The sequence below is a fragment of the Streptomyces sp. NPDC020747 genome (genome assembly GCF_044334695.1).
GTDB lineage: Bacteria > Actinomycetota > Actinomycetes > Streptomycetales > Streptomycetaceae > Streptomyces.
On the sequence record NZ_JBIRTJ010000002.1, the window covers coordinates 571,580 to 628,762 of the forward strand.

47 protein-coding genes and 2 tRNA genes (2 of these 49 only partly in view) are annotated in these 57,183 nt (G+C 70.8%); 33 read left to right on the top strand and 16 right to left on the bottom strand.

Translation table 11 applies throughout. The annotated features are described in order from the left end of the window. The 6 genes from ACH4YP_RS07640 to moeZ all read left to right on the top strand — a co-directional run. Positions 1-954: the 3' portion of a DUF3152 domain-containing protein gene (locus ACH4YP_RS07640; RefSeq protein WP_398489807.1), read on the top strand. Its footprint begins 138 nt before the window's first position; the window shows 954 of its 1,092 coding nt (coding positions 139-1,092); the start codon falls outside the window, past its left edge; the stop codon is at positions 952-954. A 224-nt stretch (positions 955-1,178) separates the two neighbouring features. Further along, positions 1,179-3,014, top strand: coding sequence for a DUF3492 domain-containing protein (locus ACH4YP_RS07645; RefSeq protein WP_398489809.1), 1,836 nt, complete (start codon positions 1,179-1,181; stop codon positions 3,012-3,014). Between the two features lie 86 nt (positions 3,015-3,100). Further along, complete coding sequence (locus ACH4YP_RS07650; RefSeq protein WP_398489810.1) at positions 3,101-4,573, top strand: hypothetical protein; 1,473 nt, start codon at positions 3,101-3,103, stop codon at positions 4,571-4,573. Positions 4,574-4,720: 147 nt separating this feature from the next. Then, positions 4,721-5,680 (top strand): NAD-dependent epimerase/dehydratase family protein, encoded by a 960-nt coding sequence (locus tag ACH4YP_RS07655; protein ID WP_398489811.1) that lies wholly within the window; start codon positions 4,721-4,723, stop codon positions 5,678-5,680. Beyond that, a complete protein-coding gene (locus tag ACH4YP_RS07660) occupies positions 5,668-6,426 on the top strand; it encodes a spherulation-specific family 4 protein (RefSeq protein WP_361057411.1) in 759 nt (252 codons plus the stop codon). The genes ACH4YP_RS07655 and ACH4YP_RS07660 overlap by 13 nt, the downstream gene beginning before the upstream one ends. A gap of 63 nt (positions 6,427-6,489) precedes the next feature. Next, positions 6,490-7,668 carry an adenylyltransferase/sulfurtransferase MoeZ gene (gene moeZ / locus ACH4YP_RS07665; RefSeq protein WP_361057414.1) on the top strand — a complete coding sequence of 393 codons (1,179 nt, stop codon included), beginning with the start codon at positions 6,490-6,492 and terminating at the stop codon, positions 7,666-7,668. 170 nt (positions 7,669-7,838) lie between these two features. On the opposite strand, the gene ACH4YP_RS07670 is transcribed toward moeZ, so the two are convergent. The 3 genes from ACH4YP_RS07670 to ACH4YP_RS07680 all read right to left on the bottom strand — a co-directional run bounded on the left by ACH4YP_RS07670 (position 7,839) and on the right by ACH4YP_RS07680 (position 14,003). Further along, positions 7,839-9,383: an alpha/beta hydrolase gene (locus ACH4YP_RS07670; protein ID WP_398489812.1), complete on the bottom strand. Its 1,545-nt coding sequence runs from the start codon at positions 9,381-9,383 to the stop codon at positions 7,839-7,841. A gap of 118 nt (positions 9,384-9,501) precedes the next feature. Beyond that, a complete protein-coding gene (locus tag ACH4YP_RS07675; protein ID WP_398489813.1) occupies positions 9,502-11,052 on the bottom strand; it encodes an alpha/beta hydrolase in 1,551 nt (516 codons plus the stop codon). Positions 11,053-11,186: 134 nt separating this feature from the next. Further along, on the bottom strand, positions 11,187-14,003 hold the full coding sequence (locus ACH4YP_RS07680) for a lysylphosphatidylglycerol synthase domain-containing protein (protein WP_398489814.1): 2,817 nt from the start codon (positions 14,001-14,003) through the stop codon (positions 11,187-11,189). A 185-nt stretch (positions 14,004-14,188) separates the two neighbouring features. On the opposite strand from ACH4YP_RS07680, the gene ACH4YP_RS07685 reads away from it, so the two are divergent. From ACH4YP_RS07685 to nudC, 5 genes are all read left to right on the top strand, one after another. Next, positions 14,189-14,554 carry an MGMT family protein gene (locus ACH4YP_RS07685; protein ID WP_361057426.1) on the top strand — a complete coding sequence of 122 codons (366 nt, stop codon included), beginning with the start codon at positions 14,189-14,191 and terminating at the stop codon, positions 14,552-14,554. 305 nt (positions 14,555-14,859) lie between these two features. Continuing rightward, positions 14,860-18,474 (top strand): UvrD-helicase domain-containing protein, encoded by a 3,615-nt coding sequence (locus ACH4YP_RS07690; protein WP_398489815.1) that lies wholly within the window; start codon positions 14,860-14,862, stop codon positions 18,472-18,474. A gap of 280 nt (positions 18,475-18,754) precedes the next feature. After that, complete coding sequence (locus ACH4YP_RS07695) at positions 18,755-22,414, top strand: UvrD-helicase domain-containing protein (protein WP_398489816.1); 3,660 nt, start codon at positions 18,755-18,757, stop codon at positions 22,412-22,414. A gap of 10 nt (positions 22,415-22,424) precedes the next feature. Further along, entirely contained in the window at positions 22,425-23,828 is a 1,404-nt protein-coding gene (locus ACH4YP_RS07700; protein ID WP_398489817.1) for a dipeptidase, read from the top strand. Positions 23,829-23,913: 85 nt separating this feature from the next. Further along, positions 23,914-24,861: an NAD(+) diphosphatase gene (gene nudC / locus ACH4YP_RS07705; RefSeq protein ID WP_328844762.1), complete on the top strand. Its 948-nt coding sequence runs from the start codon at positions 23,914-23,916 to the stop codon at positions 24,859-24,861. A 12-nt stretch (positions 24,862-24,873) separates the two neighbouring features. Here the strand turns inward: nudC and ACH4YP_RS07710 are convergent, their stop codons facing one another. Next, complete coding sequence (locus ACH4YP_RS07710; protein ID WP_361057441.1) at positions 24,874-25,116, bottom strand: mycoredoxin; 243 nt, start codon at positions 25,114-25,116, stop codon at positions 24,874-24,876. 239 nt (positions 25,117-25,355) lie between these two features. Between ACH4YP_RS07710 and ACH4YP_RS07715 the strand changes: the two genes are divergently transcribed. The 5 genes from ACH4YP_RS07715 to ACH4YP_RS07735 all read left to right on the top strand — a co-directional run bounded on the left by ACH4YP_RS07715 (position 25,356) and on the right by ACH4YP_RS07735 (position 29,228). Next, positions 25,356-27,560, top strand: a complete 2,205-nt coding sequence (locus tag ACH4YP_RS07715) for an ATP-dependent DNA helicase UvrD2 (RefSeq protein WP_398489819.1) — start codon at positions 25,356-25,358, stop codon at positions 27,558-27,560. Positions 27,561-27,722: 162 nt separating this feature from the next. Continuing rightward, a complete protein-coding gene (locus ACH4YP_RS07720; RefSeq protein ID WP_361057447.1) occupies positions 27,723-28,037 on the top strand; it encodes a hypothetical protein in 315 nt (104 codons plus the stop codon). Between the two features lie 175 nt (positions 28,038-28,212). Next, complete coding sequence (locus ACH4YP_RS07725; RefSeq protein ID WP_359719658.1) at positions 28,213-28,581, top strand: WhiB family transcriptional regulator; 369 nt, start codon at positions 28,213-28,215, stop codon at positions 28,579-28,581. Continuing rightward, on the top strand, positions 28,578-28,901 hold the full coding sequence (locus ACH4YP_RS07730) for a hypothetical protein (protein ID WP_361057450.1): 324 nt from the start codon (positions 28,578-28,580) through the stop codon (positions 28,899-28,901). The genes ACH4YP_RS07725 and ACH4YP_RS07730 overlap by 4 nt, the downstream gene beginning before the upstream one ends. 117 nt (positions 28,902-29,018) lie before the next feature. Then, positions 29,019-29,228, top strand: a complete 210-nt coding sequence (locus ACH4YP_RS07735) for a hypothetical protein (protein WP_398489820.1) — start codon at positions 29,019-29,021, stop codon at positions 29,226-29,228. Between the two features lie 62 nt (positions 29,229-29,290). Here ACH4YP_RS07735 and ACH4YP_RS07740 read toward each other — a convergent pair whose 3' ends face one another. Together ACH4YP_RS07740 and ACH4YP_RS07745 are read right to left on the bottom strand one after the other, a co-directional pair. Then, on the bottom strand, positions 29,291-30,703 hold the full coding sequence (locus tag ACH4YP_RS07740) for an AarF/ABC1/UbiB kinase family protein (RefSeq protein WP_361057455.1): 1,413 nt from the start codon (positions 30,701-30,703) through the stop codon (positions 29,291-29,293). Beyond that, positions 30,696-31,889, bottom strand: a complete 1,194-nt coding sequence (locus tag ACH4YP_RS07745) for a TOMM precursor leader peptide-binding protein (protein WP_361057486.1) — start codon at positions 31,887-31,889, stop codon at positions 30,696-30,698. Before ACH4YP_RS07745 ends, ACH4YP_RS07740 begins: the two co-directional genes overlap by 8 nt. 210 nt (positions 31,890-32,099) lie before the next feature. Between ACH4YP_RS07745 and ACH4YP_RS07750 the strand changes: the two genes are divergently transcribed. From ACH4YP_RS07750 to ACH4YP_RS07765, 4 genes are all read left to right on the top strand, one after another. Then, a complete protein-coding gene (locus tag ACH4YP_RS07750) occupies positions 32,100-32,696 on the top strand; it encodes a M48 family metallopeptidase (protein ID WP_361057457.1) in 597 nt (198 codons plus the stop codon). Between the two features lie 154 nt (positions 32,697-32,850). Next, entirely contained in the window at positions 32,851-34,569 is a 1,719-nt protein-coding gene (locus tag ACH4YP_RS07755; protein WP_398489821.1) for a TerD family protein, read from the top strand. Between the two features lie 13 nt (positions 34,570-34,582). Continuing rightward, entirely contained in the window at positions 34,583-35,263 is a 681-nt protein-coding gene (locus ACH4YP_RS07760) for an AIM24 family protein (protein ID WP_055610520.1), read from the top strand. A 17-nt stretch (positions 35,264-35,280) separates the two neighbouring features. Continuing rightward, positions 35,281-36,036: an AIM24 family protein gene (locus ACH4YP_RS07765; protein WP_361057462.1), complete on the top strand. Its 756-nt coding sequence runs from the start codon at positions 35,281-35,283 to the stop codon at positions 36,034-36,036. A gap of 77 nt (positions 36,037-36,113) precedes the next feature. Here ACH4YP_RS07765 and ACH4YP_RS07770 read toward each other — a convergent pair whose 3' ends face one another. Further along, the gene (locus ACH4YP_RS07770; RefSeq protein WP_398489822.1) at positions 36,114-36,635 is read right to left on the bottom strand and encodes an NUDIX hydrolase; all 522 of its coding nucleotides are present in this window, start codon (positions 36,633-36,635) and stop codon (positions 36,114-36,116) included. Beyond that, a complete protein-coding gene (locus ACH4YP_RS07775) occupies positions 36,632-38,071 on the bottom strand; it encodes a zinc-dependent metalloprotease (RefSeq protein ID WP_361057468.1) in 1,440 nt (479 codons plus the stop codon). Before ACH4YP_RS07775 ends, ACH4YP_RS07770 begins: the two co-directional genes overlap by 4 nt. A 190-nt stretch (positions 38,072-38,261) precedes the next feature. Here ACH4YP_RS07775 and ACH4YP_RS07780 point away from each other — a divergent pair, with 190 nt between their 5' ends. From ACH4YP_RS07780 to ACH4YP_RS07795, 4 genes are all read left to right on the top strand, one after another. After that, positions 38,262-39,374: an SDR family oxidoreductase gene (locus tag ACH4YP_RS07780; protein ID WP_361057471.1), complete on the top strand. Its 1,113-nt coding sequence runs from the start codon at positions 38,262-38,264 to the stop codon at positions 39,372-39,374. A 343-nt stretch (positions 39,375-39,717) separates the two neighbouring features. Then, entirely contained in the window at positions 39,718-40,179 is a 462-nt protein-coding gene (locus ACH4YP_RS07785; protein ID WP_361057474.1) for a molybdenum cofactor biosynthesis protein MoaE, read from the top strand. 146 nt (positions 40,180-40,325) lie between these two features. Beyond that, positions 40,326-40,517 (top strand): hypothetical protein, encoded by a 192-nt coding sequence (locus ACH4YP_RS07790; RefSeq protein WP_055618591.1) that lies wholly within the window; start codon positions 40,326-40,328, stop codon positions 40,515-40,517. A 68-nt stretch (positions 40,518-40,585) separates the two neighbouring features. Continuing rightward, a complete protein-coding gene (locus ACH4YP_RS07795) occupies positions 40,586-41,680 on the top strand; it encodes a PDZ domain-containing protein (RefSeq protein ID WP_361057478.1) in 1,095 nt (364 codons plus the stop codon). A gap of 42 nt (positions 41,681-41,722) precedes the next feature. Here ACH4YP_RS07795 and ACH4YP_RS07800 read toward each other — a convergent pair whose 3' ends face one another. Then, a complete protein-coding gene (locus ACH4YP_RS07800; protein ID WP_361057480.1) occupies positions 41,723-42,280 on the bottom strand; it encodes a PPA1309 family protein in 558 nt (185 codons plus the stop codon). 137 nt (positions 42,281-42,417) lie between these two features. Here ACH4YP_RS07800 and ACH4YP_RS07805 point away from each other — a divergent pair, with 137 nt between their 5' ends. From ACH4YP_RS07805 to ACH4YP_RS07820, 4 genes are all read left to right on the top strand, one after another. Beyond that, positions 42,418-45,345, top strand: coding sequence for a UPF0182 family protein (locus tag ACH4YP_RS07805; RefSeq protein ID WP_398490035.1), 2,928 nt, complete (start codon positions 42,418-42,420; stop codon positions 45,343-45,345). 41 nt (positions 45,346-45,386) lie between these two features. Next, positions 45,387-45,460: transfer RNA gene (locus tag ACH4YP_RS07810), tRNA-Met, on the top strand. Positions 45,461-45,700: 240 nt separating this feature from the next. Further along, entirely contained in the window at positions 45,701-47,506 is a 1,806-nt protein-coding gene (locus ACH4YP_RS07815) for a sel1 repeat family protein (protein ID WP_361073393.1), read from the top strand. A gap of 170 nt (positions 47,507-47,676) precedes the next feature. Continuing rightward, positions 47,677-47,750, top strand: a tRNA-Met gene (locus ACH4YP_RS07820). Between the two features lie 132 nt (positions 47,751-47,882). Here ACH4YP_RS07820 and ACH4YP_RS07825 read toward each other — a convergent pair. Next, positions 47,883-48,299 carry a Fur family transcriptional regulator gene (locus tag ACH4YP_RS07825; RefSeq protein ID WP_143636461.1) on the bottom strand — a complete coding sequence of 139 codons (417 nt, stop codon included), beginning with the start codon at positions 48,297-48,299 and terminating at the stop codon, positions 47,883-47,885. Positions 48,300-48,462: 163 nt separating this feature from the next. On the opposite strand from ACH4YP_RS07825, the gene ACH4YP_RS07830 reads away from it, so the two are divergent. Next, the gene (locus ACH4YP_RS07830; protein WP_361072124.1) at positions 48,463-48,600 is read left to right on the top strand and encodes a hypothetical protein; all 138 of its coding nucleotides are present in this window, start codon (positions 48,463-48,465) and stop codon (positions 48,598-48,600) included. 116 nt (positions 48,601-48,716) lie between these two features. Here ACH4YP_RS07830 and ACH4YP_RS07835 read toward each other — a convergent pair whose 3' ends face one another. Next, complete coding sequence (locus ACH4YP_RS07835; protein WP_361072128.1) at positions 48,717-49,109, bottom strand: CBS domain-containing protein; 393 nt, start codon at positions 49,107-49,109, stop codon at positions 48,717-48,719. A 164-nt stretch (positions 49,110-49,273) separates the two neighbouring features. Next, positions 49,274-50,074: a histidinol-phosphatase gene (gene hisN, locus ACH4YP_RS07840; RefSeq protein ID WP_361072131.1), complete on the bottom strand. Its 801-nt coding sequence runs from the start codon at positions 50,072-50,074 to the stop codon at positions 49,274-49,276. 253 nt (positions 50,075-50,327) lie between these two features. Here hisN and ACH4YP_RS07845 point away from each other — a divergent pair, with 253 nt between their 5' ends. Then, positions 50,328-50,939: a TetR/AcrR family transcriptional regulator gene (locus tag ACH4YP_RS07845; protein ID WP_361072134.1), complete on the top strand. Its 612-nt coding sequence runs from the start codon at positions 50,328-50,330 to the stop codon at positions 50,937-50,939. Between the two features lie 77 nt (positions 50,940-51,016). Here the strand turns inward: ACH4YP_RS07845 and ACH4YP_RS07850 are convergent, their stop codons facing one another. The 4 genes from ACH4YP_RS07850 to ACH4YP_RS07865 all read right to left on the bottom strand — a co-directional run bounded on the left by ACH4YP_RS07850 (position 51,017) and on the right by ACH4YP_RS07865 (position 54,688). Then, on the bottom strand, positions 51,017-51,340 hold the full coding sequence (locus tag ACH4YP_RS07850; protein ID WP_361072137.1) for a multidrug efflux SMR transporter: 324 nt from the start codon (positions 51,338-51,340) through the stop codon (positions 51,017-51,019). 145 nt (positions 51,341-51,485) lie between these two features. Further along, positions 51,486-52,496 (bottom strand): ribosome small subunit-dependent GTPase A, encoded by a 1,011-nt coding sequence (gene rsgA / locus ACH4YP_RS07855; protein ID WP_398489826.1) that lies wholly within the window; start codon positions 52,494-52,496, stop codon positions 51,486-51,488. Positions 52,497-52,512: 16 nt separating this feature from the next. Next, the gene (aroA, locus tag ACH4YP_RS07860; protein ID WP_361072143.1) at positions 52,513-53,829 is read right to left on the bottom strand and encodes a 3-phosphoshikimate 1-carboxyvinyltransferase; all 1,317 of its coding nucleotides are present in this window, start codon (positions 53,827-53,829) and stop codon (positions 52,513-52,515) included. Between the two features lie 136 nt (positions 53,830-53,965). Then, a complete protein-coding gene (locus ACH4YP_RS07865) occupies positions 53,966-54,688 on the bottom strand; it encodes a M50 family metallopeptidase (RefSeq protein ID WP_361072146.1) in 723 nt (240 codons plus the stop codon). Positions 54,689-54,793: 105 nt separating this feature from the next. Between ACH4YP_RS07865 and ACH4YP_RS07870 the strand changes: the two genes are divergently transcribed. The 3 genes from ACH4YP_RS07870 to sigR form a co-directional block, all read left to right on the top strand. Continuing rightward, positions 54,794-55,609, top strand: a complete 816-nt coding sequence (locus ACH4YP_RS07870) for an SOS response-associated peptidase (RefSeq protein WP_398489828.1) — start codon at positions 54,794-54,796, stop codon at positions 55,607-55,609. 31 nt (positions 55,610-55,640) lie between these two features. Next, positions 55,641-56,306 (top strand): alpha/beta family hydrolase, encoded by a 666-nt coding sequence (locus ACH4YP_RS07875; RefSeq protein WP_398490037.1) that lies wholly within the window; start codon positions 55,641-55,643, stop codon positions 56,304-56,306. Positions 56,307-56,587: 281 nt separating this feature from the next. Next, positions 56,588-57,183, top strand: the 5' portion of a protein-coding gene (gene sigR, locus ACH4YP_RS07880; protein WP_361072152.1) for an RNA polymerase sigma factor SigR. It continues 85 nt past the right edge of the window; 596 of the gene's 681 nt are visible here — the first part of the coding sequence; it begins with the start codon at positions 56,588-56,590; its stop codon lies off the right edge, out of view.

The following is a 57,183-nucleotide window of genomic DNA, read 5'->3' on the forward strand; positions in this document are numbered from 1 at the left end:
GCCGCGGCGACGCTTCGCGCGGACCCCTACGCCTCGGTCACCGACTGGGACGACGAGGTCGAGCACAAGGTGGCCCCGGGCGGGCGCAAGATGCCCCCGGGCGATCAGGAGCCCCCGGACGAGCGGCCCGAGAAGGCCAGGGGAGGCAAGGGCCGGGCCTTCACCGGCATCGCGGCCGCCGCCGTCACCACCGTCCTCGCCGTCGTCGTGGCCGGACAGGTCACCGGCGGGCGCGAGGACGACTCCGCACGGTCGCAGACCGCGAAGGGCGCCGACCGGGAGGCCAAGGACTCGGCGTCGCGCACCGACAGCCGGCCGGTCCCGTCCCCATCGGCGGGCGCGGGTGCGGTGACGCTGTCGTACGCCCAGCAGATGGCGAAGAAGTATCCCCTGGCGGCCGATCTCAAGGGCTCCGGGGAGTTCGACGCGGTCTCCGGGTTCGACAAGGCGCCCGGGACCGGGCGGAAGTACACCTACCGCGTCGACGTCGAGAAGGGCCTCGGCCTCGACGGCGGGCTCTTCGCGGAGGCCGTGCAGAAAACCCTGAACGACGACCGGAGTTGGGCCCACGACGGCGGCCGTACCTTCGAGCGGGTCTCCTCCGGGAAGTCCGACTTCGTCATCACCCTGGCAAGTCCCGGAACGACGGCGTTCTGGTGTGCCAAGTCGGGCCTCGACACCACCCAGGACAACGTCTCCTGCGACTCGGCCGCCACCGAACGCGTGATGATCAACGCGTACCGCTGGGCCCAGGGTTCCGAGACGTACGGCGACAAGATGTACGCGTACCGCCAGATGCTGATCAACCACGAGATCGGCCACCGGCTCGGCTTCGGCCATGTGAGCTGCAGTGTCGACGGCGCGCTCGCCCCCGTCATGCAGCAGCAGACCAAGTTCCTCGACCACGACGGAATCCGCTGCCGGCCCAACCCCTGGGCGTTCCCCGGGAAGTGACGGCCTTTCGCGGGGAGTAGGGGCCGTGCCATGACGAGACGTGTCCGGTTGATCTCTTAGCGCGACAGAACGCGACCCGCACGGGAAAGTTACGACCGTTCACCCCTTTTGGTGGTGCGATGGACAACCGTCCATCGCGCCACCGTCATGTCCGCATACGTTCGTCCCGCTGCGAGCCGCCGGGTCAACGGCGGCTCCCCATACGGGAGATCGGGGGTGCGCTCGTGCGCATCGGACTGCTTACGGAGGGTGGCTATCCGTATGTGAGCGGTGACGCCAGGCTCTGGTGCGACCGGCTCGTGCGCGGGCTCGGGCAGCACGAGTTCGACATCTACGCGCTCAGCCGCAGCGAGCAGCAGGAGGACGAGGGCTGGATCGAGCTCCCCTCCCAGGTCAGCCGCGTACGCACCGCACCGCTGTGGACCGCCGAGGACGACGGTGTCGGCTACGGGCGACGGGCGCGGCGCCGGTTCGCCGAGTGTTACGAGGAGTTGGCGGCGGCCGTGTGCGCGGGGGACGCGCCTGTGGGGTCCGCCGCGTTCGAGGGGTCGATCGGGGCCGCTGGAGCGGCGGGAGCTGGAGCGGCAGCCGGTTCCGCAGGAGCGGCCGGGGGTGCCTCCGCGGCTGTGGCGGACCGTTTCGGCAGCGCGCTGTACGGGCTCGCGGAACTCGCTCGGGACGAGGGCGGACTGGTCGGCGCCCTGCGCTCCGAGACCGCTGTGCGCGCCCTGGAGCGCGCCTGCCGTGCGCCCGGCGCACTTCGTGCCGCCCGCGGCGCACGCGTACCCGATCTGCTCACCGTCGCCGCCCAGGTGGAGCGCACGCTGAGACCGCTGTCCCTCGACTGGTACGAGGACGACGGCCTCGGTTCGGTCGACCTGTGCCACGCCACGTCCGGCGGCGCGGCGGCGCTGCCCGGGCTGCTGGCGCGGCACTTCACGGGCGTGCCTCTGCTGGTCACCGAGTACGGCGTGCAGCTGCGGGCGCACTATCTGGGTGCGCGGGAGGATCTGGAGGGCCGGGCGGCCTCGTCCTCGGCGCGGGCGCTGCTCGCCGCGTTCCACGGCCGGCTCGCCGCCGAGGCGTACCGGCAGGCCGAGATCATCACGCCCGGCAACACACACGCCCGCCGCTGGCAGGAACGCTGCGGCGCCGACCGCGCCAGGATCCGTACGGTCTATCCCGGCATGGAGGCGTCCCGCTTCTCGGACGTGGGCGAGAGCGAAGGGGCCGCCGACGCGGACACCCTGGTGTGGGTCGGGCGCATCGAGCCCGCCAAGGACCTGATCTCGCTGCTGCACGCCTTCGCGGAGATCCGCAAGGAGGAGCCGAAGACGCGGTTGCGCATCGTCGGCGCGCCGGCCGAGGGGCTGGAGGGCACGACCTATCTCGCGCACTGCAGGGCGCTGGCCGCGCAGCTCTTCCCCGACGAGGCGGACGGCGTGCACACCGTCGGCGACAACCCCGTCTCCTTCGAGGAGATCGGCGGACCGGAGGTGCCGACGCTCCCGGAGGCGTACGAGGCGGGCGCCGTCGTCGTCCTGTCCAGCGTCGTCGAGGGCTTCCCGATCAGCCTCGTCGAGGCGATGTTCTGCGGACGCGCCACGGTGTCCACCGATGTCGGCGCGGTCGTGGAGGTCATCGGCGGCACGGGTCTCGTGGTGCCGCCGCGCAATCCACGGGCGCTCGCCGAGGCGTGCGTCACCCTGCTGCGCACCCCGGAGCGTCGTGCGCGCCTCGGCGCGGCGGCACGCGCGCGTGCGCTCGAACTGTTCACCGTCGAGCAGAACATCACGGCATTTCACGGCATTTACCTGGAGATCGTCTCGCGCTGTCCGGTCCGGCGGGTCGTCGTCGATGCCTCGGGCGAGCCCCTGCCGTTCGCCATACCGGCCGAGGTCCATGTGCCCGGGCGGTGGGCCGACTCCGGCACCCGACTGGTCGCGGGCAGACCCGGTCCGGGATGGGCCGCGGGACCGCCGGTCCGGGGTGTCCCACTCGGAGCCGCCTCGGGGGCCGCTTCCGGCGAGCCCGTGCCTGCGGGGGAGGTGGCGCGGTGAACGGACGGCGACGGACGGGGCGTGCGGACGGAACCCGGGCGCCGGAAGGCCCCGAGGCTTGGGACCCAAGGTCCGAGGAGTGGCTGATGGGCGTCGACGAGCCGGGAACCCCGGACGCCGAGGTGGGCGAGACGAGGGTGGTCGACGTCCAGCCGGGAGAAGTCCGCGTGGTGGACGTGCAGTTGGGGGAGTCGAGGGTGGCGGATGCCCGGCGTGGGGCGTCGAGCGTGGCGGATGCCCGGCTCGGGTGGGATGCCGTTTCCCGTGCTGGTGCTGGTGCTGGTGTGGGTGGCGGTGCCGGTGCGGGCGTGGCTCCGGGCTCCGGGCGGAAGCCGTCGGCTCACGCGAGCGGGGCCGGTTCCGCCGTCCGCGGGGATTCCGCCTACGGGAGCGCACCGGCCGGCTCCGTCTGCGAGGCGTCCGCCTACGCCGCGGGAGGTGTTGCCAGGGACCGCAAATCCTCCGCGCGGCGTGGTGCCGTCGACCCCGTGAAGGCCCTGATGCACCGCCACCGCGAACTGTGCGAGCGCGCGGTGGACCCGCTGGAGATCGCCGCGGGGCTGGAGGCACACGGTGTGACCGACCGGACCGCCACGCGTTTCCGGCACCGGGACGTGTTCTCGCTCGCCGAGGAGATGTACGCGCGCGTGCCCCGCGCCGGTGACACGGCACCACGGTCCGAGGCGCCGGACAGCCCCAGGGTGCGCGCCGACTGGGCGCTGCTCACCCTGCTGCCGGGCGCCCTGTGCGCGGCGACCGTGACCGGGCTTCGGCTCACGGAGGGACGGCCGCGACTCGCGGTGGCAGTCGTGGGCGTGTTCGCCATCTCCCTGGGCGTGCGCGCGGCAGTACGCCGCGGCCCGCTGCGCGCCGCACGCGCGTGGCACCCGACCACGTCCACACGCGTGTGGACCTGCGGGCTCCTCGCCTACGCGCTGCTCGGCGACGGCCTGCTCGCCGCGGGCATCGAGGGCGGGCCCCACGGACCGCCCACCGGCGGCTCCGACAGCCCCTGGCCGGTAGCCCTCGCGTCCGTCCTCGCTCTCACCCTGGCCGTCGTCCCGGCGGCCTGGTGCGCCCACCTCTTCGCCGTACGCGCCCGGCGCCGACTCGCCACCAGCCGGGGCCTGGAGGAGTTCGCCTCCTCCGTGAGGCCCCTGCTCCTGGGCGTGTTCGGACTGTTCCTCTGCGCCCTCGGCGGACTGCTCGCCGGCAGCGGGGCATGGCTGGGAGAGCCTCCCGCGTACGCCGCGGCCGGTGCCCTCGGCGCGCTTCTGCTGCTCGCCCGGCTGCTCACCGTGCACGGCTACACGCACGCTCCGGCCGTCATCCTCGCTGCCGCGGGCACCGCCGAGGCGCTGGCACTGGTGAGCGTCTTCGCCGGCCGCCTGCCCGGCTGCCCGCTCCTGGCCCGGCCCGTCGGGACCGTGGCCGCCGCCTGGGGGCCGGGATCCGTCCCCGCCCTCGTGTGCGGGGGCGCGGCACTCGTCCTCCTGGTCCACGCGACCAGGACCCTCACCCGGGCCTCGGCCCACGCGGCACACGGCGACACGCCGTGAACCGCCCCCGGCGCCCGGCCTCCGTGCCGAGCGCCCTTCCCGCGCGGCCGACACCGCGGGCCTTCCGCACGACCCACGGCAACACCCTGAAGGAGAACGCCAGATGATCACCCTCCGCGTCGGAGAATCCGCCCCGGGAGCCGCCCGATGAGGGTGCTGCTGATCGGAGCCAACGGATACCTGGGCCGGTTCGTCGCCGACCGCCTCCTCGCCGACCCCGCCGTGCAGCTCACCGCTCTCGGCCGGGGCGACGACGCGGACGTGCGCTTCGACCTCGCCAGCGGCAGCCCGGGAGCGCTCACCCGCTTCCTGGACGCGGTGCACCCCGGCGTCGTCGTCAACTGCGCCGGAGCCACCCGCGGCGGCGCCCGCGAGCTGACCCGGCACAACACCGTCGCCGTCGCCACCGTCTGCGAAGCCCTGCGCCGCAGCGGCTGCGGAGCGCGCCTCGTGCAGATCGGCTGCAGCGCGGAGTACGGCCCCAGCCAGCCCGGCTCCTCCACGGCAGAGGACGCCGTGCCCCGCCCCGGCGGCCCGTACGGCGTCAGCAAGCTCGCCGCCACCGAGCTGGTCCTCGGGTCCGGCCTCGACGCCGTCGTCCTGCGGGTGTTCTCGCCCGCCGGACCCGGCACCCCGGCCGGCTCGCCCCTCGGCCGCCTCGCCGAGGCCATGCGCCGCGCCATGCAGTCCGGCGACGGCGAACTCAAACTCGGTGGCCTCGGTGTCCAACGCGACTTCATCGACGTACGCGACGTCGCCCGTGCCGTCCATGCCGCCTCCCTCTCCGCCGCACAGGGCGTCATCAACATCGGATCCGGTCGTGCCGTACGCCTCCGCGACGCCGCCTCCGTCCTGGCACGCGTTGCCGGCTACGGCGGTGCCCTGCACGAACTCGACGGGCCGCCCGTCCCGGTCAGGCCGTCCATCGGCCACCCCCGCTCGGAGACGGACCACACGGCCCCGGCCGCCTACCCCTACCCGGACGGCTGCGGCAGCTGGCAGCAGGCCGACGTGCGCACCGCACGCGACCGGCTCGGCTGGCGCCCCCGGATCAACCTCGAGGAGTCCCTCGCCGACATCTGGATGGAGGCGGCATGCCGCATCTGACCAGCACCGCAACGGGCACCGCGAGCACCGGCCTACGGGCCGGATTCGGCATCCCCGGCTATGCGCACCCCCTTGTCGCCCCGGTCGAGTGGGGCGAACTCACCCGCCCCGGAACCCCCTTGCACTGGGTCGTCCTGAACGTCGCCGACGGCCCGGGCACCCGCCCCGACCCCCGCTGCCTGGAGGCGGCCGGACGCCTGCGCAACGCGGGCGTCCGTGTCCTGGGCCACCTGGATGTGACGTACGGCGCACGAGCCTTCGGTGAGCTCGTCCCCGACGCGCAGCGCTATCTCGACTGGTACCAGGTCGACGGCTTCCTCCTGGACCGCTGTCCCACGGAGCGGACAGCACTGCCCGAGATCCGTCGCACGGCCACCACGCTGCGCGCGCTCTTCGGCGAGGGCCACGAGGGCCACATCGTCCTCGGCCACGGCACCCACCCGTATCCCGGATATGCCGAGGCCGCCGACCAGTTGGTGACCTTCGCCGGGCCCTGGAGCGATTACCGCTGGTCGCAGGTGGCCGAGTGGACCGCCGAGTACCCGCCCGAGCGCTTCTGCCACTTCGTGCACAGCGTGCCCCGCGGCCATCTCGACGAGGCACTGCGCATCGCGCGCTGGCAGGGTGCCTCGACGATCTACTTCACCGACCGCACGGATCGCGGGGGTTCGGCCGACCCCTGGGAGAGCATGCCCGGCTACTGGGACGAGATCGTCTCGCGGATCGGAACGGGTGTCTCGGAATGAAGAAGGGCGTGGCAGTGTTACGGGGAGAACAACTGTAGTGATTGACCGACCAACGGAGTCCCCGTGTCGCTGCCACCCCTGGTCGAGCCAGCTGCTGAGCTCACCGTAGACGAGGTCCGCAGGTACTCCCGCCACCTGATCATCCCCGACGTGGGCATGGACGGGCAGAAGCGGCTGAAGAACGCCAAGGTGCTCTGTGTCGGCGCCGGCGGCCTGGGCTCGCCGGCGCTGATGTACCTGGCCGCCGCCGGCGTGGGCACGCTCGGCATCGTGGAGTTCGACGAGGTCGACGAGTCGAACCTGCAGCGCCAGATCATCCACAGCCAGGCGGACATCGGCCGCTCCAAGGCCGCGTCGGCCCGGGACAGCGTGCTGGGCATCAACCCGTACGTGAACGTGGTCCTTCACGAAGAGCGGCTCGAGGCCGAGAACGTGATGGACATCTTCAGCCAGTACGACCTGATCGTCGACGGCACGGACAACTTCGCGACCCGCTACCTGGTCAACGACGCGTGCGTGCTGCTCAACAAGCCGTACGTCTGGGGCTCGATCTACCGCTTCGACGGCCAGGCGTCCGTCTTCTGGTCCGAGCACGGCCCCTGCTACCGCTGCCTCTACCCGGAGCCCCCGCCCCCGGGCATGGTCCCCTCCTGCGCCGAGGGCGGCGTCCTCGGCGTGCTGTGCGCGTCCATCGGCTCCATCCAGGTCAACGAGGCCATCAAGCTCCTCGCGGGCATCGGCGAGCCGCTCCTCGGCCGCCTGATGATCTACGACGCGCTGGAGATGCAGTACCGCCAGGTCAAGGTCCGCAAGGACCCCAACTGCGCGGTCTGCGGCGAGAACCCCACCGTCACCGAGCTCATCGACTACGAGGCCTTCTGCGGCGTCGTCTCCGAGGAGGCCCAGGAGGCGGCGGCCGGCTCGACGATCACTCCCAAGCAGCTCAAGGAGTGGATCGACGACGGCGAGAACATCGAGATCATCGACGTCCGCGAGATCAACGAGTACGAGATCGTCTCGATCCCCGGCGCGAAGCTGATCCCGAAGAACGAGTTCCTCATGGGCACGGCCCTGGCGACCCTCCCGCAGGACAAGAAGATCGTCCTGCACTGCAAGACGGGTGTCCGCAGCGCTGAGGTCCTCGCGGTCCTCAAGTCGGCCGGCTTCGCGGACGCCGTGCACGTGGGCGGCGGCGTGATCGGCTGGGTCAACCAGATCGAGCCGGAGAAGCCCATCTACTAGGGGCAGGCTTCGCAGGCACAGTCCTTGCGGCGAGGGGCTCGGCACCGGGTGTGCCGGGCCCCTTTCCGTTGCCCCGGTCAGGACTGCCGAGGTCAGGTCTGCTCCGGTCGCAACTGCCCTGATCAGGACTGCCTCGGTCAGGACTGCTCCCGTCGGGAGCGCCCGGGCCGCTACTCGCAGACCTTGCCGTCGTCCGGCACCTTCCCGTCCAGCAGGTAGTCGTTCACCGTGCTGTCGACACAGTCGCTCCCGCTGCCGTACGCCCCGTGGCCCTCGCCCTTCCAGGTGAGCTGTACACCGACGCCCTTGCCCAGTTCGTCGGCCATCTTGCGGGCGCCCTCGTACGGCGTCGCCGGGTCGCCGGTGTTGCCCACCACCAGGACGGGCTCCGCGCCGGGCGCGCTCACCTCCGCCGTCTCGTACTGGCCGGCCACCGGCCAGTCGTGACACCAGCCCGCCGTGTCCCAGCCCATCGAATCGCCGAAGACGGGCGAGATCTTCCGGAACTCGGGGAGCAGCGCCTTCGCCTCCGCGGGTGTCGGCCGCTCCTTGTCGTCCAAGCACGATATGACCCGTTGCGAATGCGTCGTCGTGCCGTAGCGCCCCGACGCGTCACGGTCGTTGTAGCTGTCGGCCTGCGCGAGCAGTTCCGTACCGTCGCCGTCCTCGGCCGCTTCGAGCGCGCTGGTGAGCGCGGGCCAGGACGACTTGCTGTAGAGCGGGTAGATGACGCCTGTGAGGGCCAGCTGCTGGGTGAGGTCGCGGCCGCTGGCCGTCGGCAGGGGTTCGGAGTCGATCCGCTTCAGCAGATCCACGATCTTCTGGGAGCCGTCCTGCGGGTCCTGGCCCGTCGACTTGAGGTAGTCCTCCAGGGCGCGCTGGAAGCCCCTGGCCTGGTTCTTTGCGTGGCCCACCGTGCCCGCGCTCGGGTCGACGACCGCGTCGAGGAGCAGACGCCCCACGTTCTTGGGGAACAAGTGGGCGTACACGCCGCCCAGTTCCGTGCCGTACGAGATGCCGAAGTAGTGCAGCTTCTGGTCGCCGAGGAGATGGCGCATCAGGTCCATGTCCCGGGCCGTGTCGGTCGTCGAGACGTGATCCATGAGCTTGCCCGCCGACTCCTGGCAGCCCTTGCCGAAGTCGGCCGCGTCCTTGAGGAACGTGGTCTCCTCGGCGGAGGTGTCCGGCGTGGTGTCGACCGACTCGGCCGTCTGGATCTCCTTGTTGTCGCGGCAGCGCACGCCCTCGCTGGCCGCGACGCCGCGCGGGTCCCAGCTCACCAGGTCGTACCGCTTGTGGAGCTCGGCGAACGTGGGCCCGTACGGCGGCAGATAGTCGACGCCCGAGCCGCCCGGGCCGCCGAAGTTGAACAACAGCGAGCCGATGCGCTCGTCCGAGGAGCCGCTCGACTCGCTGCGGATCAGCGCTATGCCGGTGGTCTCGCCCGTCGGCTTCGACCAGTCCAGCGGCACCTTGAGCGTCGCGCACCGCCAGTCGGCGCCCGGCGCGGGGCCGGTCTCCGTGGCCTTGCAGCCGTCCCAGTCGAGCTTCTGCGAAGTGAGGGAGGCGGGTAGCCCAGTGGTGTCGGAGGGCGCCGCGGCAGGCGGCCTTCCGTCGTCCTCGCTCTCGTCCCCGTCGCTCCCGGACGAGCCGCTGCAGCCGGCCACCAGCAACGCGGCGGCGGCCGCGGCCGTCCACCGTGCGATACGCGCCATGAACTCTTCCCCCCTCGCGGGCGTCTTCCGCCGGATGTCGCGGATGACTGTCAGGCAATAGTAGGCAGATGGCCGCGAGCGCCGTGAAGCCCTGTGGATAACCGTCTGACCTGCTATTTCACGAGCAGACCTGGCCGGTCGGCGGGACCTTTCCGTTCAGCAGATAGCCGTTCACGGCGCCGCGCACGCACTTGTTTCCGCTGTCGTACGACCCATGCCCCTGGCCCTTGTACGTCAGCTGCACCCCGACGCCCTTGCCCAGCGAGTCCACCATCTTGCGGGCGCCCTCGTAAGGCGTCGCCGGGTCGCCGGTGTTGCCGACCACGAGGATCGGCGCCGAGCCGGGCGCGCTGACGTCCGGGTGATCCGCGGCGCCCGCCACCGCCCAGTCGGTGCAGCCGACCAGGCCCCACGCCAGATAGTCGCCGAAGAGGGGCGAGGCCTCGCGGAACTCCGGAAGCTTCGCCTGCACGTCGGCGGTGGTGTAGCGGGGCTTGTCGTCGGCGCAGTTGATGGAGACGTTGGCGGCGGCGATGTTGCTGTACTCGCCGTCCTGATTACGCCCGTTCATCGAGTCGGCCAGCAGCATCAGCACCCTGCCGTCACCGTCGTACGCCTGCTGGAGTCCCTCGGTGAGGTACTCCCAGAAGTCCTTCGAGTACAGGGACTGCGCGATGCCGCTGGTGGCGGCGGTCTGGGTCAGCTGCCGGGGGAAGACGCCCGAGATGGGCTGGCTGTCGAGGTCCGTGAGCAGCTTGGCGATCCGGTCCTTGACGTCCTGGGCGCTGTCGCCGAGCGGGCAGTCCTCCGTCTTCGACGTGCAGTCCTCGGCGAAGTTGTCGAGCGCGAGCTGGAAGCCCCTGGCCTGCCCGAGCGACCCCTGCTCCGAGTTCTGTGTCGGATCCACGACCGCGTCGAAGACGGCCCGCCCCACCTTCTTGGGGAACAAGTGGGCGTACACGCCGCCCAGTTCCGTGCCGTACGAGATGCCGAAGTAGTGCAGCTTGTCGTCGCCGAGGACCTGCCGCATCAGGTCCATGTCGCGGGCCGCGTCCGTGGTGCGTACGTAGGGGAGGGTCTTGCCGGAGTTCTTCTCGCAGGCCGCGTTGAACCCTTTGGTGTTGTCCAGCAGCGTCTTCTGCTCGGCCGTGTCGTCGGGGGTGGCGTCCTGCTGGAAGTACTCGTCGAGCTGTTCGTTGTTCTCGCACTTGACGCCGGCGCTGCGGCCGACGCCCCGGGGGTCGAAGCTGACCAGGTCGTAGCGGGTGCGCAGTTGCTCGTAGTCCTGGCCGAACGCGGGGAGCGTGGTCACGCCCGAGCCGCCCGGGCCGCCGAAGTTGAAGACCAGGGAGCCGATGCGCTTGTCCTTGGCGCCGCTCGCCTCCGCGCGGATCAGCGCGAGCCCGATCGTGTCCCCTTCGGGCTTGTCCCAGTCGAGGGGCGCCTTCAGGGTCGCGCACTTCCACGTGCCACCGTCCGGCAGGGGCGACGGGGCGTCCCCGCCGCCCTCGGCCTCGGAGGGCGGCGGGCAGTCCTTCCAGCTCAGCTTCTGCGCCGACAGGTCCTCGTCCTTGGAGTCACCGTTGCCGCCGCAGCCGGCGAGGGCCGCCGACAGCAGAACGGCGGTGGCGGTCAGGGCGGCGGCCCGCAGCGGGGAAGGGTTCGGCATGCTCCCATCCTGAGGTCGCCCAGGGCGGGACGCTCGGGGCACGGGCCGTGCGGGTGAGAGCCTCTACGTCCCTCTGTGGAGCGCGCTCTCGTGTCCCAGGGGCAGCCCGGGAGCAGCCCAGGGGCACCTCAGGGTCAGAGCGCGCCCTTGCGCGTGAGGTGGTTGAAGAACAGCCATCCCGGCAGCACGGGCAGCCACAGCGTGAGCAGTCGGTACAGGAGGACGGCGGGCGCCGCGACCTCGCTGGGGAGCCCGACGGCGATCAGACCGACCGTCAGGGTCGCCTCGACCGCGCCCACGCCACCCGGGGTCGGCGCGGCGGAACCGAGCGCGTTTCCGGCGAGGAAGACCACGGCGACGCTGGCGATGCTCAGCGAGGGCATGCCCTCGGTCCCGAACGCCCGGACCGACGCGTCGAGGCACATCACGAAGCAGGCCGTCAGCAGGAGCATGCCGCCGATGCCGGTGAGGAGCTTCTGCGGCCGCTGCAGCACATCCAGCATGCGCGGCACGACACCCGCGAAAAGCGACCTCACGCGCGTGACGACGAATTTCCGCAGGAACGGCACCGAGGTCACCACGAGGACGAGGACCGCGACGGTCAGCAGACCCGCGATGACGGTCCTGGACGGCGACAAGGAAGGGGTCTTCTCAGTACCGGTCAGATAGCCGAAGGAGAGCAGCATCAGGATGTGGCAGCCCAGCCCGAACAGCTGCGACGCGCCGACACTCGCCACCGCGAGACCCGGCCGTACCCCCGCGCGCTGGAGGAACCGTGTGTTGAGGGCGACACCGCCCACCGCCGCGGGCGCCACGATCTTCACGAAGGACCCGGCGACCTGCGCGGCCACGGTCCGCATGAACGGCACCCGCTCGGGCACGAAGCCCAGCAGGCTCATGGCCGCCGCGAAGTAGCTCAGCATCGAGAAGAGCACGGCCGCGGCGACCCAGCCCCACTCGGCCTCGTCGAAGAGCGTGCCGAACTCGATGTGCGTGAGCTGCGTCAGCAGGAAGTACGCGCCGAACGCGCCCGCGATGAAACTGATCAGCGTGCGCGGCCGGATGCGCTCCAGACGGGCCGGTTCGACCGGTGCCTGCGGCCTGATCAGAAGCACCTGGTGACGGATCTGGGTGAGCAGATCCTCCTCGCGGGCCTCCTCCAGGGCGTCGTCGATGGCGCGCTTCTCGGCCCGCTGTTCCGCGCGTACGGCCTTCTTGTCGGGCTTCTCCAGGACGGGTCTGGTCGCCTCGGGAGAGTGCTCGTGCTCCTCGGCGCGGGCCAGCTTGGCCTGCCGGGACGCCTCCAGGACCGCCTCGCGCTCGCGCTCCGACCGCTCCCGGGCCAGCTTCCGCAGCGTCGCGCGGTGGGACCGTGTGAGCGCGATGGGCTGCAGCATGGGCAGACAGTCCGCGACCGCGTCCGGGCCGAGCACCCCGACGGCCGACGCCACCGCGCGCTCCGCGCCGACCCGCAGGCCGAGCGTGGTCACCAGCTGGGCGACGTCCATGCGCAGCAGCAGCTCACCGGCCGCGATCTCGCCGTTGCGCAGATCCGTGAGGATCACCGTGCCGGAACGATCCACCAGGATCGCGTCGCCGGCGAGCCTGCGGTGCGCGATGCGCCGGGACTGCAGCGCCTGCACCTGGTGCCAGGTGTCCCGCAGCAGGTCGTCGGTGATGTCCTCGTCCGGCAGCGAGTCGAGCGTGCGCCCACCGGTGTGCTCGTAGACCAGCATCACGGCGTCGGGGCCGAGCTCGGAGGTCGCGATCAGCTTGGGCGCGTTGGCTCCGGCCGCGATGGCCGCGTACGCGAGGAGGGCCTCCTGCTCCAGGGCCTGGCGCAGCGACTGGAGACTGCGGCGCGTGGTGATGCCGCGCAGCGTCAGACGGCGCCACACGCGGTAGAAGAAGCCCTGCGCCTGCTGCTCGCGGTCGACCACCGTGACGTCCAGCGGTGGACCGTCCTGGAGCGTCACGAAGTACCGGCGGCCACGGTCGCCGTCCAGGGCCTCCGGAGCCTCGTCCCTGGCCGCGCTCACCGGGTGGAAGCCGACGTGCCGCAGGCCCGCCATCAGGGTCCGCCCCGTGGGCCGCACGTTCGGCGAGCCGACCGCGTACAGCGTCCCGTACGCCACGCTCCAGCCGATCAGTACGGTCAGGATGATCGAGAACGGGGTCGTGTAGCCGGTGACCAGCATGGAGAACGCGTCGAGCATCAGCACGACCCACAGCACCGCGCGCCAGCGTGGCCGGCGCGACATGCCGACGGCCGTCATGTACGCGATGACCGGCGCGAGATAGCCGTGCACCGGGTCGGTGAGGGCGTGGATGTCGCCGGGGGAGGGCTGTGTGAGCGCCTTCTGGATCGAGCCCGGCGCGGCCTTGGCGACCCACAGGTCTGTGGCGAGTGTCACTCCGTGTGCGAGGACCGCGGCCAGCACGCCGTCGGCGATGCGCAGTCCGTCGCGTTTGATCAGCCGCTCGATGGCGAACGCGACCGGCACCAGGAGGATCGCGATGCTCGACGCGAGCCCCGCGATCTTGATCAGCAGATCGGGTGCCTCGTCGGTGCCCTTGTTGATGTCCTGTGCCAGCCCCGACGTCGTGCCGTGCGCGAACGCGGCGATCGCCAGCAACAAGGCGATCGCGAGCACGCCCACCAGGAGACGCATCAGGTCGGAAGGGCGGTGCACGCGCGCGGGGAGCAACGGTTCGTCGCCCTCGACCTCTTCGCTGTGGGCGTCGTCGGCGCAGTCCGCCGCCTCGTCGCCCCTCTCCTTGTGCGCGTCCGCTTGGCCGTCGGCTCGCCCGTCGGGGTCCGTCTTCTTGGCCGGATCGGCCTTCTCGGACACGTTCGCAGCGCGCTCGTCCGTGTCGTCGCCGGTGTCCGGGCGCGACGAAACCTCAGAGGTGCCCTCCGCGTCTTCGGGGTGCACGCCCTGCTGTTTCATCGTCTCTTCTTGATCTCGTATCACCAGTAACCGCCCGCACGATGGTGGCATGCCCCGCCGACACAGGGGGGCATCAGGGTGCAATGCGGGGTCGCACAGTCTGCCTGAACCGCTGCTCCGGGGCGAGGGATACGCACAGTCGCCGCCGCGTCACAATGTCGGTGCTCTGGGGCAGGATGGGCCGGATGAGCGAGCAGAGCCTTCCGGCGGACGCCCTGCCGGAGTACGCGGAACGGGTCCTCGACGTCGCCGAGCTGATCCCGCCCGGGCGTGTCATGACATACGGAGATGTCGCCGAGTGGCTGGAAAAGGGCGGACCCCGACAGGTCGGCCGCGTCATGGCCCTCTACGGAGGAGCCGTTCCCTGGTGGCGGGTCATACGCGCGGACGGCTTGCTGCTCCCCGGCCACGAACTGGAGGCGCTGGGCCACTACCGCGCCGAGGGCACGCCCCTGAAGGAGGCGAGCAGGGCCTCCGAGGGCCATCTCCCGCGGGTCGACATGAAACGGGCGCGGTGGGACGGCGGCGAGCGCACGGAGGGTCACACCTGACAGCTTCCGGCATGGAGCTGCCGGGAGGGGTACCGGTGGCCCGTACGGGGGAAGCGGGGCACGTCCGTGACATGCCGTACGTTCGTGGGGCGGGAGACGCGTGTGCCTGGTGGGAACAGGAGGAAGCGCTGCTTCCACCACATCCACCGGCGTAGCGTCGACGGCGCGCATCCCGTTCATCCCGCGGCCACCGCCCTCAACGCGCGAGGGGCCCTCCACCCGTCGCTCCACCACCACCCCTGAATGACGGCGTTCCGCGTCGACAGAGACAGACCCAAGCACACCCACCAGGACCGGCGAACCACGTGAGCTCCTCTTCCTCCACCAGGCGCCTGTCGTACCCCCAGGGGCGACAGGGGACCCGTGGCGCTTACCGACTGGTGCGTACCCCGCCGGCCAGGGTGGCTCCCCCTCTGCTGGACGCAGGGCAGCGTGCGGCGGTTGACCACGGGCACGGCCCGCTGCTCGTCCTCGCAGGTCCGGGTACCGGCAAGACGACCACACTCGTGGAGTCCGTAGCGGCGCGGATCGCGCGCGGCGCGGACCCCGAGCGGGTCCTGGTGCTCACGTTCAGCCGCAAGGCCGCCGTCGAACTGCGCGACCGCATGGCGCTGCGCATGGGAGCGGCCCGCGCGCCCCAGGCGACGACCTTCCACTCCTTCTGCTACGCCCTGGTCCGCGCGCACCAGGACAACGACCTGTTCGTGGAGCCGCTGCGGCTGCTCTCCGGCCCCGAACAGGACGTGGCGGTACGGGAACTGCTCGCGGGCCAGCCCGGCCTGGAGCGGCTCGGCCTCGCCCATGTGCGCTGGCCGGACGAGCTCCGCGCCTGCCTGACCACGCGCGGCTTCGCCGACGAGGTCCGCGCGGTCCTCGCCCGGAGCCGCGAACTGGGCCTCGGTCCCGACGCCCTCCAGGCCTTCGCGCGGCGCATCGGCCGCCCCGACTGGCTCGCCGCCTCCGCCTTCCTCGCCGAGTACCTCGACGTCCTCGACATGCAAGGAGTCCTCGACTACGCGGAACTGGTGCACCGCGCGGTGCTGCTCGCCCGGCGCCCCGAGGTCGCCGAGCGCCTCGCCGCGCAGTACGACGCCGTCTTCGTGGACGAGTACCAGGACACCGATCCGGCACAGGTACGGCTGCTGCACGCGCTCGCGGGCGGTGGCCGCACCCTTGTGGCGTTCGGCGACCCCGACCAGTCGATCTACACGTTCCGGGGCGCCGACGTGAACGGCATCCTCCAGTTCCCGGACGCCTTCCCGCGCGCGGACGGTACACCGGCACCGATGGAGGTCCTCAGGACCTCACGCCGGTCCGGCGCCGGCCTCCTGGCGGCCACCCGGCTGCTGACCCAGCGCATGCCCCTGACCCGCCTGCCCGCGGAGAAGGTACGCGCCCACAGGGAGCTTGCCTCCGTACGGGGCGGCGGCACCGTCGAGGTCCACACGTACCCGACGCCCGGCACGGAGCTGGACAACATCGCGGACATCCTGCGCCGCGCTCACCTGGAGGACGGCGTCCCCTGGAACGACATGGCCGTCCTGGTGCGCGCGGGCTCCCGCACGATCCCGACGATCCGCCGCACCCTCACCGCGGCCGGCGTCCCCCTCGACATCGACGGCGACGACCTGGCGCTGCGGCACGAACCGGCCGTGTCGCCCCTTCTCACGGCACTCAGGGCGGTGGCCGCGGCGGAGAGCACGGGGCCCGTGGGTACGGCCGAGACCTCGGCAGCCGTGGGCGCGGCGGCAGACGCACAGCCGGACGAGGGCGTACGGGCCCACGACGGTGCGCGTCTCGACGAGGGCGTACGAGCCGACGACGGTGCGCGGCCCGACGAGGGCGTACGAGCCGAGGCAGATGAACCCGCGGAGGCGGATCACCAGGACGCAGCCCCCGAAGGCGTCGGCGCACCGGCCGAAGAAGCAGGCGAGCCCGACGAGGAGCCCCACGGCGCTGCCGACCCTTCCGAGGAACCCGATGGCGCCGCCGGCCCCTCCGAGGAACCCGCGCCGGAAGCGCCCTCTCCCGAAAGGACCTGGCTCGACACAGAGACCGCGCTCAGCCTCCTCGCGTCACCGCTGGCCGGCATGGACGCCGCCGACCTGCGCCGCCTGGGCCGCGCCCTGCGCGAGGAGGAACGCGCCGCGGGCAACCATGTGCCGCCGCCCTCCGACGAGTTGCTGGCGCGAGCGCTGGCCGAGCCCGAGCGGCTGGTCGCCCACGACCCGTCCTACGCGCGCGGAGCCCAGCGCCTGGGTGCCCTGCTGCGGAAGGCACGGGAACGCCTCGCGGGCGGCGGTACAGCCGAGGAGGCGCTCTGGGAGCTGTGGGACGGCACGCCGTGGCCGCAGCGCCTGGAGCGGGCCGCCCGGCGCGGCGGCGCGGCGGGCCGTAACGCGGACCGCGACCTCGACGCCGTGTGCGCGCTCTTCGCCACCGCCTCCCGCGCGGAGGAACGCACCGGAGGCCGCGGCGCCCTGAACTTCCTGGAGGAGATCGACTCCGAGGACATCGCCGCCGACACGCTCACCCGCAGGGCCGTACGCCCCGACGCCGTACGCCTGATGACCGCGCACCGCTCCAAGGGCCTGGAGTGGCGCCTGGTGGTCGTCGCGGGCGTCCAGGAGGGGCTGTGGCCCGACCTGCGCCGCCGCGGTTCCCTGCTGGAGGCCGACCGCATCGGACACGACGGCCTCGCGGAGCCGCTGACCCCCGGAGCACTCCTCTCCGAAGAGCGCCGTTTGTTCTACGTGGCCGCCACGCGCGCGCGTGAGCGCCTCGTCGTCACCGCCGTGAAGGCCCCGGCCGACGACGGCGACCAGCCCTCGCGCTTCCTCACCGAACTCGGAGTGGAGCCCAAGGACACGACGGGCCGTCCCCGTCGACCCCTGTCCGTCGCCGCGCTCGTCGCCGAACTGCGCGCCACGACGGTCGACCCACGCGTCTCGGACCGGCTCAGGGAGGCCGCGGCCCGCCGACTGGCCAGGCTCGCCGCACTCGGCGACGAGGACGGCCGCCCCCTCGTGCCGTCCGCCCACCCCTACCGCTGGTGGGGCATGTACGAGCCGACCGAGAGCAAGGTGCCGCTGCGCGACCGCGACCATCCCGTGGTGCTGTCCGGGAGCGCCCTCGACCAGCTCGCCAACACCTGCGCCCTGCAGTGGTTCCTGGGCCGTGAGGTGAAGGCCGACGCCCCCGCGACCGTCGCCCAGGGCTTCGGCAACGTGGTGCACGTCCTGGCCGACGAGGTCGCCTCCGGCCGCACCCCCGCGGACCTCGCCGTCCTCATGGAGCGCCTCGACTCCGTGTGGGACGCGCTCGCCTTCGACGCACCCTGGAAGTCGGCGCAGGAGAAAGAGCACGCGCGCGTGGCGCTCGAACGCTTCCTGAAGTGGCATGTCGACTCCAATGGCGCCCGCGCGGGCCGCACACCGGTGGCGAGTGAGCACGACTTCGACGTCACCCTCGAAGCGGGCTCCTACGAAGTACGCATCCGCGGCTCCATGGACCGCGTCGAGCGTGACGCCGAAGGCCGCGCCTACGTAGTCGACTTCAAGACCGGCAAACAGGCGCCGAGCGCGGCCGACGTGGCCCACCACCCGCAGCTCGCCGTCTACCAGCTCGCCGTCGGCGAAGGCGCCGTGGACGAGGCCTTCGAGGGCGAACGCCCCGACTCGGGCGGCGCCGAACTCGTCCAACTCCGTCAGGGTGCCCCCAAGAAGGACGGCGGAGAGACCCTGCCCAAGGTGCAGGCCCAGGAGCCGCTGGAGGGGCAGTGGGTCGGCGACCTCCTCGCCACCGCGGCGGGCAAGGTCCTCGACGAACGGTTCACACCGACGACCGGCCAGCACTGCACCCACTGCGCGTTCCGGGCCTCGTGCAGCGCACGGCCGGAAGGGCGGCACGTGGTCGAGTGACGAGCGCGGTCGCGTGACGGGCAGGGGCGGGTGACGAGCGTGGTCGAGTGACGGGCCTGTTCGGGTGATGGGCCTGGCCGAGTGAACGGCCACGGTCGAGTGACAGGGCGTGGGCTCCCGAAGGGCGCGCGGGCATCCGCCGTAGCGGGGGCTCCGCCGTTGGGAGGGCTCCGGCCGTACGTGAAGTGACGTACGGCACCACGCGTGCTGACCAGCGCATCCTTCGGCCCGGCCACCGATTCGGCACCGACTGTCAGTGGGCGCGGCTAGCCTCTCTGACGTGCCAGCCCGTATCTCTGACCCCGAGCAGCTCAAGGAGCTCCTCGGCATCCCGTTCACCCCGGAGCAGACGGCCTGCATCACCGCACCGCCCGCCCCGCAGGTGATCGTGGCCGGCGCCGGATCCGGCAAGACCACGGTGATGGCCGCGCGCGTGGTGTGGCTGGTCGGCACCGGACAGGTCGCCCCCGAGCAGGTCCTCGGCCTGACCTTCACCAACAAGGCGGCGGGCGAACTCGCCGAGCGCGTACGGAAAGCCCTCATCAGGGCGGGCGTCACCGACCCGGACGTGATCGACCCGGACAACCCGCCCGGCGAGCCGGTCATCTCCACCTACCACGCCTTCGCGGGCCGCCTGTTGACCGACCACGGACTGCGCATCGGGCTCGAACCCACCGCGCGTCTCCTCGCCGACGCGACCCGCTACCAGCTCGCCGCACGCGTCCTGCGCGAGGCACCGGGCCCCTACCCAGCGCTCACCCGCTCCTTCCCCGACCTGGTCAGCGACCTCCTCACGCTCGACGGCGAGCTCGCCGAACACCTCGTACAACCCCAGGACCTGCGGGCCTACGACGCCGCACTGCTGCGCGACCTGGAGAGCGTCAAGCTCACCAACGCAGACCTGCGCAAGGTCCCCGAGACGGCAGCCGCCCGGCGTGAACTGGCCGAACTGGTGAGCCGCTACAGGGCCGCCAAACGCGAACGCGACCTCCTCGACTTCGGCGACCAGATCGCCCTCTCCGCGACCCTCGCCAGCACACGCCCCGAGGTCGGCGCCATCCTGCGCGACGAGTTCCGAGTCGTCCTGCTCGACGAGTACCAGGACACCTCCGTGGCCCAGCGCATCCTCCTGGCGGGCCTGTTCGGCAGCGGCACCGGGCACCCGGTGACCGCCGTCGGCGACCCCTGCCAGGCGATCTACGGCTGGCGCGGCGCCTCCGTAGCCAACCTCGACGACTTCCCCGAACACTTCGCCCACGCCGACGGAAGCCCCGCCACCCGCCAGTCGCTCAGCGAGAACCGCCGCAGCGGCGGCCGCCTCCTCGACCTCGCCAACGGCCTCGCCGAACCCCTGCGCGCCCTGCACGCGGGCGTGGAGGCCCTCCGCCCGGCCCCGGGCGCCGAGCGGGACGGCATGGTGCGCTGTGCCCTGCTGCGCACCCACGCCGAGGAGATGGACTGGCTAGCCGACTCCATCGCCCACCTCGTACGCACCGGAAAGGCGCCCGGCGAGATCGCCGTCCTGTGCCGTACGGCAACCGACTTCGCCGAGATCCAGGGCGCCCTCGTCGCCCGCGACATCCCCGTGGAGGTCGTCGGCCTCTCCGGGCTGCTGCATCTGCCCGAGGTCGCCGACCTGGTCGCCGTCTGCGAGGTCCTCCAGGACCCGGGCGCCAACGCCTCACTGGTCCGCCTGCTCACCGGCCCCCGCTGGCGTATCGGCGCCCGCGACCTCGCCCTCCTGGGACGCAGGGCCCGCCTTCTCGTGTCCCACGCGCGCGTGGGGGCCGACGACGACCCCGACCGGCGGCTCGCCGCCGCCGTCGAGGGCATCGACCCGGCCGAGATCATCTCGCTCGCGGACGCCCTCGACACGTTCCTGGAGACGCCTCTCGGAGGCCACGGGGACGACGACGGCCTGCCGTTCTCCGCCGACGCCCGCGTACGGTTCGCACGGCTCGCCACCGAACTGCGCGACCTGCGCCGCTCGCTCTCCGACCCGCTCATGGACGTCCTGCACCGGGTCCTCGCCACCACCGGTCTGGAGGTGGAACTCTCCGCGTCCCCGCACGCCCTGGCCGCCCGCCGCCGCGAGACCCTCTCCAACTTCCTGGACATCGCCGCGTCCTTCGCCGCCAACGACGGCGAGGCATCCCTCCTCGCCTTCCTCGGCTTCCTGCGCACCGCCGCCCAGTACGAGAAAGGCCTCGACAACGCCCTGCCGGGCGGCGAGAACACCGTCAAGGTGCTCACCGCGCACAAGTCCAAGGGCCTGGAATGGGACGTCGTCGCGGTCCCGGGCCTCGTCACCGGCACCTTCCCCAGCGGCCAGGGCCGAGAGAAATGGACCGCACAGGGCAAGGTCCTGCCGCACGAACTCCGCGGCGACGCCGACACCCTGCCGGACATCGGCGCCTGGGACTCCCGCAGCATGAAGGCCTTCCACGAGGCCATGAAGGAGCACCAGCACACCGAGGAACTCCGCCTCGGCTACGTCACGTTCACCCGCCCCCGCTCCCTGCTGCTCGGCTCGGGCCACTGGTGGGGCCCCTCCCAGAAGAAGCCCCGCGGCCCCTCCGACTTCCTGCGGTCCCTGTACGAGCACTGCGAGGCCGGGCACGGCGAGATCGAGGCCTGGGCGGACGAACCCGAGGAGACCGAGGAGAACCCCGCGCTGCACGAGGCCGGCGGCGACCACGCCTGGCCGCTCCCGCTCGACGACGCGGCCATGGCCCGCCGACGCGCGGCCGCACAGACGGTCCTGGCCCACCTGGAGTCCGGCCACTCCCACGAGACGGCCCACCCCTCGTCCCACGACGCCCCGGAGCCCTACGACGACCCGGACTGGCAGCCTCCGCCCGAGGACGACGAACCGCCTTACGACGAGCCCCCTTACGGGGAGGACGACTTCCCGAATGAGCCTCCCTACGGGGACGGCGATTTCACGGACGCGCCCTACGAAGAGGCGTCACACGGGAAGACCCCCCGCGGGGACGACCTCCACGAAGAGACCGATCTCACAGACGAGGCAGACTCCGGAGACTGGGACTCGCGGACCACGAACCGCCCCAGGGTTCCGCACCCCACCCCGTCCCCCGATGCGCACCCCACCCCGTCCCCGGATGCGCACCCCACCCCGTCCCCGGACGCCCGCCCGCACCCTCCGGAGAGGACGCGCCCCGCCTCCGAGACCAGGCACCTCACCCCGGAGGAAGCCCGCACCGTCGCCTCCTGGGACCGCGACCTGGACGCCCTCACCGGCGAGCTCCTGCGCGCCCGCGAAAGCGTCACGGACGTCACCCTGCCGGCCACTCTGACCGCCTCCCAGCTGCTGCGCCTGGCCGCCGACCCGGACGCCTTCGCGCAGGAACTGGCCCGTCCCATGCCGCGCCCGCCCCAGCCGGCCGCCCGCCGCGGCACCCGCTTCCACGCCTGGGTCGAGGCCCGCTTCGAAGAGCTGCGACTGCCGATGCTGGAACCGGAGGAACTGCCCGGCAGCGAGGCCGAGATCGCCGACGAGCGCGACCTGGAAGCCCTCAAGGACGCCTTCGAGCGCACCCCGTACGCCCACCGCACCCCCTACCGCGTCGAGGCACCCTTCCAACTCGCGATCGCCGGACGCGTCGTACGGGGCCGCATCGACGCCGTCTACAAAGAGGACGACGGCGACGGGACGACGTACGAGATCGTCGACTGGAAGACCAACCGCGCCCGCAACGCCGACCCCCTCCAGCTCGCCCTCTACCGGCTCGCCTGGGCCGAGCAGCACGGCGTACCCCTGGAATCCGTACAGGCCACCTTCCTGTACGTGCGCAGCGGCGAGGTCGTACGTCCCGGGAGCCTGCCCGACCGGGCCGCACTGGAGCGGCTCCTCCTCGAAGAACCACCCGATGGGGTCCCCGAGGAACCGCCGGACCAGCACGCGCGCGTGGACGGCTAGGCTCGTGACCATGAGCAAGACTCCGGACAGCGCCGTCCGCGCGTACATCGAGCAGCACCGCGCCGCCTTCCTCGACGACCTCGCCGAGTGGCTGCGCATCCCGTCAGTGTCGGCCCAGCCCGAACACGCCGCGGACGTACGGCGCAGCGCCGACTGGCTCGCCGCCAAACTGCAGGAGACAGGCTTCCCGACCTGCGAGGTCTGGGCGACACCAGGTGCCCCCGCCGTCTTCGCCGAGTGGCACTCCGACGACCCGCGGGCACCCACGGTCCTCGTCTACGGACACCACGACGTACAGCCCGCGGCCCTCGAGGACGGCTGGGACAGCGACCCCTTCGAGCCCGTCGTCCGCGGAAACCGCCTCCACGCGCGCGGGGCCGCCGACGACAAGGGCCAGGTGTTCTTCCACACACTCGGCGTCCGCGCCCACCTCGCCGCCACCGGCCGCACCGCCCCCGCCGTCCACCTGAAGCTGCTCATCGAGGGCGAGGAGGAGTCCGGCTCCCCGTACTTCCGCGCACTCGTCGAAGAGCGGCAGGACCGCCTCACCGCCGACGCCGTGATCGTCTCCGACACCGGCATGTGGTCCGAGGACACCCCCACCGTGTGCACCGGCATGCGCGGCCTCGCCGAGTGCGAGATCACGCTGTACGGGCCCGACCAGGACATACACTCCGGCGCCTTCGGCGGTGCCGTCCCCAATCCGGCCACCGCGGTCGCCCGCCTCGTCGCGGCCCTGCACGACGAGCACGCGCGCGTGGCGATCCCCGGCTTCTACGAAGGCATCACCGAACTCACCGACCGCGAGCGCGAACTCTTCGCCGAGCTGCCCTTCGACGAGGAGGAGTGGCTGCGCACCGCCAGGTCGACGGCCGTCCACGGAGAGGCCGGACACACCACCCTGGAGCGGGTCTGGGCCCGCCCGACCGCCGAGGTCAACGGCATCGGCGGCGGCTACCAGGGCCCCGGCAGCAAGACGATCATCCCGTCCTCGGCCATGGTGAAGCTCTCCTTCCGGCTCGTCGCCGGACAGGACCCCGACCACATCGAGAAGATCGTCCGCGCCTGGACCGCGGAGCGGATACCCGCCGGCATCCGCCACGAGATCACTTTCGCCCCCGCCACCCGCCCGTGCCTCACACCGCTCGACCACCCGGCGCTGCAGTCCGTCGCACGCGCCATGGGCCGCGCCTTCGAGCAGGAGATCCGTTTCACCCGCTCGGGGGGATCCGGGCCCGCCGCGGACCTCCAGGACGTCCTCGCCGCACCGGTGCTGTTCCTCGGCATCTCGGTCCCGTCCGACGGCTGGCACGCACCCAACGAGAAGGTCGAACTCGACCTGCTCCTCAAGGGCGTCGAAACCACCGCCTACCTGTGGGGCGACCTGGCCGAGAACTGGCGCGATGCACACTGAAGAGGCCCCGTCGCACACGTCCTGCCGTACAGCCGCTGAACCACCCGCCGAAACAACCGTTCCACCGGGGGAGTTGGAAGCACCCGTGACCACCTGGACCGATCACACCGCCGACCGTCCCATCTCGCTCACCGCCCCGAGCGGCATCGACCGGGCCGCCCACCACCGGCTCGACGAGGCCTGGCTCGCCGCGGCGTGGAGCCACCCCACCACCCGTGCCTTCGTGGTCTCCGGCGGTCAGGTCCTCATCGACGAGACGGCGGACGGCACCACCGAGCTCGTCATGACCCCGTCCTTCGAAGCGCCCCTCACCGAAGCACACCGCTACTTCCTGGGCACCGACGACGACGGCGTCAGCTACTTCGCACTCCAGAAGGACGCCCTTCCGGGCCGCATGGACCAGTCCGCGCGCGCGGCCGGCCTGCGCGAAGCCGGCCTGCTCCTCTCACAGCGCGACGCCGGCCTGATGGTGCACGCGGTCGCACTGGAGAACTGGCAGCGCCTGCACCGCTTCTGCTCCCGCTGCGGCGAACGTACGGTGATCGCCGCGGCCGGTCACATCCGTCGCTGCCCCGCCTGCGGCGCCGAGCACTACCCGCGCACCGACCCCGCCGTGATCATGGCCGTCACCGACCACGAGGACCGCATCCTCCTCGGCCGCCAGGTCCACTGGCCCGAGGGCCGCTTCTCCACCCTCGCCGGATTCGTCGAGCCCGGCGAGTCCATCGAACAGTCGGTCCGCCGCGAGGTCTTCGAAGAGGCCGGCGTCACCGTCGGCGACGTCGAGTACATCGCCAGCCAGCCCTGGCCCTTCCCCTCCAGCCTCATGCTGGGCTTCATGGCCCGCGCCACCTCGGCGGAGATCAACGTCGACGGCGAGGAGATCCAGGAAGCCCGCTGGTTCTCCCGCGAAGACCTGCGGGCCGCCTTCGAGTCCGGGGAGGTCCTGCCTCCGTACGGCATCTCGATTGCGGCCCGCCTGATCGAACTCTGGTACGGCAAGCCCCTGCCGACGCGCGGAGCGGCCGCCTGAGGCACGTACCGACTACGCGCCGATCTTCTGCTTGACCTGCGCCAGCGAAGGGTTGGTCAGCGTCGAACCGTCCGGGAAGAGGACGGTGGGAACCGTCTGGTTCCCGCCGTTCGCCTTCTCCACGAAGGCCGCGGACGCCGGGTCCTGCTCGATGTTGATCTCGTTGTACGTGATGCCCTCGCGCTCCATCTGGCCCTTCAACCGGCGGCAGTAGCCACACCACGTGGTGCTGTACATCGTCACAGTGCCCGGCATGTCTCTCATGCTCCTTCGCTGCAGGGGAGTGCGTGTTCGCAGTGATGGAACGTACTCGACCTGGCCGCCATTCCCGTACGCGGCGAGGGAGAGGGCCGGTACACACGGCGGAGGACGGCCTCGCGAAAGGGGCGGTGCCACGAGTGCCGAGCCGAGCGACTGCCGCATTAGTACGACTGCGTGCGCCTCCCTGTGGACAACCGGCGCACCCGTCTCCGCCGACCTGGCAGCATGGCGGGGTGACAGCAGCAACGCATTCCACCCTCTTCCCGCAGGCCCCTGACACGGCCGACGCGGTACTGGAAGGGCTCGACCCCGAGCAGCGCGAGGTCGCCACCGCCCTGCACGGCCCGGTGTGCGTCCTGGCGGGAGCCGGTACGGGCAAGACCCGCGCCATCACCCACCGCATCGCCTACGGGGTACGCGCCGGGATCCTCCAGCCCTCCAGCGTGCTCGCCGTCACCTTCACCAACCGCGCCGCCGGAGAGATGCGCGGCCGCCTCCGCCAACTCGGCGCCACCGGAGTGCAGGCCCGCACCTTCCACTCCGCTGCCCTGCGCCAGCTCCAGTACTTCTGGCCGAAAGCCGTCGGAGGCAGCCTGCCGCGGATCGTCGACCGCAAGATCCAGCTCGTCGCCGAAGCCGCGGCCACCTGCCGCGTCCGCCTCGACCGCGGCGAGCTGCGGGATGTCACCGCCGAGATCGAATGGTCCAAGGTCACCCAGACCGTCCCCGCCGACTACGCCGCCGTCGCGGCCAAGGCCGGCCGCGAAGCCCCCCGCGACCGCGCCGAGATCGCCCAGCTCTACGCCGCGTACGAGGATCTCAAACGCGACCGCGGCGTCATCGACTTCGAGGACGTCCTGCTGCTGACCGTCGCCATCCTCCAGGACCAGCACGACATCGCCGAAGCGGTCCGCGCCCAGTACCAGCACTTCGTGGTCGACGAGTACCAGGACGTCAGCCCCCTCCAGCAGCGCCTCCTCGAACTGTGGCTCGGCGAGCGCGAAAGCCTCTGCGTCGTCGGCGACGCCAGCCAGACCATCTACTCGTTCACCGGCGCGACCCCCGACCACCTCCTCGACTTCCGCACCCGCCACCCCGGAGCCACGGTCGTCAAACTCGTCCGGGACTACCGCTCCACCCCCCAGGTCGTCCACCTCGCCAACGGCCTGCTCGCCCAGGCCCGCGGTCGCGCCGCCGACCACCGCCTGGAGCTGATCTCCCAGCGCACCGCGGGCCCCGAACCCGGCTACACCGAGTACACCGACGAACCCGCCGAAGCCGAGGGCGCCGCCCGCCGCATCCGCGACCTCATCGCCTCCGGCATCCCCGCGAGCGAGATCGCGATCCTCTTCCGTACGAACTCGCAGTCCGAGATCTACGAACAGGCCCTCGCCGACGTCGCGGTGCCCTACCAACTGCGCGGAGCTGAGCGCTTCTTCGACCGGCCCGAGGTGAAGAGAGCCATCCACGCCCTGCGCGGAGCCGCCCGCTTCGGGGGCAACGACTCACTCCTCGACGACGCCCCCGACCTGCCCTCGCAGGTGCGAGCCGTCCTGTCAGGAGACGGCTGGACCCATCAGCCCCCCGCGGGCTCCGGCGCCGTCAGAGAGCGCTGGGAGTCCCTCGCCGCCCTCGCCCACCTGGCCCAGGACTTCGCCGCCGCCAAACCCGACGCCACCCTCGGCGACCTCGTGGCCGAGCTCGACGAACGCGCCGGCGCCCAGCACGCCCCGACCGTCCAGGGCGTCACCCTCGCCTCCCTCCACTCCGCCAAGGGCCTGGAGTGGGACGTCGTGTTCCTGGTCGGCGTCGCCGAAGGCATGATGCCGATCACCTACGCCAAGACCGAGGAACAGATCGAGGAGGAACGCCGACTCCTCTATGTCGGTGTCACCAGGGCCAGAGAGCACCTCTCCGTCTCCTGGGCCCTGTCCCGCTCACCCGGCGGCCGGCCCAACCGGCGACCCAGCCGCTTCCTCGACGGCCTGCGCCCCGGCTCCGTCACCAAGGCGAACCGCGGCGGCGCGGCAGGCCCCCTCGGTTCGGGCGGCATCGAGCGCGGCGCTCCCGGCAGCGCCCCCGGCGTCACACGACGGACGAACCGCACCCCCGCCCGCTGCCGGGTCTGCGGCCGCACTCTCAACGACGCCGGCGAGATGAAACTGATGCGCTGCGAGGACTGCCCGTCCGACATGGACGAAGGCCTCTACGAGCGGTTGCGCGACTGGCGGGCGGTCCAGGCGCAGCGCAGCGGGCAGCCGGACTTCTGCGTCTTCACGGACAAGACCCTGATGGCCATCGCGGAAGCGGTGCCGTCCACTCCGGTCGAGCTGTCCCGCATCCCAGGGGTCCGCGCCCGCAAGCTCAACCGCTACGGGACCGACGTACTCGCCATCTGCGCAGGTCAGGAAGTTGAGGACGGCGTGGACGACGACTGATTCAAACTCGTCGAAAAAATAGTTTGCGCATGCCCCAGCAATCCCCATAGGTTCTAAAGCACGGAAACGGCGGCCTTCTCGAAGGCCCTGGTTCCGTGCTGTACTTAGTAACCGTCGGACCGGCTCGCCCGGTCCCAGAGACGCCGAGAGGAGGCGATTCCAGTGATCAGCATCACCAGCAGCTCCGTCAGCACCGTCAAATTGACCGATCGCTCGGTCGTCTCCACGTGCCTGCTCGGCTTCTCGAACCTGGGTACCGGTCTGTCCGGCATTCCCGCCGTCCGGCCGGCGTCCTCCGTGTCTCTCTCGGGTCTTCCTGTCCGTGAGCGCAATGAGCGACCGATGAAGGCACTGGAAGCAGTAGAGGCACAGGCGCATGCCTATGCCTTTGCGGCCACCGGTGCCGGAGCCGCCAAGCAGACGCACCACACGATGTGGGCCTTCCGTGGGCCTGAACCCTGGAGTGATCCAGCCTGATCGACGATCAGGCCGGCGCCTTCAGGGCCGCGGAACCCCACCCGGGATCCGCGGCCCTTCTGTTTGTCCCCGACCAGGGACGGCGGAGCGAAGGGGCCTCGGGACAAGAAAAGAACCCGGTACCAGCCGCCAACCGGCCAACCGGCCGGCACGACCAGACGAGGAAGAACCAATCGTGCAACTCGAAGCGCACGCCCCGTCCGTACCGCCTTCCGAAACGATCTCCCCGCCCGGCCTCACGGAGGACTCCACCTTGATCCCGCTCACTGCGCTCACCGCGCTCGACGACGCCATCGAGAACCTCGGCGTACCCGTCCCCTGCCGCTCCTACGACCCGGAGGTCTTCTTCGCCGAGTCGCCGGCCGACGTCGAGTACGCCAAGTCCCTCTGCCGCACCTGCCCGCTGATCGAGGCCTGCCTCGCCGGCGCCAAGGAGCGGCGTGAGCCCTGGGGCGTCTGGGGCGGCGAGCTCTTCGTCCAGGGTGTCGTTGTCGCCCGGAAGCGGCCGCGTGGCCGCCCGCGCAAGAACCCGGTTTCGGCATGAACACCCTAGGAACGATCGATCGCCCCCTGACGCACGACCCCAAGAAGCAGGTCCCGATGAAGCCGTCCACCAGCGAGCCCGCCGGCTCCGCGGCCCCAGACTTCACCTCCACCGGCGCGAACGACACGCGCCAGAACAGGACCCGAGAGATGCAACTCATCCCAGAAGCCCTGGCTCGTGCGCATATGCACGACCGGATGCATGAGGCGGAGCAGGAACGCCGGGCGATGCGCCTGGTGACCGCCCGCCGCATGCAGCGCCGTGCCGAGCGCGCCTCACGCCGCGCCCGCCGCGCACTGGCCATGGCGGTCATGCAGTAGAGCCGTTCTCGTAACGGCGACGGAAGTAACAGCTGACGCGGGGGCCGGTCCGAACGGACCGGCCCCCGCGGTGCGTTGTGCCTCACCAACCGCGGATCCCGGAGTTATCGTCACCACGTGACGAGTCTTCCCGGGGACAGTGACAGCGGCGGCTCCACCGCGGAGCCCAGGCCCATCGTGTGCGCCCGTTGCGACGCGACGTCAGAGGACCCGCCGCTCACCTGGACCTTCTCCGTGGAGAACGGCGCCCGCCACTATTTCTGTGACGCCTGCGCCCGAGCCAACCTGAGAGCGATCGAGGGACGACTGGACTCGGCTTGGTGGTGAATCGGATTTCGGAGTCCTCTTGGGCCCCCTCCCCCCTCCGCCCAAACACCGGCACCCCAAGCTCACGCCTCAGCTGCCGAGTCCTCCTCCGCCAGTGTCTCGTCGTCGGCCAGTACGAACCCCGGCAGCCACTCCTCCAGTTCGTCCCGCAGTCGTACCGTCGCTCCCAGCTGGCACAGCACACCGATGGTGCTCAAGGTCACCCGGTGGATGAGCAGGTACGCCGGGGGCAGGTTGAGTTGTTTGCCGAGTTGGTGTGCGGGGGAGCGGGGGTCGGCGATGCGGGCCGCCTGGCTGCGCATCCAGCCGCGGGTGAAGGTGAACTCGTCGGCCTGGGCCGGCTCGATGATGGGGAGCAGGTAGTCCAGTACGGCGTCCGGGTCGAGCTCTATGGACTCCTTGACGAAGCCCTCCTCGCGGAGCAGGTCGTAGACCGCCTCGGCGTCGCCGTCGAGGGTCATACGGAGCGAGTCGCCGATCGTCGGAGGCAGGCCTCCCGGCAGGCGGTCCACCGTGCCGAAGTCCAGGACCCCGAGCCGCCAGCCGCCCTTGCCGCTGGTGCCCTCGGCGCCTTCGGGGTCTTCGGCGTCCCCGGAGCCGTCCGGCAGGAGACGGAAATTGCCCGGGTGCGGGTCGGCGTGCAGCAGACCGGTGCGGGACGGGCCGGAGAAGAGGAAGCGGGCCAGGAGCTGGCCTGCCCGGTCCCGCTGCTCCGGCGTGCCGTCGGTGATCACCTCGGACAGGGGGATCCCGTCGATCCACTCCGTCACCAGGACCTGCTCGCACTGGTGGACCACGGCCGGCACCAGCACGTCCGGGTCGTCCGCGAACTCCTCCGCGTGCGCCCGCTGTGCCTGTGCCTCCAGGGCGTAGTCGAGCTCCTCGGACACCCGGTCGCGCAGCTCCGCGATGAGCGGCTTGATGTCCATGCCGGGAATCAACGGCCCAAGGAGACGGGCGAAACGGCTCAGTTGGTTCAGATCGGACAGCAGGGCCTCGCCCGCCCCGGGGTACTGCACCTTGACCGCGACCTCCCGGCCGTCGTGCCACACCGCCCGGTGCACCTGGCCGATCGAGGCCGCCGCGGCGGGCTTGTCCTCGAACTCCAGGAACAGGTCGTGCCAGTCCTCCCCGAGCCGCTCCGCCAGCACGGAGTGCACCGTGCGGGTCGGCATCGGCGGGGCCGCTTCCTGGAGTTTCGTCAGCGCCGCGCGGTAGGGGCCCGCGACCTCCTCGGGCAGCGCCGACTCGAAGACGGACATGGCCTGCCCGAACTTCATGGCTCCGCCCTTGAGCTCGCCGAGCACCTTGAAGAGCTGCTCCGCCGTGCGCTGTTGCAGCTCGCGACCCACGAGTTCGGCGGACTTGCCACCGATTCGTTTGCCGAGTCCCCAGGTCGCCCGCCCGGCGAAGCCGAGCGGTAGGGCGGCGAGCTTGGCGGTTCGGGTGACCGCCTTCCGGGGAAGATCAGACATGCGCCCTCCAAGTACCGGACAGCCGTGCCGCGTGCGGCTGTTGCCCGGCCATTGTCTCGTGCGGCCCTTCGTCGTCCGAGGTCTGCTCCCCCTTACTTTTCTCCGCGGCCCCGCAGCGGCATGCGGGATGGTCCCACACCGGCGCCGAGTGCCAGTCGAAACCAGGCACCGAGACCTGCCAGCGGGCCCCCGCGCTCGACGGCAGCTCCCCGTCCAGGAAGGCGAGCGCATGCCCCGCGGCCAGGCCGGCGACCGTGGTGGACAGCGCCAGATCACACGCCGGCACGTGACGGGACTGGGCGGAACGCCACTGTGCCAGCAGGCGTGGCCAGGTCGGGTCCCGGTCGGTGCGTCCCAGATCCAGGCAGCCCGCGCAGGCCGTGTCGCCCGGCAGGACGAGCGGGCCGACGACTCCCGTGCCCTCCACCACCCCGGCGTACAGATGTGGCGTTCCGGAGCCGATCAGGGGCTCGGCGGCCGAGGGGTCGGGCGCGTGGACCGCGAGACCGTCCCGGGGCGTGATGATCACGAGGGAGAGGCCCGGATCCTCTTCGCCGGGAGCCGGTCGTGCGCTGCCGCGCCGGGGCGGGCGGTTCGGTGCCGCACGGCGCACCGCACGGCGCGCGGCCTCGTCCCTGCGCTCACCGATGGATTCGACGGGCAGCCCGCCCGGCGCGACGTCCCACGGCTCGACGCAGCCGCCGTCCTGCACGTCGACCTGGCCCACGCCCGCTCCCGCCAGCGCCGCGGCCAGTACCACTCCGACCCGCCCCGCGCCCCGCACCTGTACGCGCAGTGAGCGGCGGGCCGCCAGCCGGCGCATGGCCTCGCCCGGTTCGGGAGCGACCAGGGAGAGTGACGCGACGTCGGGCCGCAGCCGGTCCAGGACCGCCGGTTTCTTGCGCAAAGCATCGGCGGCCGGGCCGCCGCCCGTGGCGTCGTCCAGCAGTCCCGCCTGGGCCAGTCGCTCCACCAGGCCGTCGACATGGCCGTCGGGCAGGCCCATGCGGCGCCCCTCGTCGCGTAACAGGGGCAGTCCGCGGGTGCCGTCGAACAAGGTCAGGAGACTGCCCGTCGCCGTGTCCATCGGGCCGAGCACCATCGCGTGTGAGGGTGCCATCCCGAACTGCACGGTGTTGAGATCCCGCCAACCGCGCCGCAGCGCGGGTTTCACCATCGGATGCATGACCGACCCCCGTACGTCCCCGTTGTGCCGGCGGGCGTTCGTCCTGCTCCGCCGGTCGAATGTCAGCATGCCCGCATTGCCCGGCCCGTGCCGAAAGTTGTCCACAGGCGGTGGATATTCGTCGTACAAATCGAGCGCGTGGGGTGCGGTTCGGCATCGATGCGTCCCGGAGGCGGGACTTCCCCCGTGTGCAACGGGTACCGTCGGGGCGTGCCCGCCGACCCACTGCACCGCGCCGGAAACCCACAGCGCAGCACGACGAGCCAGCCGCCAAGCGGCTCGGGGGCGAGCGCGATCGAGGTCCGCAGGAGCGCGCGACGGCGCAGAACGGTCTCCGCGTACCGTGAAGGCGATCGCACCGTCGTGCTCATCCCCGCCCGGATGTCCGAGGCGGAGGAACAGCGCTGGGTGAGCGTCATGCTCGACAAGCTGGCCGCCCAGGAGAACAAGCGCGTGCTCGGCGACACGGAGCTGTCAGAGCGGGCCGAACGGCTCTCCGATCTGTACTTCGACGGCCGGGCCCGGCCCACTTCGGTCCGCTGGGTCACCAATCAGAACACCCGCTGGGGCTCGTGCACCCCTGCCGAGGGCAGTATCCGTCTTTCGCACCGGCTGCAGGGCATGCCCGAGTACGTCGTCGACTACGTCCTCGTCCATGAACTCGCGCATCTGCTCGTTCCCGGCCACGGCCCCGACTTCTGGCGGCTGCTTGAGGCCTACCCGCGGACCGAGCGGGCCCGCGGCTACCTCGAAGGGGTGGTCGCCGCCGACCGGCTGCCCCACCTGCCCGTCAGTCGCGGCGAGTGACGTCGGCCCGACGTCACTCCGACGCGGAAACCCTGCCCGGACTGCTCGAAGCAGGGATTCTGTACCGGGTCTGTACCGGCTTCGTCCGCGGCCGGATTTTGCCGTTAGCCTGACGCGACGCACTCGCATTCGGGATGGGGGACGGTCGTTACGCATGGCCAGGGAATTCCAACGCGGCCACAAGGCCAAGATCAGTGACCTCACCGCGGGCACCGATCTGTACGTAGGTGTGCAGATCACCGGCCCCGGACTGACCTTCGACATCAGCTGCTTCGGCCTGGACGCCGACGAACAGCTTTCGGACGACCGGTTCTTCGTCTTCTTCAACCAGCCGAAGACCCCCGAAGAGTCCATTCAGCTTCTCGGTGCGCAGGCGGGCGACACGGAGTCATTCCGCGTCACGCTCGACAGGATCCCGCCGCAGATCCAGAAGCTGTCCTTCACGGCGACGATCGACGGCGCCGGACAGATGTCGCAGGTCGCCCCCGGGTACCTCCGCATCGTCGCGGGCGGCGAGGAGGTGGCCCGCTACTCCTTCAACGGTGGCGAGTTCTCCACCGAACGCGCCGTGATGCTGGGCGACTTCTACCTCAAGGACGTATGGCGGTTCGCCGCGGTCGGACAGGGCTTCGACGGCGGGCTCGACGCGCTGCTGAAGAACTTCGGCGGCGAGGTCGCCGAGGAGGAGCCCGCGGCCCCGGCACCGGGGGCCGCCGCGCCCTCGTTCGCGCCGCCCGCCCAAGCAGCCGCACCGCCCGCGTTCGGCGCCCCGGCGGGCCCCGCCGTGCCGGCTCCAGCGCCGGCTCCGCAGCCTGCCGCCCAGGGTTTCGCACCGCCCCAGGGGGCCACGCCACCGCCGGCCCCCGCGCCTTCGGTGCACGCGGCGCCGACCATCATCGCGCCCCTGGCCCCGCCCGGCGGCGCCCCGGTACCGCCTCCGGCTCCCGCCCCCGCGCCCTACGGGCAGCCCGGCCAGCAGCAGCCTCCGTACGGCCAGGCCCCCGGCCAGACCGCACCCCTGCCGCCCGGCTACGGACAGTCCCAGGCACCTCAGGCGCCCGGCCCGCCCCCGGGCTACGGCCAGCCGACCCCGCCTCCCGGCTACGGTCAGCAGCCGCCGTTCGGTCAGGTGCCCGGTCAGCCCGGCGCACCGGGTGTGCCGGGTGCGCCCGCCGCCTACGGAGTGCCCCAGGGCGCTCCCCCGGGAGGCGCCGGCGTCACCGCGGCGCTGCAGGCGTACAAGGAGACGCCCACCGGGCAGCGCTGGACCCAGCAGAACAAGAAGATGGTCCGTGTCGACCTCGGCATGGGCGGCGACCAGGCCGTACTGGCCCGCCAGGGCAGCATGGTGCTCTACCAGGGCAAGGTCGACTTCAGTTACAAGGGCGCCGGATTCTCCGGGCGGATCGTGGGCAACGCGACCGGCCAGGAGATGCAGCTCATGCGCTGTTCGGGCCGTGGCCAGGTCTTCCTCGCGGAGAACGGCGCCATGCTGCACCCCATCGAGCTGCAAGGAGACGCCGTCTGTGTCTCCGCGGAGAACGTCCTCGCCTTCGACGAGACGCTGCAGTACGAGGTGCGCCGCGTCGAAGGACACGGCATCCCCGGAGGCGCCCTGTTCACGATGCAGTTCCAGGGCACCGGCACGGTCGTCGTGAAGACGCGTGGCGTGCCCGTGGTCCTGCCCGTGACGCCGACGACGTTCGCCGACTGCAACGCCGTCGTCGCCTGGTCCGCCGCCTCCCAGGTGATCGTCTCCAGCCAGGTGCGGATGCGCAGGAACGCCTACCCGGGCGACACCGGAGAGAGCGTGAACCTGCAGTTCCGCGGCGCGCCCGGCAATTTCATCGTCGTCCAGCCGTACGAGGTCTGAGGGAGCCCGTCCTATGAACCAGCAGCTCGCGGGCTTCGCCCCGGCACCCGTTGCCGCACGCATGGAGAACCACGGCAACCACATGCTCAAGGTCGCCATGCAGACCGGAAACGACCTCCTCGCGCGCGTGGGGTCGATGGTCGCCTACGAAGGCTTCGTCCAGTACGAGCCGAATCCGCCGGCCGTACGCCAGATCGCCAAGGACTGGATGACCGGCGAGGGCGCACCCCTGATGAAGTGCTCCGGAGACGGTCTGCTGTACCTCTCCGACTACGGGGCGAACGTCGTCGTCATCAACCTCAACGGCGACGCGATCTCCGTCAACGCCACCAACCTGCTCGCCTTCGACGCGCACCTCACCTGGGGCGTCGAGCGCGTCAAGGGGCTGGCGAAGTTCGCCGGACAGGGCCTGTGGAACACCAAGATCTCCGGGCAGGGCTGGGTCGCCCTGACCTCCCGGGGCAAGCCCATCGTCGTCGACTGCGGCGGCGGCGAGGACGAGACGTACGTCGACCCGGACGCGCTCGTCGCCTGGTCCCCGAACCTCAAGGTGAAGGGCAAGCGCAGCTTCAAGGCGCAGTCCCTGATCGGGCGGGGCAGCGGCGAGGCCTTCCAGATGGCCTTCTCCGGACAGGGCATCGTCGTCGTCCAGCCGAGCGAGGACAGCACCGACCGCCTCCGGGTACGGGGCTGAGGGGGAGCACAGACACCATGCAGAGCCCGCTTTTCGCCTACAACGACCAGCAGTCCCAGGAGCGCTACAGCCTGCAGAACAAGCAGATGCTGCGCGTCGTCCTGGAGGGCCACGACGACATGCTGGCCCGCAAGGGCACCATGGTCGCGTACCAGGGTCTTGTGGAGTTCGACGCCGAGTACCAGAACTCCGGTCAGCAGCGCTCACGCGCGCACACCGGAGAGGGCCTCGACCTGATGCGCTGCCACGGGCAGGGCACCGTCTACCTGGCCAACCTCGCCCAGCACATCCATGTGGTGGACGTGGACCAGGACGGCCTCACCGTGGACAGCAGCTACGTCCTCGCGATGGACTCCTCGCTGCACCACGAGGTGATCGCCGTGGACAGTCAGTACGGGATCTCCGGCTCCGGCAAGTACCAGCTCAACATCACCGGGCGCGGCAAGGTCGCCCTGATGACGTCGGGCATGCCGCTGATGCTCCAGGTCACGCCGGACCGGTACGTCAACTGCGACGCCGACGCGATCGTCGCCTGGTCCACGAGCCTGCGCGTACAGATGCAGGCCCAGACCCACTCCTCAGGCGTGTTCCGGCGTCGCGGCAACACCGGTGAGGGCTGGGAGCTCAGCTTCATGGGCCAGGGGTACGCGCTCGTCCAGCCCAGCGAGATGCTGCCGCCGCAGAACGCGGCGATCGGGTCGGGCGTTGCCGCCCAGTACGGGATGGGGCAGCAGGGGGTCCGGGGGCAGAACCAGGGCAACGCCTGGAGTTAGGACCTTTCGTGGGGCGCCCTTGTCGGCGTGTGTGTAAGGGGCGGTCGCAATAGCGACCGCCCCTTACACGTGCCCCTTCAGAGCCTTGCTCGTGTTGCTGCCAGGAGGCGTACGACAGAGTCGTCCGCCACCTTCGCCACCTCGCCGTACGGGAACCAGCGCAGGTCGAGGGACTCGTCGCTGATCTCCTGGACGGCGCCCGGCTCGGCCACGACCGCGTACTGGACGTCGAAGTGGCAGTGGCAGGGCGGCGGGATGGGATGCCTGTCCAGGCGTACGGGCCCGCCCGGGAGCAGGGTCAGACCCGCGATGCCCGACTCCTCCGTGGCCTCGCGCAGGGCCGCGGCCTCCAGCGTGGCGTCCCCGGGCTCGCAGTGACCACCCATCTGGAGCCACATCCGCAACTTTTTGTGAAGCGTTAGCAGCACCCTGCCGTGCCCGGGATCGATCACCAGGGCGCTCGCCGTGACATGCCCGGCCGTGCAGGCCTTCCACATGCCGTCCGGATGCGCCTCCAGATGGTCGAGATAGGCCTGGCGCAGCTCCTCCTGGCCCTCGATGTCCTTCAGGACCAGGACGGCGTCGTCGTACAGGCTCACTTGTCGTCGTCGCCCTTTTCCTCGCCCTTTTCGTCGGCCTCGGGCTCGTCCTTCGTGAGGTTCGGCTTCTCCGACGGGCCGCTCGCGGCCTCGCCGAGCATCTTGTCGAGCTCGGAGAAGTCCAGCTGCTCGCGGTGCACGAAGCCGTCCGGGTCGTCCAGGTCGGAGGCGGTCGGCAACATGTCCGGGTGCGCCCACAGGCCGTCGCGGCCGTCGACACCGCGCGCGTCCGTGAGCGAGGCCCACAGGCGCGAGGCGTCCCGCAGACGGCGCGGGCGCAGCTCCAGGCCGATCAGCGTGGCGAAGGTCTGCTCGGCGGGGCCGCCCGTCGCACGGCGGCGGCGCAGCGTCTCCCGCAGCGCGTCGGCGGACGACAGACGCGGCTTCGCGGCGGAGTGGACCACCGCGTCCACCCAGCCCTCGACGAGCGCGAGCGCCGTCTCCAGGCGGGCCAGAGCGGCCTTCTGCTCGGGCGTGTCCTCCGGCTGGAACATGCCCTGCTGGAGTGCCTGCTGCAGCTCTTCCGGGTTCTGCGGGTCGAACTGTCCGACCACGTCCTCCAGCTTCGCCGTGTCGACCTTGATCCCGCGCGCGTACCCCTCGACCGCGCCGAACAGGTGCGAGCGCAGCCACGGCACGTGGGCGAAGAGCCGCTGGTGGGCGGCCTCGCGCAGGGCGAGGTAGAGCCGCACCTCCTCCTGCGGGACGCTCAGGTCCTTGCCGAACGACTCGATGTTCAGCGGCAGCAGCGCGGCCTTGCCGACCGGCCCGAGCGGCAGGCCGATGTCGGTCGAACCGACGACCTCGCCCGCGAGCACGCCGACGGCCTGCCCGATCTGCGTACCGAACATGGCGCCGCCCATGGAGCGCATCATCCCGAGGAGCGGGCCCGCCATGGCCTGCATCTCCTCGGGCAGTACGTCACCCATGGCCGCGCCGACCCGCTCGGCGACCGGGTCGACGAGCTCCTTCCACACCGGCAGGGTCGCCTCGACCCACTCCGCGCGGCTCCAGGCCACCGCGGAGCCGGCGCCGGACGGCAATGACGTCGCGTCGTCCAGCCACAGGTCCGCCAGGCGCACCGCCTCGTCGACCTGGGTGCGCTCGGCGGGGCCGATGCTCGCGTCCTTGGTGCCGTCGGGAGTGCCCTGGGACACCGTCTGGCGGGCGATCTGCTTGGCCATGTCCCAGTTCACCGGCCCGCCCTCGTACGAGAGCATCTGGCCGAGCTGCTGGAACGCGGCGCCCAGGTCGTTGGGGTTCAGCGACCCGAACATGGCTGCGAGCGGGTTGTCGCCACCCGGTCCTCCGGGCCCGAAACCGAACGGGTTGGCAGGTCCCTGACCACCGCCGCTCTGCTGGTCCTTCTTCTTGCCCTCGTCGCCGTCGTCCGGCTCCTCCGGCGGAAGGCCGAATCCGAATGGGGTGTCACTCACGGGATTCCTCGGCTGTTAAGGCCGCCGGTTCGCTCCGACGGCGGCTGCCCTACATCACCACCCAGCGTAGACACCACAACCGGTTCGGGCCTCGGTGCTTCGCCGACTCAGCGGCTGCGGCAGGATGGATGCCACCTGGTACGTACGCGTCACGCGCGTTCTTACTGAAGACAACCGCTGGAGACGCCCGGTGAGTTCCCCAGATCCACAGGTTCGCGCAGCGCGAAACCCTTCGACCAATCCGGCCCTACGCGGCCCCGTCGTCGCGATCACCGGCGCTGCCGCCGGAATCGGCGCGATGCTCACCGAGCGGCTCGCCGCCAGCGACGAGATCAAGCAGGTCATCGCCATCGACGAGCGGCGCGGTGAGTGCGCGGCCGCGCAGTGGCACATCCTGGACGTACGGGATCCGGCGATCGCCGAGAAGCTGCGCGGCGCGGACGTCGTGGTGCACCTCGCGCTCGATCTCGACCTGGAGACGGATCCGGCCGCCCGTACGGCCTACAACGTGCGGGGGACACAGACCGTGCTGACGGCCGCCGCGGCGGCCGGGGTGCACCGGGTCGTGCTGTGCACCTCGGCGATGGTCTACGGAGCCCTGCCCGACAACGAACTGCCCCTCTCCGAAGACGCCGAACTGCGGGCGACCGCGGAGGCCACGGGAGTGGGGGACCTCCTGGAGGTCGAGCGGCTCGCGCGGCGGGCGCCGCGTGCGCATCCAGGGCTCAACGTCACCGTCGTACGGCCCGCCGTGCTGGTCGGAGGGACCGACACGGCACTCACCCGGTACTTCGAGTCGCCCCGGCTGCTGGTCGTCGCCGGGTCCCGGCCCGTCTGGCAGTTCTGTCACGTCGAGGATTTGTGCGGGGCTCTGGAGTACGCCGTTCTGGAGAAGGTCGAAGGGGAGCTGGCCGTCGGGTGCGACGGGTGGCTGGAGCAGGAGGAGGTCGAGGAGCTCAGCGGGATCCGGCGGATGGAGCTGCCGTCGGCTGTTGCTCTGGGGGCCGCGGCTCGGCTGCACCGGATCGGGCTCACGCCGTCCCCTGCGGGGGATCTCGCCTACACGATGTATCCCTGGGTGGTGAGCGGGAGCCGGCTGCACGATGCCGGGTGGCGGCCGCAGTGGACCAACGAGGAGGTCCTCGCGGAGCTTCTGGAGGAGGTTGCCGGGCGGCACACGTTGGCCGGGCGGCGGCTCGGGCGGAAGGATGCCACTGCCGCGGGGGCCGCGGGGGCGACGGTTGCGTTGTTGGGTACGGCCGCGTTGGTGCGGCGGGCTCGGAAGGCTCGGCGGCGGATCTGAGACGGTGGGGTTGTCGGCGTGGGGTTTTCGCCCCCGCCGCCCCTACCCATTCCCGTCCCTTTCTGAGGGCTCCGCCCCCAGGCCCCCGTATTGCGCTGAACGCGCTCGTCCTCAAACGCCGGACGGGCTGGGTAGGTGGGTGCGGGCTGAAGGGGGTGGGTGGGAAATCGGCCTGGACGGCCTCGTCCTCAGACGCCGGACGGGCTGGGATGCGCGGGACCGCGCCGAGAGGTGCCGGACCGGGCCGAAAGGCGTGCCCTGTAGAAGGCTCCAATCGTGCACGCGTGTGTGCGGAGGGAAAACCGTATTCCGTGGGGTTGGCGGGGTGGGGCACGATGGGGGTATGGCACCCATGAATGATCATCCCGGTGAGCGGGCCGCTCAGGAGCCCATCAAGCTGCTGGCCGTTCGGGAGACCGCGCTCTCCTTGGACGAGGTTTTCCGGGCCGTCGGGGACGATGCCTCCGGGGGGACCGCGCTGTTCGTGGGGACCGTGCGGAATCATGACGGGGGAGCCGATGTCGACGCGCTCGGGTACTCCTGTCATCCGAGTGCCGAGGCGGAGATGCGGCGGGTCGCCGAGAAGGTCGTCGCCGAGTATCCGGTGCGGGCGCTCGCCGCGGTTCACCGAATCGGTGACCTTGGGGTGGGTGATCTCGCGGTGGTCGTCGCCGTGTCCTGCCCGCACCGGGGCGAGGCGTTCGAGGCCTGCCGGAAACTGATCGACGATCTCAAGCACGAGGTCCCGATCTGGAAACACCAGACGTTTTCCGACGGTACGGAGGAATGGGTCGGGGCCTGTTGAGGTCACACTGGTCACCTGAGACCCAGGTGCCACTCCTGTCCGCCGTTCCGGTTGCGTAACCAGACCCCTGCCGTGAGCGTTGAACATGCGGATGGTTAATCTGCTGATCAGTCAGTTGCGGTCGCTCATGGGGTTGGGAGGTCGGCATGGCGGCGCTCGCCTGGTTGCTGATTCCGCTTTTGGCCGCGATCGGCGCCGGACTGTGGGGAAGTTGGGCCGGACGGAACCGGAAGACTCTCGGGGACGGCACCGAGCTCGCGGGCTACACACGCTTCCGCGAGGCCATGGAGAAGTCGGAGAACCCGGAGAAGTCGGAGCAATTGCACACGGACGCCTGACCGGCCCTGATTCCCCGGACGGACGGCCCTGACGGTGCGCTGACAGACCGGTCCCGTACTGTCGTTCCATGCCACGCCGCACCGCGACGATGCTCGCCTCCACCCTGATGCTGATCGCGCTCCTGTGCGCGGGAGTCTTCATCAATGTGCCGTATTCGGAGATGTCACCGGGTCCGACGGTGAACACACTCGGGGAGCACGACGGCGAGCCGGTGCTCCAGATCTCCGGTCGCAAGACCTACGCGACGACCGGACATCTGAACATGACCACCGTCCGGGTCACCAGCGCCGACTACAAGATGAACCTCGTCGAGGCCGTGTACGGATGGCTGGCCCACGACAACAAGGTCGTTCCGCACGACACCCTCTATCCGGACGGCAAGACGGAGGAGCAGTCGACACAGGAGAACGCCGAGGAGTTCAGCCAGTCCCAGGAGAGCGCCAAGGTCGCGGCCCTCAAGGAACTGGACGTCCCGGTGAAGTCCTGGGTGATCGTCTCCACCGTCGTCAAGGACACCCCCGCCGAGGGCAGGCTGCACGCCGGTGACGTCATCAAGGCCGTCGACGGTACGACGGTGAAGGCGCCCGACGACGTCGCGAAGCTGGTCACCAAGCACAAGCCCGGTGAGAAGGTCGTCTTCACGATCGTGCCCGCCAAGGAACAGGCCGCCGCCGAGAAGGAGAACCGGACGGCGACCAAGACCGAGGAGATCTCGATCACCACCGCCAAGTCCGACGACACCGGCGAGCAGCGCGCGATCGTCGGTATCTCGGCCGGGACCGACCACACACTGCCGTTCACCATCGACATCAAGCTCGCCGACGTCGGCGGCCCGAGCGCCGGTCTGATGTTCGCCCTCGGCATCGTCGACAAGCTGACGCCGGGCAACCTCACCGGCGGCAAGTTCGTCGCCGGCACCGGCACCATCACCGACAACGGCAAGGTCGGCCCGATCGGCGGCATCGAGATGAAGACGGTCGGCGCCCGCGACAAGGGCGCCCAGTACTTCCTGACGCCCAAGGACAACTGCGCGGCCGCCGCCCGTGACGTCCCCGACGGGCTCACACTCGTCAAGGTCGACACCATCGACGACGCGATGAGCGCCCTCAAGGACATCCGCGGCGGCAAGACGGCCGACCTGCCGAAGTGCACCAAGAGTTAGTGCACCCGGCGAGCCGACCCGTTCCGTACTACTCCGCCCGTACTACTCCGCGAACGTCGCCGTCAGGGCCTCGGCCAGGCCCGGTACGAGGTCGGAGCCGGTGAGTACGTCCGTCGCCGCGTCCTTCTCGCGCAGCCGCAGCGCCGACTCGCGCTTCCCGCCGCGCAGCACCGCGACGGTCATCCGGACCTCCTGGCGCTCCGGATGCTCGGCGACCCACTTCGCCAGCCGCTTCTCGTCGAGGCCGTCCGGTACGGACGCCTCCGCGGACGGCGGGAGCATCAGCCGCTCCACGGACAGGGCGCAGCCGACCACCGAGTCGGGCCAGGCGATGGTGCCGAGGAACTCGTCCAGCGGGCTGCCCGCGGGGAGTTCGTCCTGCTCAATGGGGGTAAGGGTGCCCTCGGGGGCGTCTTCGGTCAGACCGAGGCGCTCGGCGAGTCCCGGTTCCTGGGAGCGCAGCCGGCCGGTGTCGACCAGGGCGAAGAGACGGGCGGGCTGGTCCCAGCCGAGCCCTGCTACGTACTCGTCGATCTCGAGGACGGCACGGGTGAGGGGCCCGGCCGCCATGGGTGTGCCTGAGGAGGTGGTGTTGGACATGGTCACAATCCTGCCTCGTTCGGCCCCCGAAGCGGGAACCGAGTAAAGCATCAGTAAGTTGCATAGATGTGGCCCTGCGTTTGCGGGGCCCCCAGATACCAACAGCGAACTTCGAGGTGCGCACCTTGGCTTTCCAGATGCCGGACCGCGGCGGAGGCCCGACGGGGCCACGGATCAGAGTGGGCCGACCGTCCCGGCGCGTCCGGACCCTGCTCATGACACTGGGCGTACTGGCCGTGCTGGCCATGGCGTTCGTCATGTTCGCGGGGTTCTGGACGGACTGGCTCTGGTATCGATCGGTCAAATATTCGTCCGTCTTCACGACCACCCTGTGGACCAAGATCGGCCTGTTCTTCGTCTTCGGACTGCTGATGGCCACGGCCGTCGGCGTGAACATCTGGCTGGCCCACCGGTTGAGGCCGCCACTGAGCGCCATGTCCATGGAGCAGCAGAGCCTCGACCGCTACCGGATGGGCGTGGCCCCGTACAAGAAGTGGATTCTTCTCGGGATCACCGCCCTGGTCGGGCTGATCGCGGGCGCCTCCGCGGCGGGCCAGTGGCGTACGTGGCTGCTCTGGGTGAACGGAGTGCCCTTCAACCAGAAGGACCCTCAGTTCCACCTGGACATCGCCTTCTACGCCTTCGATCTGCCCTGGTACCGCTTCCTGCTGGGCTTCGGATTCGCTGCCGCGATCCTTTCGGTGATCGCCGCCGCGCTGACCCACTACCTGTACGGCGGGCTGCGCATCACCAGCCCCGGAGCGCGTGCCACGGCCGCGGCCACCGGGCATCTCTCGGTGCTGCTCGGCCTCTTCGTCGCCCTCAAGGCGGTCGCGTACTGGCTCGACCGGTACGGCCTCGCGGTGAAGTCCAGTGACTTCAAGGCGACGGACAACTGGACGGGCCTGAGGTACGTCGACGCCAACGCGTATCTGCCGGCCAAGACGATCCTGTTCTGCATCGCCGTCATCTGCGCCCTGCTGTTCTTCGCCACCCTGTGGCGGCGCACCTGGCAGCTGCCCGTCATCGGCTTCGGCCTGATGGTGCTCTCGGCGATCCTGATCGGCGGTCTGTACCCGGCGATCGTCCAGAAGTTCCAGGTCCAGCCGAACGAGCAGGCCAAGGAAGCGCCGTACGTAGACAAGAACATCAAGGCGACGCGCGAGGCCTACGGCATCGACGACGCCAAGGTGACGGACTACTCCGGCAAGGGCGGCACCGGGAACGCCGAGCAGATCCGCAAGGACGCCGACTCGGCCGCCAGCTACCGGCTGATCGACCCGAACGTCGTCTCGCCGGCCTTCCAGCAGCTCCAGCAGGAGCGCAAGTACTACCAGTTCCCCTCCACGCTCGACGTCGACCGGTACACGGACGCCGACGGCAAGGAGCAGGACACCGTCATCGGTCTGCGCGAGCTGAACCTGAACGGCATCCCGAAGAGCAACTGGATCAACGACCACTTCACGTACACCCACGGCTACGGCGCGGTCGCGGCCAAGGGCACGGCGACCGGGTCCGATCCGCCGGGCTCCCCCGACTTCTCCGAGTCGGGGCTGCCGACCACCGGTGACCTCGGCAAGTACGAGCAGCGGATCTACTACGGGGAGAAGACCGAGCAGTACTCCATCGTGGGCGGCCCGCAGAAGGAGCTCGACTACGAGGAGAACGGCGAGAAGACCACCAGCTACAAGGGCAAGAGCGGCGTCAACCTCGCCAACCCGATCAACCGCGCCGCGTACGCGGTGGCCTTCGGCGAGCCGCAGATGTTCTACTCGGGCGCGATCGGCGAGGGTTCCCGGATCCTCTACAACCGCACGCCCAAGGAGCGCGTCGAGGCCGTGGCCCCGTGGCTGACCATCGACGGTGACGCCTATCCGGCGATCGTGGACGGCAAGATCCAGTGGATCGTCGACGCCTACACGACGACCAACGGGTACCCCTACGCCTCCCGTACGACGCTGGGCGACACCACGGCGGACTCGCTGACCGACAACCAGCGGGCGGTGGTGGCGCAGCAGAACCGCGTCAACTACATCCGCAACTCGGTGAAGGCGACCGTCAACGCGTACGACGGCTCGGTCAAGCTCTACCAGTGGGACACCAAGGACCCGGTCCTCAAGACCTGGATGAAGGCGTTCCCCGACACGGTGAAGCCGAAGACCGACATCAGCGAGTCGCTGATGGAGCACCTGCGCTACCCGCAGGACCTCTTCAAGGTCCAGCGCGAGCTGCTCACCCGCTACCACGTCACCGACGCCGCCCAGTTCTACAGCGGCAGTGACGCCTGGCAGGTGCCGGACGACCCGACCAACAAGGACAGCAGTGCGGTCCCGCCGTACTACCTGAGCCTGAAGATGCCGGGGCAGAACGCGCAGCAGTTCTCGCTGACCACGACCTTCACTCCCAACGGGCGCCCGAACCTGGGGGCGTTCATGGCGGTGGACGCGGACGCGGCCAGTAAGGACTACGGCACGATAAGGCTGTTGAGAGTGACCTCCACGGTGAGAGGTCCACAACAGGTGCAGAGCGAGCTCAACAGCAACGCCGACGTCGCCGAGTTCGTCCGCAACCTCAGAGGCACGGACTCCGACATCGAGTACGGAAACCTGCTGACCGTGCCACTCAACGGCGGGTTCCTGTACATCGAGCCGGTGTACGCGCGAGGCGGCACGTCCAACTACCCGCTGCTGAGAAAGGTGGGCGTCGCCTACGGCGACCAGACCGTCTTCAAGGACACCCTCGCCGAAGGGCTGAACACGGTCTTCGGAGTGGACGGCGACGAGACCACCGAGCCACCACCCAAGGACGGTGAGACCCCGGAGCCACCGGCGACGGGTGACACCGACCTGGCGAAGGCCATCGCCGATGCCGAGGACGCCTACACGGCTGGTGAGGAAGCGCTCAAGAAGGGCGACTGGGAGGCGTACGGCAAGGCCCAGGAGAACCTTCAGGACGCGCTTCAGCGCGCCTCCGAGGCCGAGCAGAAGGCCAACTCCGCCAGTGGCGCCAACAGCGACGCCGACAAGGAAGAGAGCGCCAAACCGGACGGTGACCAGGGCAGTTGAGCAGTCCCACCCCGCGCCGTGGTACGGTTGCAACACAACGGCGCGGGGTGGAGCAGCTCGGTAGCTCGCTGGGCTCATAACCCAGAGGTCGCAGGTTCAAATCCTGTCCCCGCTACTGAAGTAGAAGGACCCGGATCCTCAAAGGATCCGGGTCCTTCTACGTGTGCGGACCGTGCAGGGATCGCGTGCGTGTGCCCATCGCTCATCAGTGCTGCTGCGGCGAAGGCTGCGCCATACGCCTGGAGTTGGGAGATCTGTGTTTCACTTGTCTCTCTGTGGGCATGTCGACAAAACGCTGAAGTGACCTCACTGGCTGCGGTATACCAGGTGTACCCAGGTTGCAGGTGGTGCGACGATGGACGTTATGGGGGACAAGGCAACTCTGTTGGAGACAGGGCGGTTTGTGCAGCCTTCCGACCGGGACGAGACCGGCGAGGCTGCGGAGGAGGCTCGTCGACGACTCGCCGCGGAGGCGGGCGACGTCGAGGCGATGAGCGTTCTCGGAGCCATGCTGCTCCGCCGCGGTGATCTCGACGGGGCCGAGCCTCAGCTCCGCGCTGCCACGGCGGCCGGTGACCGGGCCGCCGCCAACAACCTGGGTGTCCTCCTGCACCAGCGCGGCTACGCCGAGGAGGCGGCCGGCTGGTGGCGGATCGCCGCCGTCGCCGGATCCGCGGCCGCCGCGCACGCGCTGGGCCGCCACCACCGCGAGCGCGGGGACGAGCCCGCCGCCGAGTACTGGCTGCGCCAGGCCGCCGAGCAGGGCCACGCCCTCGGCGCGTACGCGCTCGCCGACCTCCTGGAGCACCGCGGTGACGCCGGTGCCGTGGACTGGATGCGGGCCGCCGCCGAGCGGGGGCACCGCGAGGCGGCGTACCGGCTCGCGCGGACGCTGGACCGCAAGGCCGTGCAGGCGGGCGAGGACGAGGGTGACAACGGTGTCGCGGCGACCGTCGCCGCGCAGGCCGAGCAGTGGTACCGGCAGGCCGCCGCGCGCGGTCACCGGCGTGCCGCGCTGCACCTCGGAGCGATCCTGGAGAGGCGCGGGGAGCTCAAGGAGGCCGGACGCTGGTATCTGACCTCCGCCAAGGACGGCGAGGCGCGGGCCGCCTGCGCGCTCGGGTTCCTGCTGCGGGACGCCGGCGACACCGAGAGCGCCGCCGTGTGGTGGCTGCGGGCCGCCCAGGACGGCGACGGGAACGCCGCCAACGCGCTGGGCGCCCTGCACGCCGAGCGGGGCGAGACGCAGACCGCCGAGCGGTGGTACCGGGCCGCGATGGACGCCGGCGATGTGAACGGCGCGTACAACCTCGGGCTGCTCTGCGCCGAGCAGGCGCGGACCGCGCAGGCCGAGCAGTGGTACCGGCGCGCGGCGTACGCGGGGCACCGGGAGGCCGCGAACGCGCTGGCCATTCTGCTGCTGCAGGTCGGTGACGCGTCCGGGGCCGAGCCGTGGTTCTCCAAGGCCGCGGAGGCCGGGAGCGTGGACGCCGCTTTCAACCTCGGGATCCTGCACGCCGGGCGGGGTGCGGAGGCGACGGCCCTTCGGTGGTACGAGCGGGCCGCCGCCGCCGGGCACACCGAGGCCGCGCTCCAGGTCGGGATCGCGCGCCTTCGGGACGGGGACGAGCGGGCTGCCGAGCGGCACCTTCGGTGTGCCGCGGGTGGGGGGAGCGCGGAGGCGGCCTATCGGCTGGCCACCGTGCTGGACGCACGGCGGCCGCCCGCACCCGCGCACGAGTTGGGGGAGCCGACCACCGAGAAGAGCGAGTGCGAGGAGTGGTACGAGCGGGCCGCCTCCCAGGGGCATCGGCGGGCTCAGGTGCGGGTGGGGATGCTCGCCTCCGCGCGCGGGGATGTCGTGGATGCCGCTCGGTGGTACCGGGAGGCCGCCGAGGCGGGGTCCCGGAACGGGGCGTTCAACCTTGGGCTGTTGCTCGCCCGGGAGGGGAGCGAGCCGGAGGCTGCCCTGTGGTGGACTCGGGCCGCTGACGCGGGGCATGGGCGGGCGGCGTTGCGGCTCGCCCTCGTCTACGCGCGTCGTGGGGAGCTGGCGGAGGGGCAACGGTGGGCCGATCGTGCCGTGTCGCTCGGGCCTGGCGAGGTTTCCGAGCGGGCGGCTCGGCTGCGGGATGCGTTGCGGCAGGAGTTGTCTGCGTGACGGGGTGGCGGGGCTGATGGGGGTGGGTGGGGGAATCGGCCTGAACGGTCTCGTCCTCAAGCGCCGGACGGGCTGGCTGGTGCGGGACTGGGCTGCGAGAGTGCCCCATCAGGGGCGCAGGGAACTGATTTGCACTGGTCGGCGGTGGTGACGTACTGTTCAGACATCGCCGCGGGGTGGAGCAGCTCGGTAGCTCGCTGGGCTCATAACCCAGAGGTCGCAGGTTCAAATCCTGTCCCCGCTACTGAAGGCCGAAGGCCCGGAACCAATGGTTCCGGGCCTTTGGTGTGTTCGGGGGCAAGCCGTAGAGGTGTCGGGATGTTGAAAGCCCCGGCCTTCTTGTGGCCGGGGCTTCGGGGGTGTGTGGGGTGGGTCGTCAGGCTGCCGCGCAGTTCGGGCATACGCCGCGGTATGTCACCTCGACGCCCGAGACCGCGAAGCCGAAGCGCTCGGAGTCGGGGAGGTCGGCCAGCGGGTTGCCGCCCGGGTGGACGTCCTTGATCGCGCCGCACTGGGCGCAGACCAGGTGGTGGTGCGGACTGTGCGCGTTCGGGTCGTACCGCTTCGCGCGCTTGTCCGTGGCGACTTCCAGCACCTCGCCGAGCGAGACCAGCTCGCCCAGCGTGTTGTAGACGGTCGCCCGGGAGATCTCGGGCAGCTTGGCCACGGCCCTCGCGTGGACCTCGTCGGCCGTCAGATGGACGTGATCGCCGTCGAGGACCTCGGCCACGACGCGCCGTTGCGCGGTCATGCGCCAGCCGCGTCCGCGCAGTCGTTCCAACAGGTCGCTCATACCACCAATGCTAGCAGCAAGGAGGCCCAGTTTCCGAACAGGTGTGATTTTGGAGCATTCCTTGACTTAGACCTTGTCTATTGTAGGATCGAGTTCGGCTTTGGGTGGGGGCAGGATCGGCAGAGCCGGCAGAGATCGGCGATGAATGACGCGGGAGGCGCACGTGACGCAGGGTGCGGACTTCGCGGCCGGCACCGGTAACCACGGGGCCCCGGTCCACTCCGAGGACGAGAAGGGCCGTCTGGTCGACGGAGACTTCGGCAAGCGGCTGGAAGCCGCGGTCCAGGCCCTGCGCGGCTGACGCCAGCACTGGAACGCTTGTCGTCGAAGAGCGGGCCGGATCTCCCGTACCGGAGGTCCGGCCCGTTCGCTTTCCGGCTTGTTCGCTTTCCGGGCCGTTTGTGTGGAGAGCCGTGCTCAGGCCGGGGCGTGCTGTCGCAGCGGTGCCCAGCAGCGGATGATGTCGCGGACCGAGACGATGCCGACCGGCTCGCCGTGGTCGAGGACGACGAGGTGGCGGAAGCCGCCGTGGGTCATGGCCAGTGAGGCCTCCTCCAGCGTCCAGGTCGGGGCGGCGAACACCACGTCGGTGGTCGTGTGGGCGTGGGCCCGTTCGGCGTCCGGGCTCTGGCCCAGGCCTACGGAGTTGAGGATGTCGCGCTCGGTGAGGATGCCGAGCCCGCCTTCGTCGGGGTCGAGAACCACGGCCGCGCCCACGCGGCGTGCGGACATCAGCGCGGCGGCCTGCCGGAGGGTGTGAGCGGGTCCGATGGTGAGGACCACGGTGCTCATGGCGTCGCGGACGAGCATGGACGGAGCCACCTCCTACGAATCCGTTAGTTAACGGATTCACAAGTTCACAAGTGAGGGGACTCTCAGAGTCGCAGTTAAAGAGACGGTCAACAAGAGGGCGCGTGCAGGCGATATTTGGGGCGCGTTCTCGTCTGTCGATGCCTCAACTGCCCCCGGGCGCCTCAGTAGCGCTGGTTGAGATAACCCAGCAGTTCGTCGTGGAGGATGCCGTTCGACGCGGCCGCGTTGCCGCTGTGCGGGCCCGGGCGGCCGTCGAGGCCGGTGAAGGAGCCGCCCGCCTCGGTCACGACGATCGCGGTCGCCGCCATGTCCCACAGTGACAGTTCGGGCTCCGCGCAGATGTCGACCGAACCCTCGGCGACCATCATGTACGGCCAGAAGTCGCCGTACGCGCGCGTGCGCCACACCTCGCGGGTCAGGTCGAGGAAGCCGTCGAGCAGGCTGCGCTCCTCCCAGCCCCCCAGGGAGGAGTACGCGAAGGACGCGTCCTTCATGCGCGAGACCTGGGAGACCTTGAGCCGGGACGCGGACGACAGACTGCGGCCGGTGAACGCGCCGTGGCCCTTCGCCGCCCACCAGCGGCGGTTCAGCGCGGGCGCGGAGACCACGCCGACGACCGGCTGGTAACCGCCCTCGACCGCCTCCATGAGTGCGATGAGCGTGGCCCAGACGGGTACGCCGCGTACGTAGTTCTTGGTGCCGTCGATCGGGTCGATCACCCAGCGGCGGGGGCCCGTGCCCTCGACTCCGTACTCCTCGCCGAGGATCGCGTCCCGCGGCCGTGCCCGTTGGAGGTGGCCGCGGATCAGCTCCTCGGCGGCCTTGTCGGCCTCGCTCACCGGGGTCATGTCCGGCTTGGTCTCGACCTTGAGGTCGAGCGCCTTGAACCGGTCCATCGTCGCGGCGTCGGCGGCGTCCGCCAGGACATGGGCGAGGCGCAGGTCATCGCGATAGTCGGGCATGAGCGAACCGTATCTTCCGGGTCGCTCCGCGGGGAACGGGGGGAGACCGGGGGTTGTGTTACAGGTACGGGTCGGCTGCGGCCGGTCGCACCCCGCCGCGGCCGGTCGCACCCCCGCGACGAGCAGCGGTTCGGCGCGGTCGCGCGCCCCTGGCGCGCGCATGGCGCCCCCTGGCCGCGCCGCGAACCCTTGACAGTGCCTCCGTGCGCGTCAACTCTGAAGCGCAGAGCCGATCGCCCCAGGGAGGCGAACGATGCCTGCAGCGCGGGAATCCCTACTGGACGCCGCCTACACGGCGCTCGGACGCCGTCCGTGGTCCGCCGTGCGGATGGTCGACGTGGCCGCCGCGGCCGGGGTTTCCCGGCAGACCCTCTACAACGAGTTCGGGAGCAAGGAGGGGCTCGCGCGTGCGCTCGTACGACGGGAGGCCGACGCGTATCTCGCGGGGGTCGAGCGGGCGTTGGTGAGCCATGCGGAGCCCCGGGAGCGGTTGGCCGCGGCGGCGGAGTGGACGGTGTCGGCGGCCCGGGGCAACGCGCTGGTGCGGGCGATGCTCACGGGGTGCTGGGCGGAGCGGCTGCCCTCGCCCACCCTGTCCGCGGTGCCGTCCTCCTCGGCCGTGCCCGCTCAGCGCAGGGCCGATGGGCCGTTGCCGTCGCCGGGGGACTTCGTCGGGATGGTGCGGGACCGGGCCGTCGTGTCGCTGACCGTGCCGGGTGCGTCCAAGTCCGAGGCCGCGGAGCTGGCCCGGGCCTGTGAGCTCGTGGTGCGGCTGGGGGTGTCGTGTGTGCTGGCCCCTGCCGGGGAGGGCGGTCCGGCGGGGATGGTCCGGGACACTCTGGCGACTGTGCGGTCGGTGGGTTGAGCGCTGCTGCGGTGAGCGGGCACAGATCGGCGACCAGCGACCAGCGACCAGCGACCAGCGGCGGGTGACCGGTGGTCCTAGTGGGACGAGCCCGACAGCTGCAGGCCGATGACTCCCATGATCACCAGGGAGATCGAGATGATCTTCAGGGTGGAGACCAGGTCGTCGAGGAAGATCATGCCGTAGATGGCGGTGCCGGCGGCGCCGATGCCCGTCCAGACCGCGTAGGCCGGGCCCACGTCGAGCTTCTTGAGGGACAGGGTGAGGAGGCCGAAGCTGCCCAGGGCGAAGACGCAGAAGGCCACCGTGGGCCAGAGTCTCGTGAAGCCGTGGGAGAGCTTGAGGCAGACGGCGAAACCCGTTTCCAGGAGCCCTGCCACGACGACCAGCAGCCACGCCATGTGATGCCCTCCCACGTTCCGTGACCGCTTCGTCTCGCTTGCGTCCCGCTTGGTGCGATTATGCCTTTACCGTCGCAGCGGGGATGCAAACAACACTGAGGTCAAACGGAGATCGACCGGAGTTCAACCGGAGATCGGCCGGGGACTAGTCGCCCTCGCGCCGCTCGCGCGTGGAGAGCAGTCGGCGCAGTGAGTAGAGGCGGGCCGGATCCGCGTGACCCTCGGCCACCCACGCGTCCAGCGCGCAGTCCGGTTCGTCGTGGCTGCACGCGCGCGGACAGCCCTCGGTGCCGGGCTCCAGGTCGGGGAAGGCCTTGATGACCCGGGACGGGTCCACGTGGTGCAGGCCGAAGGACCGTACGCCCGGCGTGTCGACGACCCAGCCGTCGTTGTCGGGCAGGGGAATCGCCCGCGCCGACGTCGTGGTGTGCCGGCCGCGGCCGGTGACCGCGTTGACCACGCCCGTCGAGCGCCGCCGCTCCCGCGACACGAGCGCGTTGACGAGCGTCGTCTTGCCGACGCCCGAGTGCCCCACGAACGCCGTGATCTTGCCGTCCAGTTGCTTGTGCACGCGGTCCAGCGCCTCGCCGCTCTCCAGCTCCTGACGGCTCGTCACGACGTACGGGACGCCCAACGCCCCGTACATCTCCAGGAGTTCGTCGGGCGGGGCCAGGTCCGACTTGGTCAGGACCAGCAGGGGCTCCAGACCGCCGTCGTACGCCGCCACCAGGCAGCGGTCGATGAGGCGCGGGCGGGGCTCGGGGTCGGCCAGGGCCGTGACGATGGCCAGCTGGTCGGCGTTGGCGACGACCACACGCTCGTACGGATCGTCGTCGTCGGCCGTGCGGCGCAGCACGGAGGTGCGCGGCTCGATGCGGACGATGCGGGCCAGGGTGTCCTTCTCGCCGGACAGGTCGCCGACGATGGCGACCCGGTCGCCGACGACCGCGGCCTTGCGGCCCAGTTCGCGGGCCTTCATCGCCATGACGACCCGGTCGTCCACCAGGCAGGTCAGGCGGCCCCGGTCGACGGTGACGACCATGCCCTCGACCGCCTCCTCGTGCTTGGGGCGGATGTTCGTACGAGGCCGGTTGCCCTTGCGGTTCGGGCGCTGGCGGATGTCGTCCTCGTCGGTGTGCTTGCCGTAACGGCGCATGATCCCGGTCCGCCCGTCAGTTCCCGAGCATTCCGGTCCACAGATCGGGGAAGTCCGGGAGGGTCTTCGCCGTCGTAGCCACGTTCTCGATCCGTACGTCGTCGACCGCGAGGCCGATGATGGCGCCCGCGGTGGCCATGCGGTGGTCGTCGTAGGTGTGGAAGACCCCGCCGTGCAGCGGGCGCGGGCGGATGTGGAGGCCGTCGGCGGTCTCGGTGACGTCGCCGCCCAGCTCGTTGATCTCCTTGGTGAGCGCGGCCAGCCGGTCCGTCTCGTGCAGGCGCAGATGGGCCACGCCGCGGAGGGTGGAGGGGGAGTCCGCGAGGGCCGCCACCGCCGCGATGCCCGGGGTCAGCTCGCCGACCTCGCCCAGGTCCACGTCGATGCCGTGGATCGAGCCGGAGCCGGTGAACTCCAGGCCCCGGTCGGTCAGTTCGCAGGAACCGCCCATCTCGGTGAAGATCTCACGCAGCTTGTCACCGGGCTGGGTGGTGCGCAGCGGCCAGTCCGGGATGACCACCCTGCCGCCGGTGACCAGGGCGGACGCCAGGAACGGCTGGGCGTTCGACAGGTCCGGCTCGATGGTGAGGTCGCGGCCGAGGAGCGCGCCCGGCGTGACCCGCCAGACGTTCGGCTCGCCGCCCGACTCCGGGGTGTCCACCTGGGCACCGATCGAGCGCAGCATGTCGACCGTCATCCGGATGTGCGGCATGGAAGGGAGCCTGGAGCCGGTGTGCCGTACCTCCACGCCCTGGTTGAAGCGCGGGCCGGACAGCAGGAGCGCCGACACGAACTGGGACGACGAGGACGCGTCGATCTCCACCGGGCCGCCCTCCAGTGCCCCGGAGCCGTGCACGGTCAGCGGCAGCGCGCCGCGGCTGTCGTCGTCGATACGGGCGCCGAGGGCACGCAGCGCGTCGATCACTCCGTGCAGGGGACGCTCGTACGAACGCGGGTCGCCGTCGAACCGGATGGGGCCGTCCGCGAGGGCGGCGACCGGGGGCAGGAAGCGCATCACCGTGCCCGCGTTGCCGACGTCGACCGTCGCCGGGCCGTGCAGGCCCGAGGGGATCACACGCCAGGCCTCGCCGGAGCCGTCCGGGCCGACGCCCTCTTCGATGCCCACGCCCATCGCACGCAGGGCACCGGCCATCAGGAGCGTGTCGCGGGAGCGGAGCGGGCGGCGCAGCCAGCCGGGCTCCGCCGCGAGGGCGGCGAGGACGAGGGCGCGGTTGGTGACCGACTTGGACCCGGGCACGTGGACCGTCGCGTCGACGGCTCCGCTCGCGTGCGGGGCGGGCCAGAGGGCGGTGTGGGCGGCGTTAACGGGCATGCCCTCACTTTAGTGGCTAGCCACTGACGGAGATCTTGATCGAAAGCGGCGGAACCACTCCGTGGGGGGTGCGCCCAAGAGCTCGGGGGAGGAGCCGCATGCCGACACGGCCCCGCGCCCCCTTACGGGGTACTGCTCACAGCCCCAGCAGCCACGTGCCCCCGCCGATCAGTGAGCACAGGGACACCGCGTGGAACAGGAACAGCCACACGCCCGCCGGGACGTGGGTCAGGCGGGAGAGCTGGTCGGCGTCCGAGTCGCCGGCTCCGCCCCGGCTGCGCTTCATCTGGAGCTCGAAGGCCGGGCGGACGCCGCCGAGGAGGAGGAACCAGACGACGGCGTAGGCGAAGGCCGCCTGGACCTGAGGGCCGGCCAGCCAGGACACCACCACGAACGTGCCGCCGGTGAGCAGGACCGTGAGGGCGCCGTACGCGTTGCGGATCATCACCAGCATCGCCACGAGGAGCAGCGTGGCCAGCCACAGCAGGGCCGTGATGTGGCCCGCGGCCAGGAGCGCGGCGCCGCCGAGGCCGAGCAGCGGGGGAGCGGTGTAGCCCGAGGCGGCCGTGAGGATCATGCCGAGGCCGGTCGGCTTGCCGCGGCTGACGGTGAGGCCGCTGGTGTCGGAGTGCAGCCGGATACCGCTGAGGCTGCGACCGGTCAGCAGCGCCACCAGACCGTGGCCGCCCTCGTGCGCGATGGTGATGGCGTTGCGCGAGAGCCGCCAGACGTTGTGCGGGACGATCACGGCCAGTGCCGCGACCATCGTGGCTATGACCACCCAGGTGTCCGGGTCGGGCTGGCTCCCGAAGACCTCGTCCCAGAGGGTGGCCAGCGAGGTGGCGGCGATGCTGTCCATTGTGGGTGAGGGCTCCCTCGGGTCGTGATCAACAAGGGTTTGCGCGTAGCGCAATCGTTGAGGGGTGGTGGTCGGGCGACGGGTGGGCCTGGCAGTCTGGCACGTATGTGCGGACGGTATGCAGCGAGTCGTGGACCCGAGGATCTCGCAGGAATCTTTGAGATCGAGAAGTGGGAGCCGGAGGAGGCTCTGGCCCCCGACTACAACGTGGCTCCCACCAAAGAGGTCTACGCGGTCCTGGACCGTCCTCTTAAGGACGCGGAAGACCCGAAGCCGGTTCGGCAGCTGCGCACGCTCAAGTGGGGCCTCGTCCCGTCCTGGTCCAAGACCCCCGAGAGCGGCGCCCGGATGATCAACGCCCGGGCCGAGACCGTCCACGAGAAGCCCTCGTACCGGCGGGCCTTCGCCACCCGGCGCTGCATCATCCCCGCCGACGGCTATTACGAGTGGGTGACCGGTTCCGGTGAGCGCGATCTGGAGGTCGAGGGCAAGAAGAAGCGGCCGCGCAAGCAGCCGTACTTCGTGCTCCCCGCCGACGGGTCCGTCTTCGCGATGGCCGGGCTGTACGAGTTCTGGCGGGACAAGACGCTGCCCGACGACCATCCGCGGGCCTGGTGGGTGACGTGCTCGGTCATCACCACGGAGGCGGAGACCTCGCCGCTCGCCGTCGGCCCGGACGAGGGGCCCCGCGCGCTGGCCGACATCCACCCCCGCATGCCGCTCATGCTCACCCCGGACCGCTGGGACTCCTGGCTCGACCCGTCCCGCACGGACGTCGAGGACCTGCGCTCCCTGCTCGCGGCGCCTCCGGAGGGGCTGATGCGGGCGTACCCCGTCTCCACGGCCGTGAGCAACGTCCGCAACAACGGGCCGGAGCTGCTGAAGGAGCTGGAGGGGCCCGAAGAGGGCACACTCTTCTGACGTGACGGATCAGATGGAACAGATGGGGCGTATGGGTCACCTGGCGGAGATCATCGAGACCATCGACACCGACGCGGGCACGGCCCGCGTCACCTGGCACCGGGCGAGGAAGGCGCGGCTGGTGCTGGCCGTCAGCCATGGCGCCGGCGGTGGGATCGAGGCGCGGGACCTCCGGGCGCTCGCCGCGGAGCTGCCCGCGCACGGTGTGAGCGTGGCCCTCGTCGAGCAGCCCTGGCGGGTGGCGGACAAGAAGGTCGCGCCCGCGCCGAAGACGCTGGACGTGGGCTGGCGGGGCGTCTGGCCCCTCCTGGTGAAACCCGGGCTGCCCGTGATCGCGGGCGGACGCAGCGCAGGAGCCCGCGTCGCCTGCCGCACCGCCACCGAACTCGGCGCCCACGCCGTCCTCGCGCTCAGCTTCCCCCTTCACCCGCCGGGCAGGCCGGAGAAGTCCCGCGCCGGCGAACTGCTCGGAGCCGGGGTGCCCACCCTCGTCGTCCAGGGCGGCAACGACCCGTTCGGCAGGCCCGAGGAGTTCCCGGAGGGCGCGTACGAGTCCCCGGAGGGCGCGTACGAGATGGTCGAGGTGCCGTACGGCGATCATGGCTTCGCCGTGCCGAAGCGTGCCCCTCTCGACCAGGACCAGGCCCTGAAGATCATCACCGATGGCGTACTGAAATGGACCTCGTCACTCGGGTGACGAGTGGACCTCCTCACTCGGGTGACCCCCGGGAATGCTGAGCCCCGGGCCACTGTTGTGCGGATCAGACAGCACGACACGTGCTGTGAGAAGTCGCATGAGAGGAAGTCCGCCGCATGGGTTCGACCATCTGCCCGAGCCGTAGCAGCAGCGCTGACCTGGAGTGGTCTGTTCTGCATGCGGCAAAGACCACCCCTATTCGGGCGGCGGGCGGGCCGGATCGTCGTCTATCCTCCGATTCTGGTGGGACCGGTCTCGGTCCTGCCCAGACTCTGGAGGAGGTGGGTCCGGTCACAGGGACCGACGCAGGGACCGAACACGGCCAGGCGGAGCAGCCCGAGGGCCCGGGCAGCGGCGAGTCGGCCGCCGAGCGCAGTGCGCGCTTCGAGCGGGACGCGCTGGAGTTCCTCGACCAGATGTACTCGGCCGCGCTGCGCATGACGCGGAACCCGGCCGACGCCGAGGACCTGGTGCAGGAGACGTACGCGAAGGCGTACGCGTCCTTCCACCAGTTCCGTGAGGGCACCAACCTCAAGGCGTGGCTGTACAGGATCCTCACCAACACCTTCATCAACTCGTACCGCAAGAAGCAGCGCGAGCCCCAGCGGTCCGCCGCCGAGGAGATCGAGGACTGGCAGCTGGCGCGTGCCGAGTCGCACATGTCGACCGGTCTGCGCTCAGCCGAGTCGCAGGCGCTCGACCACCTGCCCGACTCGGACGTCAAGTCCGCGCTGCAGGCGATCCCCGAGGAATTCCGCATCGCCGTCTATCTCGCTGACGTAGAGGGCTTTGCGTACAAGGAGATCGCGGACATCATGGGGACACCCATCGGTACGGTGATGTCCCGGCTGCACCGGGGCCGCCGCCAGCTGCGCGG

What these genes read in the sequence shown, in the direction of transcription:
- ACH4YP_RS07650 (WP_398489810.1), top strand. Translation starts at nt 3,101, where the DNA reads ATGGGCGTCGACGAGCCGGGAACCCCGGACGCCGAGGTGGGCGAGACG.
- ACH4YP_RS07655 (WP_398489811.1), top strand. Translation starts at nt 4,721, where the DNA reads ATGAGGGTGCTGCTGATCGGAGCCAACGGATACCTGGGCCGGTTCGTC.
- ACH4YP_RS07660 (WP_361057411.1), top strand. Translation starts at nt 5,668, where the DNA reads ATGCCGCATCTGACCAGCACCGCAACGGGCACCGCGAGCACCGGCCTA.
- ACH4YP_RS07670 (WP_398489812.1), bottom strand. Translation starts at nt 9,383, where the DNA reads ATGGCGCGTATCGCACGGTGGACGGCCGCGGCCGCCGCCGCGTTGCTG.
- ACH4YP_RS07675 (WP_398489813.1), bottom strand. Translation starts at nt 11,052, where the DNA reads ATGCCGAACCCTTCCCCGCTGCGGGCCGCCGCCCTGACCGCCACCGCC.
- ACH4YP_RS07680 (WP_398489814.1), bottom strand. Translation starts at nt 14,003, where the DNA reads ATGAAACAGCAGGGCGTGCACCCCGAAGACGCGGAGGGCACCTCTGAG.
- ACH4YP_RS07685 (WP_361057426.1), top strand. Translation starts at nt 14,189, where the DNA reads ATGAGCGAGCAGAGCCTTCCGGCGGACGCCCTGCCGGAGTACGCGGAA.
- ACH4YP_RS07700 (WP_398489817.1), top strand. Translation starts at nt 22,425, where the DNA reads ATGAGCAAGACTCCGGACAGCGCCGTCCGCGCGTACATCGAGCAGCAC.
- ACH4YP_RS07710 (WP_361057441.1), bottom strand. Translation starts at nt 25,116, where the DNA reads ATGCCGGGCACTGTGACGATGTACAGCACCACGTGGTGTGGCTACTGC.
- ACH4YP_RS07730 (WP_361057450.1), top strand. Translation starts at nt 28,578, where the DNA reads ATGAACACCCTAGGAACGATCGATCGCCCCCTGACGCACGACCCCAAG.
- ACH4YP_RS07740 (WP_361057455.1), bottom strand. Translation starts at nt 30,703, where the DNA reads ATGTCTGATCTTCCCCGGAAGGCGGTCACCCGAACCGCCAAGCTCGCC.
- ACH4YP_RS07745 (WP_361057486.1), bottom strand. Translation starts at nt 31,889, where the DNA reads ATGCATCCGATGGTGAAACCCGCGCTGCGGCGCGGTTGGCGGGATCTC.
- ACH4YP_RS07755 (WP_398489821.1), top strand. Translation starts at nt 32,851, where the DNA reads ATGGCCAGGGAATTCCAACGCGGCCACAAGGCCAAGATCAGTGACCTC.
- ACH4YP_RS07760 (WP_055610520.1), top strand. Translation starts at nt 34,583, where the DNA reads ATGAACCAGCAGCTCGCGGGCTTCGCCCCGGCACCCGTTGCCGCACGC.
- ACH4YP_RS07765 (WP_361057462.1), top strand. Translation starts at nt 35,281, where the DNA reads ATGCAGAGCCCGCTTTTCGCCTACAACGACCAGCAGTCCCAGGAGCGC.
- ACH4YP_RS07785 (WP_361057474.1), top strand. Translation starts at nt 39,718, where the DNA reads ATGGCACCCATGAATGATCATCCCGGTGAGCGGGCCGCTCAGGAGCCC.
- ACH4YP_RS07790 (WP_055618591.1), top strand. Translation starts at nt 40,326, where the DNA reads ATGGCGGCGCTCGCCTGGTTGCTGATTCCGCTTTTGGCCGCGATCGGC.
- ACH4YP_RS07795 (WP_361057478.1), top strand. Translation starts at nt 40,586, where the DNA reads ATGCCACGCCGCACCGCGACGATGCTCGCCTCCACCCTGATGCTGATC.
- ACH4YP_RS07800 (WP_361057480.1), bottom strand. Translation starts at nt 42,280, where the DNA reads ATGTCCAACACCACCTCCTCAGGCACACCCATGGCGGCCGGGCCCCTC.
- ACH4YP_RS07805 (WP_398490035.1), top strand. Translation starts at nt 42,418, where the DNA reads ATGCCGGACCGCGGCGGAGGCCCGACGGGGCCACGGATCAGAGTGGGC.
- ACH4YP_RS07815 (WP_361073393.1), top strand. Translation starts at nt 45,701, where the DNA reads ATGGACGTTATGGGGGACAAGGCAACTCTGTTGGAGACAGGGCGGTTT.
- ACH4YP_RS07825 (WP_143636461.1), bottom strand. Translation starts at nt 48,299, where the DNA reads ATGAGCGACCTGTTGGAACGACTGCGCGGACGCGGCTGGCGCATGACC.
- ACH4YP_RS07835 (WP_361072128.1), bottom strand. Translation starts at nt 49,109, where the DNA reads ATGCTCGTCCGCGACGCCATGAGCACCGTGGTCCTCACCATCGGACCC.
- hisN (WP_361072131.1), bottom strand. Translation starts at nt 50,074, where the DNA reads ATGCCCGACTATCGCGATGACCTGCGCCTCGCCCATGTCCTGGCGGAC.
- ACH4YP_RS07845 (WP_361072134.1), top strand. Translation starts at nt 50,328, where the DNA reads ATGCCTGCAGCGCGGGAATCCCTACTGGACGCCGCCTACACGGCGCTC.
- ACH4YP_RS07850 (WP_361072137.1), bottom strand. Translation starts at nt 51,340, where the DNA reads ATGGCGTGGCTGCTGGTCGTCGTGGCAGGGCTCCTGGAAACGGGTTTC.
- rsgA (WP_398489826.1), bottom strand. Translation starts at nt 52,496, where the DNA reads ATGCGCCGTTACGGCAAGCACACCGACGAGGACGACATCCGCCAGCGC.
- aroA (WP_361072143.1), bottom strand. Translation starts at nt 53,829, where the DNA reads ATGCCCGTTAACGCCGCCCACACCGCCCTCTGGCCCGCCCCGCACGCG.
- ACH4YP_RS07865 (WP_361072146.1), bottom strand. Translation starts at nt 54,688, where the DNA reads ATGGACAGCATCGCCGCCACCTCGCTGGCCACCCTCTGGGACGAGGTC.
- ACH4YP_RS07870 (WP_398489828.1), top strand. Translation starts at nt 54,794, where the DNA reads ATGTGCGGACGGTATGCAGCGAGTCGTGGACCCGAGGATCTCGCAGGA.
- ACH4YP_RS07875 (WP_398490037.1), top strand. Translation starts at nt 55,641, where the DNA reads ATGGGTCACCTGGCGGAGATCATCGAGACCATCGACACCGACGCGGGC.